This is a genomic window from Christensenella hongkongensis (genome assembly GCF_000981035.1).
GTDB lineage: Bacteria > Bacillota > Clostridia > Christensenellales > Christensenellaceae > Christensenella > Christensenella hongkongensis.
In genome coordinates this window covers 1-57,671 of the sequence record NZ_LAYJ01000102.1, presented here as the reverse complement: position 1 = coordinate 57,671, position 57,671 = coordinate 1, and the positions used below count along the sequence as shown (strand labels likewise).

Genomic DNA, 57,671 nt, shown 5'->3' with positions numbered 1-57,671 from the left:
ACTTTTTAAACACTGAAATCCCATTTCATTTTGTCACGACATGTTTTTTCTTCCATCCAATCACTGCCGGGCAGTGGAACCGGGCTGTGAAAGGTGCTATGATAACAGGCAGGGGGCACATCCCTGTAAAATCTTCCAAAGGAAGTCCCGATATGAAAAAAATGATTGCCCTGTTATTATCTGTTATACTCATCGTACCGCTTGCAGCCTGCGGTGCGGAAAGGGAGGCTTTTGAACCGTCCATTTCCCATGCTCCCGCCATAACGGTTACTCCAAAGGCAACGCCCGCAGATACGCCGGCCCCGGAAGCCGCTTCGCCCACACCCCTGCCCACGTCAACGGTATCCCCACAAATGCAGGAAACGCAAGACAATATGGCGGAGGATCCCCTTGCATCCGCGCCTGCAACCGATAAGACCGCGAGTCCGGAAGAGACGGTCAGTCCGCGTACGCAGACCGTTTACTGGACGCCAAACGGAAAAGTTTACCATACTACGCCTGACTGCAGCTCCCTTGCCAAATCAAAAACAATCCTTGAGGGCAGCGCCGAAGAATCCGGGAAATCGCGCGCATGCAGGAAATGCGGATAGCTGTTATGGGGTTGTGCCCAGCAGCCGCTTATCGCCCTTGTCCATTTCGCGCGGGTACAGTCGGCTTTTGCGGACCGCGCCTGTTGCCCTGGATTGCGGCTGGCTCGTAAGCATGCACGATATCACATAAAAAAGGAGCTGCTATAAAATCATCCGGGGAGCAGCCCCTTTTTCAGTAGGGAAATCAATTCAAACGATTTTATTTACTTTTCACAGCTAAGAACCGCTTTTACCACATCCTCTGCAATCAGGTCTTTCATTGCCTGCCCAATATGTTCCATTGGGTATTCCTGCGCGTATTTTGTTACGTCCAGCTTGCCTGTTGCGATCAGGTCAAGCGCTTGTTTATTGTGCTCTGCGCTGGATGCGTGTACGCCGTAAACCGCCGCCTCCTTATAGTGGATCAGGTTGCTGTCCAAAAATCCGTGCCCATCGCCCGCAAGCCCTCCAAACAGGCTCATCCTGCCAAGCTTATTCAAAAGCTCCAGCCCTGTTTTGTGAGTAATTCCCGCCGGGCAGGCTGTGATCACAACGTCTACGCCACTGCCATTTGTAACTTTTCCGATCTGTTCCTTAAAATCCGGCGCGGACGAATCCACCGTAACAACGCCTTTTACGTCCTTTTGCGCCTGCTGCCTGCGCTTTGCGGAAATCTCCGCAATAATCACCTGTTTTGCCCCGCTCAGGAAGGCAAGCTCCGCATGGATGCAGCCAAGGTAGCCCGCGCCAAACACGAGGACAGCATCTCCCTTGCCAATGGTAAGATAGCTTTGCGCGTTGATGGCGCACGCCACCGGCTCCGCAAGGCACGCCTGTACGTCCGAAACATGCTCCGGCACACGGATTACATTGCCCATGCGAAACGCCTGCGCAGGGATCGCGCAATACTGCGCGAACGTGCCGTCCCATTCAAAACCAATGGTCTTTAGCGTATCGCACATATTTGTCTTGCCTTTTTTGCACTGGCGGCACTCGCCGCAGCCGACTGCGGGCGCGACAATCACGCGTTCCTCCTTTTCGTATCCTTTTATTTCAGGCGAAATATCCTCCAGAAGATAACATGCCTCATGTCCGATAATCCTGCCGTCCTCGATTTTATCGCTGCCGGAGCGGTACGCCCGCAGGTCTGTGCCGCACACCGACGCCCTCAGTATCTTTGCCACCGCTCCGCCCTGCGGCAGGACGGGGCGTTCCCTTTCTTCCACCGCAAGTTGTTCAATTCCATGATAAATGCAAGCTTTCATATCCGTCCCCTTACTTAAAAATTGCTTCGCGTACCGCTTTCACCGTTTTATTCGGATTTCCCTCCTCGATCAGCTCCGCAAGCCTGTCAAACCCAATGAGGTCCACCGCTTCATCAAACTTTTGCATGGTGAGCACGCTTTCCCGCGTACTTTCGTACTGGTCCTCCCTGTATGGGAAAATATCGATGGACATAAAGCCGTCGTATTTGACTTTTTTGAGTGCGTAAAACATTTCGATATATTCCATATACCGCAGCGATCCGGCGATCATGTCGTCGTCCCACAGGTTGTAGTTGTCGTTTACGTGCATCATGAAAAGCTTTCCGTAGCGCGCCGCGACTTCGATATTCTGCGCCACATTCTGCTGTGCGTAAAATACGTGGCCCGTATCGATTGCCACGCCAACGTTATCGCGGTCTATCTCCATGCACATAAGAAGCGCGGTAAGCGTCGTATCGACAAGGCACCTGTTACGCGGTTCCCTGATCTTTCCCTCAAGCGTCAGCCTGATGTTCGGGTTGTAGTCCGCAAGCTCCCTCACACTTTTTATCAGGTAATCGTACTGCTTACCGTAGTTTGTCTGCAGCGGATAATCAAAACCGTCCTGCCCCAGCCAAAGGTTTACGCTCGGGCTGCCGACAAGCTTCGCGTTGAAATCGATATTCTGCCGCATCAGCTCCATTGCTTTTTTACGCGTATGCGCGTCGGCGGCTGTGATGGAGCCCCATTGCCACTGCCTGTCTCCAAACACCTGGGGCAGTACGGAGGACGCCGTAAAGCTGTTTTTTGTCAGGATCTCATTGACCGTGTCCGGATCCGAAAGCGGCCCCGTAGGAGCCTGGTATAAATCCGCGCCCTGCAATACGCCTGTTTTCGCGAGCGTGCCGATTACGTCCGGAAACTCGACGTTATCCACCTGCGGATCCTTATAACCGCACTTCATAAAACGGTCGCTCGTCTGCCCAAGCGATCCGATAATTGCACTGTATTTCATGACTATATCTCCCTTTTCCTGTAAGTATTAAGTGCTCTGCCGCTCTATGACAGAACCATTGTAAATGATCTTGATCTGCGATATCTGTTCTTCCGTAATCATTTTGATCAGGAGCTTTGCCGCTTCGTTGCCCATTTTCCGGATTGGCTGGCGAATCGTCGTAAGCGGCGGGTTTACAATTTCGCACATGACGGTATCGTCAAAGCCCAATACGCTGACGTCGTCCGGAATCCTTATTTTTGCTGCCTTTAGATATTTGATTACGCCGATGGCAAGCTGGTCGGACGCGGTCATCACAGCGTCAACGTCGCTGTTTTCCGTGATCAGCTTTTTTGCAGCGCCGTAACCGATCTCCACCATGGTGCGCGTTTTGCTCTCCTTTGGCAGAATCACAAGCCCGGGACGGCAGGAGAGCCCTAAATTCCGCAGGCCCTGCTTATATCCCTCGCAGCGGTTGAGCGTTACGTTGTTGGCGTCCGGAAGGTTGATATAGGCAATGTTGCGTTTTCCCTTATCGTAGAGCAGTTTTACCGCGTCCATCGAGCAGCTTTTGCACTCCATCGCAACGCAGCAGATGTCTTCCACATCCGCAAACGCATAGTCCATAAAAACCAATGGTACTTTTTTTGAAAGCTCCCTGAAAAACGCTTCGTTTTTTGGCGTCCTTTGCTGTGTAAAATACAAAAGGCCGTCAATATTGCGTTTCATGAGTTTATCCGCATACTTTACTTCCGTTTCAAACGATCTTCTGGTATTGCACAATATGACCATATAGCCGTTTTTGAGCGCAATATCCTCCACCGCCTTGAAAATTTCCATGTAGAAGGTGTTTGACGTGTCCGGGATCATCATTGCAATCGTCTTTGATTTGCCTGTCCGTATGTTTTGCGCAAATGCGCTGGGCGCGTAATTGAGCTCGCTGATCGCCCTGTTTACCTTTTCCCGCGTACGCTGCGCGACATATCCGTTGTTGTTCATCACCCGCGATACGGTCGTTTTTGATACTCCCGCGTGGCTCGCAACATCCAGTATATTGATTTTCTTTTTGTTTTCCATTTCAAACCTGCGGGGATTTTCACCCATACAGTGATTCGGGCGGGACCGCAGCCCGCCCGCAACCACTCATTTCATTTTTCTGCCGTTAGAATTTGCTGGAGAGTTCGTCTACGTTTTCCTTTGTGATATCAAGCGGAGGCCCTAAGATGATCGTCTTGCCATCTTCCTTGAGCTGGAGCGCGCCGACATTTGGAACGTCTACGCCGTCCTTGATCTCGCCGCCGGTTGCCGCCATATAGCCGACATAAGCCGTGAGGTAGCCAAGGTTATAGATATCCCACAGAACGCCGCAGTCTGCAGAGCCGTCTTTGATATATTCGGCTGCGTCCGCAGGCATCGCGTGGCCGACAAGCGCAACCTGATCCTGCAGGCCAAGCTCCTGGATGGCCTGCCCTGCGCCGGGAACCGTGGGCGTGCTCATGCCCATGATACCGTCAAGGTCAGGATAGGATTTCATCAGGTCAAGCGTTTTGGAATAAGCTTCCTGCTGTTTTTCATTCGTGGGGATTTTATCCGTCACGAGCTTCATGTTGGGATAGTTCTGCTCTGCCCAGTCCATACCGTACTTGATCCATGTGTTGAGGTTTTCTGCCTCGAGGCCGCCTGTGAGGATTGCGTAGGTTCCTTCGTCCTTGCCGATTGCTTCGAACAGCTTCTGGAACATATGCTCGCCAAGCTCCTGGTCGTCCGCGTTATGGATGGAATAGTCCACCGCGTCCTTTTCCGCAGCCGTATCCCAGTCAATAACCGCAATGCCCGCTTCCTTTGCCTTTTTGAGCGCCGGAGTGAGGCCTGCCGGATCGTTTGGCGCCACGCAGATTGCGTTTACGCCCTGCGCGATGTAGTCTTCCACCATTTTGAACTGCTGCGTTGCGTCCGCTTCCGTCGGCCCTGCGTAAATCACTTCAAAGCCCATATCCTCAGCACACTGCTTCGCGCCCTTTTCAGCCGCGTTGAAGTAAGGGATACCAACGAGCTTGGGCATGATAACTACCTTCACCTTGGAGCCGTCTGTTTTTGCGCCGCCGTCCGAAGAAGCAGCCGCGCCGCCATCGTCTGAAGAAGCCTGTGAAGACGAAGCCTCCGCAGGAGCTGAAGAAGCAGCCGGCTCGGCGCTGCAACCGGTGAGTACCACAGAGAACACCATGATGACGCATAACGCCCATACAACTATTTTTTTCATATTGATTCCTCCTCTGAATCTATTTTTTCTGCAGGGTTTTTCCCCGCAAATTTCATGCTTCGTTTGCCTTGATCTTTTTCAGCATATTTTTATCCTGTACTTTGGAATAGACGAAGTTGAGCGCAAGCACTGCGATCAGCAGGCAGCCCATCACGATATCCACAAAGAACCGGTTGAGTCCGAAAATGTTGAGCCCGCTCGACACAATTTGCAGCGTGAATACAGCCACCACCGTGCCAAACACCTTTCCATAGCCGCCCGCAATGCTCGCCCCGCCAAGCACCACTGCAAGAATGCTCTGCAGCAGATATGACGAGCCGTAATCCACCTTCATGGAATTGTAGCGCGCCGTCATAACGAGCGTTGCGAGGAAACAAAACACCGCGCTTAAGAGATATACCTGCATCAGCTGTTTTTTGACGTTGACGCCGGAATAACTGACTGCCGTTTCGTTGCTCCCCAGCATGTGCAGCTTTGTGCCCCAGGGCGAGCGCTCCATAACGAGCCACGCGACGATCGCAATCACAATGAAAATAATCAGTGAAATTGGTATTCCCGCCACCGTACCGTTGCCGATTACGCTGAAGCTTTCCGGGAATCCGGAGATCGCCCGTCCTTCCGTGAGATTGAGCCCAATCCCTTCAAAAAGCATCATCGTTCCAAGCGTCGCAAGGATTGGCGATACGTGAAGGTGCGCGACCAGAAAACCATTTAACAGCCCGCATCCAAGCACCATTGCAAGACCGGCCACAAGCCCCAGTACAATCGAAACCGCCGGATCTGCACCGGATGAATAAAGATTGCTGATTACAAGCGCCATGGTAATGCCGGACAGCGACGCCACGTAGGTCAGCGAGAGGTTGATGCCCCCGGTGAGGATCACCACCATCATGGCGAGCGCCATGATGCCAAGCTCCGGAATCTGGAATGCCATGGACTGCAGGTTTGTGGCCGTCAGGAAATCCCTGGGAGACAGGATGGACATCAGTATGAACGCACCGATACATACGATCAGCAGAACGCTTTCTTTTGGATTTTTCTTAAACATAATTCCCTACCTCTCCTTCCGCTTACGCCACGTCGACCTTGCGGCGGTTCTTTTCGGTGTTGTACCTGCTGATCGCGTCGATACTGACCGCGACCACGATGATGATCCCGACCACGATCTGCTGCCAGAAGGTTGGGATACGCATCAGGATCAGGCCGTTGTTCAGGATCGTCATGAACACCACGCCAAGGATCGCCCCAAATACGGAGCCGTAACCGCCCTGGATGTTGGTTCCGCCGATTACCACGGTCGCAACGACCTGTATTTCGAATCCTGCGAAGGAATTGGGATCCACCTGGCGGTAAATGGACGTGTGCACCAGCGCCGCAACTCCCGCGAGCGCGCCAAGGTACATATACAGCAGCGTCTCCGTCTTTTTGATGTTATAGCCGATGCGCTGCGCCGAATCCCGGCTACCGCCCACCGCGTAAACGCTCCTGCCAAAACGGGTGTATTTCAGAAGCGCCCAGGTGACGACCGCCACAACGATCAGGAACACCACCTGTATGGGCAGGCCGACCGGCTTTGTAACGCCGTCCACCGTGGTATTGAAAAAGCTGATTTGCCCAAAATCGATAAAATTCTGGGGGATACCTGTGATCCAGGTACCGTTCGTTGCATATTTTACGATGCCGTTTATGATGTTGAACGTGCCCAGCGTGGCTACAATAGGAGGAATCTGCAACCGCGCTACGAGCAGTCCGTTGGCGAGCCCCATCAGCGCGCCTGCGCCCACCCCCACAAGCAGCGCCAGGAAAATATTATCCGAAACCTGCATGAGGAACGTCCCCACAATACACGCGCACGCCGCGGTGACCGCGCCTACGGATACGTCGATGCCGCCGGTGAGCACCACAAGCAGCATTCCGCAGGACAGTATGCCCAGCACAACGCAGTTTTTGAGGATGTCCATCAGGTTATCCAGTCTCCAGAAAACCGGATTTACGATTGAAATAACTGCTACGATGATAATAATGATGCCCAGCAGCATTCCTTCTTTTGTCTTTAGTACTTTTTTTACATTATTCATAGTAATCACCCACAATCGTTTTGCTTACAGAATTGCTTCATTCATGATCAGTTCCTGCGTGGCGTCGTCACCATTGAACTCGGCGACGATGTGCCCTCTTCTCATGACAAGTATCCGGTCTGACACCGCCAGTATTTCCGGCAGGTCTGAAGAAATCATGATCACGCCGATTCCCTGTGCGGCAAGCTCGCGCAGGATGTTGTGGATGTCCTGCTTGGCCCCGACGTCTACGCCGTTGGTTGGCTCGTCGATCACCATTACCCTGGGATGCGTTGCTACCCATTTTGCAATTACAATCTTTTGCTGGTTCCCGCCGGACAGCTTTGACACCTGCATCTCCGGATAGGGCGGCTTTACGTTGAGCATATTGATATACTCCTTCGCCTTTTCACTTCGCTGCTTTTTATCCACGATACTGAGCTTGCCGACCAGCTGGTCCAGAATATTGATCGTTATATTTTCTTCCACATTGTTCTCGAGCACCAGCCCTTCCGTCTGCCGGCTTTCCGGCACGAACGCAAAGCCTTCCTTTACAGCCTCGCTGGAATTTGAAAACGACACCTTTTTTCCATTGAGGATGACCTGCCCGCTGTCTGCTTTCGAAAGGCCGAACAGCGTCTCGCACATTTCCGTCCGTCCCGCGCCCACAAGCCCCGTGATACCAAGTATCTCACCCTTATGCAGGGTAAAGCTGATATCCTTATAATTTCCCCTTCTGGAAAGGCTCTTTACCTCGAGCAGCGGCACGTCTGTTGCGGACGTAGTACCCGTACGCTCAAATTCCACGTTTCGGCCTACCATAAGGGATATGACCTTACGCCTGTCCATATCCCCTGTTTCGTAGGTTCCCATATACTGCCCGTCGCGCATGATCGTCATTCTGTCGGCGATCTGGAACACTTCGTCAAGCTTATGGCTGATGAAAAGCACGGCCATGCCTTTTTTCTTGAGGCCATCTATGATATCGAATAAAAGCTGTACCTCTGAGGACGAAAGCGACGAGGTCGGTTCGTCCAGAATAATGAGCTTTGCGTCGTACACGAGCGCACGCGCGATTGCTACAAGCTGTTGCTTTGCTACGGAATAGCTTCCAAGCCGCGCGTCTACGCTGATTCCTCCGCCGATTTTGTCAAGCGCCGCCTGCGCCGTTTTTTTGAGCGCCTTCCAGTTAACAGTTTTTTTCCCTTCCTCGATCACCCCGCTGATCGCGATGTTTTCCGCAACCGTCAGGTTTGGAAACAGTGAAAAATCCTGATAAGTGACCGCGATTCCCTTTTTGACCGCGGTGATTGGCGTAAGGCTCGTCACTTTTTCGGTTTCGATATAGACCTCCGAGCCCTCGTCCGGTTCGTAAGTACCCGCCAGTATTTTGATCAGCGTGGACTTCCCCGCGCCGTTCTCGCCAAGCAAAGCGTGTACTTCTCCTTTATTGATCCCAAAGGAAATATCCTGCAGCGCTTTCACGCCCGGAAACGTTTTGCTCACGTGTTTCAGACGGATCAACTCTTCCCTACTCATTCCTGAAATTCTCCTTCACCCTCGATTTAGATTTTTGAAAAGGTACCTATAAACTTTCCGGAAGGACTTCCCCTTCCTGTTATGCCTTTCTATTTTTGAGCGCTTCGGCAAGTGTGATCCCATCCCTCGGGATGAACCTGCGCCAGTACGCAAGCGTCTCGCGAAGCTGCTCGAAAATGCTGTATTTGGTCGCCATATTGGAATAAAAAAGCTCAAAGCTGAGATAAATCTTTTCTGCCGGGGGCATGATTTCATCCTCGCGGGCATAGGATTCCGCGATTGCTGAGAGCAGGCGTTCTCCAGTAATGATGCCCGTTTTATTGGCCTTTGGCGTAAATGAAACGTGCCCCGCGGTTACGCCGTCCGTCTGCTGCATATGCACGATCGGCGAATATTTTGCGAGCCTGCGGAACCACTCGTATTCGTCCGTATCCTCCGGGCCTGCAAACAGGTACCCGTATTCCTCCATGCCGGAAAGGATTTCGTCCGCGCCCCTCTCGTAATCGCCGCTCTTGCGAAAGCTTTGCCACTGCGCGTACTGCCTGTCGCTGCCCAGCCATATGCCGGGCCGCTCTTTACCAAAGCTTTCCACAAGCTGTTCACGCGTGGGCTTTTGGTATTTTGCCTGACCGATCATATGCCCCGTATCCAGCGTGACATAGGCCGGATTCCCATTCGCTTCATAGACGCGCTGTAAATACCGTTCCGTCTGTCCAATGGTAAAGGGCGGCTGGTAGGGTACGTACATTTGCTCGAAGCTTACTTCAAACCCGCCAATCTGCCGGGCATAAGCGGCTATTTCCTGCATGATGCGTATGATCTGTCCTTCGCGCTTTTTATATTCATCCGGCTGCTGCATCGCCGCCTCGGGTATCGCCCAGAAGCTAAAGCCAAGGCCCTTTGCCCCAAGGCCTTTTGCACGCCGCATCAGCTCGAATATCCAGTTTTGTTTGAGGTGCTCCGCCATACCCGCGTTGTGGTGCGCAAGGCCTATGGTACGGTAGGTTTGGTAGCCGGTGAAAAAGTTGGCGACCGTAACGCCTGTTTCCCGCTGCGCCTTTTCCACTTCCCGGAACCACTCGTCCATATAACCTTCCGTAGAGAACAACGGATCCATTTCGTTGTCCGTACTGGCCTGCACGTAGGAGAAACCGATTTCCTTTGCCACGCGCATCCATTCAGCAGGCCTTACCCAGCGCTTGATCGCAAAACAGTTATCGAGTACAAGGTATAATTCAGGCGACTGTTTCATATTGTTTTCCCCACTGCCTTCATATAACGTTCAAATAGATCGTCCCAGCCGCCGCCTTTGGCAGGATAATAATCCTTTGTGTCCGCCGAACGCGCGGCGATTTGCCTTCCCTCCTGCAGCGAGCCGATATGTCCAAGACCCTTCATCTGCATCAGCAGGTTCCCAACCGACGTTGTTTCCGCAGGCCCCGCTTTTACGTGCACGCCAATCGCATCCGCAATCCACTGGCATAAAACACTGCTTTTGGAGCCTCCGCCGACCACATGAAGCAATTCCAGTTTTTTTCCTGTGATCCGCTCAATCGCAAGGCCGCAATATTTGATGGCAAGCACAAGACTGTCGTACACGCACCGCGCGACCTCTCCCATGCCCTGCGGCACATAACCGCCGCGCTTTTTCTGGTACTCCTGTATCCGCAGCGGCATATTGGGATTTGGATGTGCAAATTCCTCCGCGTCAAGGTCGATAAACGCCCTGCCGCCCCCGGCTTTTTGCGCCGCATCGATTACCTCGTCCCATTTGAGCTTCCTGCCCGCTTCTTCGCTCCAGCGTTTGTGGCATTCCTGAATCACCCACAAGCCGGTGAAGAGGTTTACAAGATTTGTTTTGCCTTCGCAGCCGCCCTGGTTGGCAAAGCCCAGCTCAAAGGTTCTCCTGTCCCGGTGGATCGTATTCCCTTCGACGCCAAAGATCGCCCATGTTCCAAGGCTGATATACGCCCAGTCCTGCGTCTGCTCTGCGCTGACCGGCACGCCCGCCATCGCGCTTGCGGTATCGTGTGTCGCCACGGCGACAACCGGTAGCTGCGGAACCTCGTATTCACGTGCAACGCCCGGCTGTATTTCGCCAATCAGCGTACCCGGCTGCAGGATTTCCCTGCAGATATGCTGCGGCAGCCCAAGGCGCTCAAAAAACCGTTTTTCCCATTGCTTGTTTTCCTGATCCACCATCAGCGTCATGGTCGCGTTCGTATATTCATTTACTGCAACGCCTGTAAGGTTATAATTCAAAAGGTCCGGCATCATAAGCAGCCGCTCTGCCGCGCATAGCGCGCTTGCATCCTGCTGCTTTTGCGCGTACAGCTCGTAAAGGCCCATAATGTTATTGGTATTTGTGCCGCCGAGCTTAAAAATTTCGTATTCTCCAAACGTCTCGTCCAGTTCTTTTTTGTAGATATAACGCGCTTCGTCCCTGTAATTGACCGGATTTTCCAGCAGCCGTCCGCATTTGTCCAGATATCCAAAATCGCAGCCCCAGGTATCGATTCCAACCGAGCAAAGATCCCGGTGCCTTTGATATGCCGCCTTGATCCCTGTTTTGGCTTCATTCGCAAGGCGCAGCACATCCCAATAAAGGGTTCCCGCAAACCTTACCGGAATATTGTCAAATTCGTGCACAGTCTCCATTTCAAAGCTTTCGCCGTCATATTTCGCCACAATACATCTTCCGTGGCTCGCGCCAAAATCGAGCACCAGATATTTTTGTTTCGCCATTGCCGCTTCCCCCAAACAAAACGCTTTTTTGTAACCTGACTGACAGCGTACACATTTTCGTTCCCGAAAAAAGGGCAAAAAAAAACGCCTGTTCAGGCGTTTTCAATCAAAAATAAATTGATTACCATAAAATTCTGACTGAACGAAAATGTGTATTTTTGCGTTCAGATTCTGACAGTATCCTGAAGCCGCTTTTCCACAAATTCTGTGAACGTTCCCACATTTCGAATTTTTAAAACACCGGCGGTTTTTCCCTGTTTTGGGAACGCCGTATGTAAAATCGAATTCGGTTGCTTTTTATGTGTAAGAATTTTCTGGATTGTTTCCGTGTCTCTTTTTTAATACAATAATTGCATCAGGGCGCAAAGTCAAGATAATTTTTTATTTTGGAAATATATTTCGCAATTCAAATTGTAAGAAATATATTTCATCCATTGGAATTATTTCGAGAGCATGCTTTTTAAAGGCAAACGAATCGATTTTTGATATTTTGTCGTCCCGGTTCGTTAAAAACCGGCACTGATTAGGGGAACGTTCACACCAATGCGGCACGTCTGCAAAGCCGCCGAAAATATGTCCGGGGCGCAGAAATCCTGAAACCAGTCAAAAAAGCCGCATTTGCGTCTGCTTTTCCTTCCATGATTTCACCGCGCGTTCCATAACTTTATCCCCTTGCATCAGGCTTCCGCACAAAAGCGGCGAAGCGGGATCGTACTGTTTGCAGTTACGCGTTACGGCCTGCCCGGAATCATTGGCATAACAGTAAGCGCAGCCATTGCCGCAGGTGTCGTACGCGCCGATATCCACACTGGAAACACAATAGCAGTCCCCGCGCTGACCGGGATCTTTTTTCAAATGGAAGGGATACCCCGTGATACGCGAAATAAGCGCGTCGTCAATACATTTTGCGGGCGGCACGCCCGCTGCCGCAAGGTCGATGGTTCCGCACGCGGAAACCGCAATACCCTGCCCAGCCGCGATTTTGAAAAACTGCTGTGCAAGCCGGTTTTTCTGTTCCTGCGGAATCTCTCCCACGCCAAGCGCAGCCATCCGTTTTTTGATTTTGGCATACAGGTCGATAAAGCTTAGCTTACACTGCTCCGTATAGCCCGAAAGCCGCTCCGCAAGCATCGAAAAAAAATCGACATGAAACGCCTCCGTATAGGTTTCGTTGATGAGAACCGGGCTGTAACGCCAAACGGTCCGCTCCGGGCCCAGCTGCTCCGACAGGCGTTTGAACGTATCGGCAAGCTCGTTTTTTCCCGGAAGGTTGCCTTCAAATTCCCTGCCGTAGGGATTGATCGTAAACTGGACATAGTAAGGATAAGCGGCAATCCGGTCAAGTTTTTCCAGCATGGGCTTTGGATTTTTGGTCCAGAACACAATGCAGTCTACTACGTCCGGCGAAAGCGTTATCCTGCTCACCTGATGAAAGTTCATGGGATTTCGCACAAGCGCATAGCCCTCCGTTAGCCGGTTCAAAAACCAGTCAAAATAAAACCGCGGAATATCCGTGCGCCTGCTTACGCTGAGTATCATTTCCCGCCTCCTTGCCAATTTCTCTTTATTTTAGTAAACACCCCCGCCCGGCCAAAAGCAAATTAATTTTAGCAGTAAGCGCCTCCTGAGATAAACCTGATTTTTCTGTAAGCGTTTTAAACCCCCACCATGGCAGCGCATTTACGCGTCCCCGGCAAAACGGCGCTTGAGGCAGGCCTTTTATTTTGGTATGATTTGTGATAGAAAGGCCCTAAGCCGGGCCGGAACGGAGCCGAATGGAAAAGCAAAACTGCATCTATATCCTTTTGTGCGCAGACGGCACGCTGTATACCGGTTGGACAAACGACATAAGCAAAAGGCTGAACGCCCACAAAAGCGGGAACGGCGCAAAATATACCAAGGCGCGGCGGCCCGTGAAGCTTGTTTATCTGGAATGCGCCGACAGCAAGCAGGCGGCCATGCGGCGCGAATACGAAATCAAGCAGCTGTCCCGCGGCGAAAAGCTTGCGCTCATCGAACGTGCCGCGCCCCCGTAAATTCCGGGCGGTTGATTTTGCCGTGTCAAAAAGGCCACCGGGCGAGCGCATAAGATGCCGCGCCGAGGAGCTTGAGAAGCCATGACCACGTTGCGCCGCTTATGCTTGAATAGGCGGATGCAGCGCGCCGTACTCAGTTTTGATTTTTTGAACTGTACGGCGCGTCTCCGAAGGGAGGCGTTTTATGCGCCCGGCACTGAATCCTTTGTACGATATCACATACTATTTCCACAAACGGCAAAGGCCCGCACGTTTTGTGTGCGGGCCTTTGGTATTCGTTCCGTTTTAGTCAGCGACGGCAGCTTCTTCCAGGTTTGACGGGCAATCGATGTTGCCGCTGGTTTCAATAAACACATTTGCCGTCGTGGCGACGTATATGCTTTGCGATACCCTGCACAGGCTGCCCCTGAGCGCCAGCAACGCCCCGCTGACAAAATCAACGATGCGGCGCGCCGTTTCTTCCTTTGCATCGTCAAGGTTGATTACCACCTGCGTATTTTGTTCCAGGTTGCCTACAATATCATTGACCTGTTCAAAATGCTCCGGCCTGAAAATCATAATATTGGCCTCATAATCATAAAGCCTGACTATATTATCGCCGTCGCTTTTCTGCGTCTTCTTCTTTCTTTTTTTGGCAGGTTGTTTCTGTTCGTCGTAATCTTCCCGCTCCGGTTCATATGCGTAAGCTTCATCCACCGGAACGCGCTCCAGCCCGATTGCTGCAAATAATCTGTTTCCAAAGCTTCCCATTTGGCTTCTCCTTCATTGTGTTTCTTTCTCATGTTTTCCGGCAGCTCCGGCAGACCTCTTCTTTACCGGCTTGCCGCTCTGCCAACATTACATTAACCCGTCCAATGTCCGCGAAACCAAAACTTTCGAAACCCTCCGCATATTTCAGATTAAAATTTTCAGGGAGCATACGCGCCTTTTACCTTGCGGGTTCAGCTGCATGCCTCTTTTACCGCCTTCAAATATACCCTTCCGATGGGAACCTTTTCCCCGTTCGAAAGCTCTATTTCCTTCATCCCTATATTGATCCGTGCGATTTTATCCACCGATACGATATAGGAACGGTGCGCTCTTAAAAAGCCGTGATCATACAGCATGTTTTCTATCTTTCCGAAGGTGGAATAAAACTCAAAGCTGGTGTTGTCATAATATACATTGATATAGTGACCTTGTATCTCAAAATAATGGATATCCTTTACAAAAACCTTGCGTATCTCTCCCGCGCAGGAAAAGATCAGCGTTTCACGCGTTTTATTCCGGCATTTTTCAAACGCCTTCAAAAATATTTTTTCAAACTGCTCCCGGCTGGTTTCCTCTTTGACTACATAGTGGAAGGCGCCCACGTCAAACGCTTGCAGGATGACGTTATGTGAGGTCGCCGACGTTAAAAACACGATCTCGCTTTCGCTTCCGTTATCGCGAAGCCTGTTTGCCGTCTCTATGCCATTAATCCCGGGCATATCGACGTCAAGGTAAATCAGGTCCGGCTCCTCTTTTGTGTCGCTCAATTCAAACAGCATCTGCTTTCCGCTCAGATATGGGGTAATATCCAGGTCAATACGGTGTTTTTCACAGATCGTACTGAGTATGTCCGTATATAAAGTTATATTTTCCTTGCAGTCGTCACAAAATGCTACGTTCACAAGTATCTCCTTCGGTGTTTATTGTGTGCTTTTTTTACTTCCGTCAATCAGCTTCTGGATCGTCGTTTCCTCAAACTGCCTTTCCAGTTTTTCCTGTACCTCACGATAAAAGCTGTGGGTTGGGCATTCCTGCGCCGCAAAACACGAACAGAACGGCTCATGCTCCTGGCAACGCATAATCTTAAACGGTCCCTCGGTTACCTTCAAAATATCCAGAATTGTAATGTTCTCCGGTTTTTGCAGGAGGCTGTAGCCTCCCGATACCCCCATATGCCCGGTGATCAGGTTTGCGCTCCTTAATTTATTCGCCGTCGCAAGCAGCGACTTTTTCGCAATCCCTACTTTTTCAGATATCTCTCCCGCCGAAGTTACCCGTTTGGTTTTGGCGAGATACATAATAATCCTGATTGCGTAATCTGTTGTAACTGTCAACTGCATCTTTTTTCCTGCAATTCCTCTTTCATAAGCCTGGTTTGCCCATACACGGCCCTTTACAATATGCAGACCGCGCGAATGAATATAACCACACTCATATATTCATTCCTGAGTTTTCATGATAAGGTAGTTTGTACTTGATTTTAAGGAGTCAAACGGATCACTCACGCCGTATGTGTGACTTCTGTGTGATTTCTGATTTTTGGTTCGCATGCGCCAGATTTTCGGCAACACAAAAAGCCCGGCAACAATTTTTGTTGCCGGGCTTGTATTTATTGCTTCTGTTTTTGCAGGGAAACGCCCGCGTTACCTGCCAATCACACTGGTGATAATGATCAGCACCGCGGCAATGCTCCGCATTCGCCGTCCCCCTTTGGGATTGTAATCGTAACTGTTGTTCCCTGATTCCGCAGGCTGTTTACCACAACCTCTCCCCCACAGATATCCTTTACCCGTTTTGTCACATTCTCAAGGCCCAGATGGCTGCCGCCATCGTCCCTGTCTGGCACCCGGAAGCCTGCCCCGTCATCTGAAACAGTTATGACAAAGGATTCCTGCGTCTCACAGGTTGAAATCGTTACCGTCCCGCCGTCTTCCTTTTTGGTAATGCCGTGGCGCACGGCGTTTTCCACAATGGGCTGCACTGTAAGAGGCGGAATCAGGAAGCTTTGTGCCCGCAGATCATAAACCACTTTCAAAATATCTCCAAACCGTTTTTGTTCCAGGGAAAGATAGCTTTTGACCTGTATCATTTCCCGTTCAAACGGAATACACCCTTTGGCTGTGAGCGCATCGAGGTTGCCCCGCAAATAATTTGAAAATTCCACGACCGCTTCCTTCGCCTGTTCAGGCTCGATATCGCACAACTGCTTAATGGCAGCCAGCGAATTGCACAAAAAATGGGGCTGTATCTGGCTTAGCATAATAGAAACCTTTGCATCCGCAAGTTCCGCCTCCCTTTGCCGGATCCTGCGCGCCTGCTCCTCCTGAATGAACAGGAAAATGATCAAAATCGAAATTGTCGTCGCAAGGTTGAGCAATGCGATTCCATAAACAAATATCTGGATACACATTGCCGCCACCGGCAATATAATATAGGAAGAAAACGCGATAAGCTCGATTCTTTCCATGCTTTTGCGATAACGGATCAAAAGGCCCGCATTGATGCACAGCCCAACAATACCCCAAATCTGCGAAACCCAGAAGTAGCTTTCCCTGTGGTACAGGTTGTTTCCGTCAAAGCTGTAAAACATATGGTTAAACTGGGAAATAACCACAAATAGTACCGCAACCACGCACATTACCTGTACAGCCCTGAGCGGAGCATACGAAACATTTGTCTTTTGCCCGATATAATTGGTGAGATAATTGGTAAAGGCCGTGAGAAGCAGGTAGCCAAATGAAAAAACCAGAAAATTTGCTATCCGTACCATCCAGTAGTTTGCCGGATCAGGACTTCCCTTGCTCAGCCATGCCGCCGCATCGCTTGCCAGAATAACAATATTACAGATTAATATCCGCAGGAAAAGGCGGTTTTGCCTGCTCTTTGATTTTTTGCCGATCATCAGGCATATTGCGATGATCAGCGTTAGAAGGCTTCCCCATATTTCAAGCGATACGTTGATATATCCCACTGTAGTCATGCCTGCGTTACCCTATCTTTCCATGCGATTTTTTTGAATCGGCGTCAATCCCCTGTTCCATACTATACCGCCGATATATTATATCAACCAGGCCAAAAATTAACAAGCATTCCTGTGAACCGCGTATTAAAATTAGCATTGCAGGCGCTTATATCAGGCAAGCGGATTGATGAAATTTAATATCACCGCGTTTTTCACGGAATATCAAAAGGCCCGGACTAGTCCGGGCCTTTTGATTTGGTTTTATCAAATTTTTACCATTGTGCCGGCAGATAATTCTCAACGTTTTCTTTTGTGATTACGCCGGGAGTCATCAGGATTGCGGTTGGAAGCTCTTCTCCGTTAAACCACTTGGCTGCCAGCTGAACGGGCAATGCGCCGTCCTGCATGGGGGGCTGGTTGGTCGCGCAGGCAAGCTTTCCTTCTTTGACATAATTGAGCGCTGTTTCGCTGTTGTCGATCCCGCCGATAATGATATCGTCACGGCCCGCAGCTTCGCAGGCTTCTATCGCTCCGATTGCCTGGCCGGTCGTCTCTGAGGTTGCAATTACGTTCAGGTCGTCGCCGTATTTTGTAATCCAGTCGGATACGACGCGCTTAACTTCCTCAGCCTCCATGCCCGGCGTCTGGATATCAAGCAGCTTCATGTCCGGCGCAATCTTTGCAAGCTCTGTAACGACGCCGTAAGCGCGCGCATAATAAGCCGATCCTCCGGGATTGTGCGTGATGATCGCATAGCCGCCTTTGTAGCCCGCATCCTCGGCGATTTGCTGTGCAAGGAGCCTTGATTGTCCCCAATCGTCCGGCGCGCTGAAGCTGAGCAGGTACTTCATTCCTTCCGGGCTGGGCATAACGTTCGAGCCAATCACCGGAATGCCTGCCTGATAGATTTTACGCAGGTGCTGCGCGGATGTTTGCTGGTCAACAGGCAGATAGATGATCAGGTCCGGGTGTTCGTTGATCGCCTGGTCTACCATCTGCGTCTGCACGTTTACATCCCAGTTGGGGGACATCACTTCCACATCCATGCCATAAATTTCGCCTGCCTGTACGGCCGCTTCGTTATAGGCCGTATGATAAGGATGGTCGCCGTTTTTGATTACAATGATCTTTTTTCCAATACAACCATCCGCAGGGGACTCCGGCATTGTTTCTTTCTCTACGTTTGCAAAGGGATATTCGAAGTCGTACCAGTGGCCTGAATCCGTTTCCGGAAGGGAATCCGGATCTTCGGGACGCGTCGGCGGCTCAGGAATAATCGTATCGATAAACAACGGATTCCCGTCCGGCGTGGTATAACCGGAAACATCGATCGCAAGCGATTTTTCGAGGTTTGATCCTCCGTCTCCGCCAGCAGCGGCGCTTTCCCCCGCAGCGGATGAACCCGTCGCCGTGGAAGCGTCTGCCGAAGATTCTGCCGGCGACTGCTGAGCGCAGCCGGCAAACAGCGCAAGTACCATCAGCATTGCGACAACTACTAACAAAATTCTCTTCTTCATAATTTTCTCCTCATATTTTTTAGTGAACTTCACGTTCAAACTTTACTTTGCTTTGTCCGTCCGGCACGTTCCGGCAGATGTACGGCTTCCCGCATCAAATCCGGATGAGCCCCCTCCATCTTCTGCTTCTTATAGGTGTCCACCGCCTCCATCAGGATTACGACCATGAGCACCAGGCCGCTGATAAATATCTGTATTTCATATCCTGCCTTGAAGCATGTGAGCGCATTGAACAATACGGTGAGTGTAAGAACCCCGAAAAAACTGTTGAGTATGCTTCCCCTGCCCCCGGCAAGGCTTGCCCCGCCAAGCACGGTTGCCGCGATGATCGTCATAAGCGGATTGATTCCGCGTTCGCCGATGTTTGCCATCGCCGAAGCCATACTCAGTGAGAACAGCGCGCCGCCAAGGGCTGCAAACAGTCCGGATAGTGTGAATGCAACCGTAAGGTAGCGGTCTGTATTGAGCCCGGCAAACCATGCCGTCTCCTGATTGCCGCCCACCATATAAAAGCCTTTTCCCTTTGGCGTTTTTGCAATGATAATATGGAATACGATTACAAGCGCAATGGCGATCAATGCCTTCACGGGGAACAGCGGCACCACCGCGTTATCCAAAAAGTCCGCCGCTTCAAAATTTGTAGTGGAAAGTGTCGCCGCATTATTAGAGTAATAAACAAGGCCCTGCACCAGCGTCATCATTCCAAGGGTTGCGATAAAGGAATTGATCTTTGCTTTTGTGACCAGCAGGCCGTTGATCACGCCCACAAGCGCGCCTGCGCCCACTGCCGCAATGATTGAAAGCGTCCAGCTTCCTGTTTGCAGGCTGACGTAAATTGCGATATTGCCCGCAAGGTTGATCACCGAAACAATGGATAAATCAAGGTGCCCGCATATGATCACAACCGTGAAGCCGATTACGACCACTGCGTTTAAAACCATAGTCCCCAGAATATTTGTAATATTGAATTCGTTGAAAAAATTCGGCGCGATCACTGACATGACCACAAATAAGACGAGGAATATGACATAGATCCTGTTCTGGTTTACTTTTGTCCAGATATTTGATTTTGTATTAAGCATATTTTTCCTCCATCTTCTTAGCTGAGAACGAAGTGATCCAAACCACTAGGATAAATACCGCGCCGACCACAACGTCCTGTAAAAATGAATTGACTCCGAGCAGCGTCAGTATATTGTTCAACAGCCCAATCGTAAGCACGCCGCCCAAAACGCCCAGTATACTGCCCTTGCCTCCATCCAGTAAAACGCCGCTTAATACAATCGCAGTAATCGCCTTGAAGTCGTAACCTGTTCCGTAGCTGTATGCGGCTGACTTGGAAAGCGACGCAATGAAGACTCCTGTAAGCGCCGCACAAACGCTGCTGATGATAAACGTTGAGCAGATAACCCGCGTGACGTTGATCCCCGTAAACCTTGCGGCGGATTCCGCACTGCCTACCATTTTAAGTTTTGCTCCATACTTGCTGCGCGATACAATAATATGTAATACGATCAGCAAAGATACCATAATCACGACGCTGACCGGCACGATACCAAAGAGTTTTGTGCGCGAGATCGCTTCAAATCCTGAAACATCGTATTGCGTGTTTGGATAAATGTTGGTGCTGCCAAAAATGACGCGGATGAGCCCTGTTGCCACAAATGTGACTGCAAGCGTCCACACAACTGTGTTCGTCCTGAATTTTCCGATCACAAAACCATTCAGCAGGCCGATTGCCGCGCCAACTGCGAGCGCTGCGATGATGCTGACCACAAGGCCGGCCCCAAGTGTCATGATCGATACAAATCCGGCAACCGCTATTACGGAAGGCCCGGAAAGATCGACAGATTGTCCGGCATATGTAACGAGGGACATTCCCGCGGCAAGTATTCCAAGGAACGCCACCGATTCCAGTATGTTCATAATGTTCATTGCGCTGAAAAATTTGTCTGATACAAACGCGCCGACCACAAGAAGTATCACAACAATAATATATGCGCCATATTTTCCTACGAATTCCGACCGATTGATCCTGTTTTCACTCATCGTTTGCCACCCCGCCATTTGAAGCCATAAGCAGGCTTTCCTCCGTACATTCGTCTTTTCCCATGGTGCCTGTCAGCCGCCCCTGGTTTATAATCAATACCCTGTCCGATAATCCACTCAGCTCCATCATGTCGGATGAAATGACAATCGCCGCGTTTCCTTTTGCTACATACTCCCTGACAGCATTGTGAATCATCTCCTTGGCGCCTACGTCCACGCCCCTTGTCGGTTCGTCAAGAATCAGGAGCTTTGGATGGACTGCCATCCATTTGGCAAGCAGTACCTTTTGCTGGTTCCCGCCGGAAAATGTTTTTACGACCTTCTGCGGCTGGTTTGGTACAATTTTGAGCTTTTCGATGAACGCCCTGATCTCGCTGCCATATCTTTTTTTATTTACCCATTTTCTTTTGGATTGTGCCGTAACCACTGCCGAGGTGATATTATCCGCCATACTGAAACCAAGCTGCAGGCCCTGCTTTTTGCGGTCTTCCGGAAGATAGGCAATCCCCTGGCGAATGCACGACTCGTAGCTTTTGATTTCTGTTTTCCCGCCTTCGATAAAAATTTCTCCTTCATCGAGCGGATCCAGTCCGCAGATTGATTTCACAATTTCACTGCGTCCGGCTCCTGTCAGCCCGCACAGCCCCACTATTTCTTTTGCCCGGACCGAAAATGTAATATCCCTGAAAAATCCGTACCTGCTGAGCCCTTCTACGCGCAGCATTTCGTCTCCGGCATTGTTGCGGCTGGCTGCGTAGAAATCTTCAACGTCGCGGCCTACCATTTTGTGAATAATCTCGCCGGGGTTCGTATCCCGCGCGTGATACGTCCCCTCGTATTTGCCGTCCCGCATGACTGTGATGCGGTCGGAAACGGTGAATACTTCGTTGAGGAAATGAGAGATATAGATGATTGCAAGGCCATTTCGCTTTAATTCGTCGATGATCACAAAAAGCCGTTTTACTTCCTCACGCGATAGGGCCGAGGTTGGTTCGTCCATAATCAGTATCTCCGGTTCGTTGGAGAGCGCCTTTGCGATCTCTACCAGCTGCGCTTCGTGCTGGCTCAAGGAGGATACCGGGCTCGCCGGATCCACATAATCCAGCCCGACCTTCTTTAAATAACGCGCCGAGCGGTTCATCATCTCCTTTTGGTCAAGCAAAAAACCTTTTTTGGGAAGCCTGCCCACAAGAATGTTCTCCGCAATCGAGATCGGCTGCGCCAGGCTCAATTCCTGATGAATAATCTCAACGCCGTTATCCTTTGCCTTTTGCGGCGACGTCAGCCTGACTTCTTTTCCGCTGATAAAGATTTGTCCTTCATATTCTCCGTTTTCCCCTGCAATGATCTTCATCAGGGTGGATTTGCCCGCCCCGTTTTCGCCGCAGAGTGCGTGCACCTCGCCTTTCCTGACGTCAAAATTAACGTGGTTTACTGCAATCGTGCCCGGGAATGTTTTGACAATATCTTTCATGACCAATGCGTATTCCATAAAGATTCCCCTTATCCTAAATAATCCATGAATAAAAAAAGATGTGATTTTTTTGATTAGTACAAGCATAATACGTTTTGATCAATTCAAAAAGTCACAAGCATTTCATTTTTACTTTGCAATAATTTCATTCCTGGAAGTTTTGCAGAAATTGATTTAGTTTTCTTCGTTGATATGTTCAAATACCTTTGTTAATTGTTCCATGGCGATTTTTTCGTCCGGACCGTCGCAAATAAGCTCTACCGTGTGGCCTGCGCCTACGCAGAGGGAGAGGAGTTTAACCGAGCTTTTTGCGCTGACCGCGTCGCACCCGTGCTTCAGGCTGATCTCCGAACAATATTTCTGGGCTTCGGCAGCAATCACCGATACGGGCCTTGCGTGCAGGCCGACGTTATTTTTGATTTTCATCGTTTTGCAAATCATGTTTTGTCCTACCATTATCTATCGAATTTTATTGGAACCCTGCCCTGACGCTATCAGGAGACGGCGGTTTCATAACTGGCCTGCCCAAAATTCTTATGCACCTGCAAATAGACGCGCAAACCACGCGGCAAGGCCGCCCCACACGCCATACTCTGTTTCTCCAAAAGCCACTCCATAACCATCAAGCGCCTGGACTGACGACGTCATCCACATAATACTCAGGGAGATCACAAGCCCTACTGCAACGGACGATATCACAACGCCCCGCTTGCCGCCATAAGCATTTGCAAAAACGGCGGAAGAGCCGCCCGTAAAAAAGCAGCTTGCCACGCCTGGCAGCACAACGCACCGGGCCCCGGCGAGCAATGCTATGAGCATTACCGCAATCCCTGCGGCAAAGCTCAAAAGAAAGCCCCACATCCACGCGGCAGGGCAATAAGAAATCACAGCCGATGCGTCCAGCCCTTTCACTGCTTTTGGCGCAAACCTTGCCTGCAGCGCATACATAATTTGGATGATTTCAGCAAGCAGCATTCTCATGCCCAAAAACACAACCGATACAGCCGCGCCGAAGCCCACCGCATATAACAGGCAGTCAAGGCCCCAGTTTCCCTGCGTTTTTCCTGCGGCAATGCTAAAAAGCAAATAGTAAAAAAACATAACGACCGTGGAAAGCACCACGACATCCTTCATTTCAAACCGGCTTTTTTGGCCTTTTTCAAACTTCTTTTTCCCTTGAAACAGCTTTCCAAGAAGGCTTCCAAGCAAAACCCCCGTATTGCCTGAATTGGCAAAGCCAATGTCGCCGCTGCCTGTAACCCTGTGCAGGAGTGGCTGCGTCGCTTTGACCGTCAGGCAGGCGTAAACGCCCACCAGCGCCCCGCCCGTTACAATGACCGCCCAAGGCGGAAGCGGCGTTAACGTTCCGAGGATGACCGTAATAAGCAGCGAGCTATAGAGCAGGTGATGCCCTGTCAGATAGATTCCGTTCGCTTTTGTATACCGCGCCAGCAAGAGGTTCACCACGATCGCGATAAACATGACGCAAAATCCTTCGAATCCGTAATCCGCTATCAATGCGGCTCCCATGAATTCACTGTTCAAAAGCACCGATTGCGTGCCAAAGCCATTCCATATGATATCCGTAAGCGGCGAGACCGACCACATGACAATTTGTGCGCCGAATACCAGCAGCATAAACCCGATCATTGTTTTTATGGCGCCGGACAGTACGCCCGAAAACGGTTTTTTCAGCAATAACAAACCCACCACCACCACAGCGGCGGGCAGTATCGGTGGTTTTAAGATTTCAATGAACCAATCCATCATAACGTTTCATGTTCCAAATACTGCGTAAGCTTTGCCTCAATTTCCGCTTCATCGATTACGTTTTCTATTTCAACGAACTTTGCGCCAGGAGAAAGCGTCCCCTTCGTTTCAAGCCCCTGCGGGAATACATAGATATCGGCATATTCCAGCGGGGCGCTGCCAAGATCGCAGGGTGTTACCTGCGCGCTCACGCCATGCTTTGCCAATACTTTTTCTACTGTGAACTTGAGCAGGAAGCAAGTTCCAAGGCCACAGCCGCACAATGTGATGATTTTCATTCCGTTCCCTTTTCGTCGCATCATAGTTCCGGCGCCCTGTGTGATTGCCGTAATGCGTTTATGTCCAGTTTAGCGCATCTACGCCGATATTTAAAATTAATTTTCATTCCTGCCAAAACTCATGGAGAAGCTCCATAACCTCTTCCTTTGTATGTGCGTTTTCGATTCCCCTGACGAGGGCTTTATCGCTGATCACATTAATCAGCTCCGCAAGGGCGTTCATATGTTCTTTTCCGTCCCGGGAGCCCATGGAAAAAATCAGCTTAACGGGATCGTTTGCGGCATTTCCAAACTCGACTTCCTTTTGCAGCACCGCCAGCCCGATGCAGCTCTGGTTCACTCCGTTTTCCGGCAAGGCATGCGGCATTGCGATGCCTGGCGCAATAACAACGTAGGGCCCCATCTCAATAATATTATCCACCATGGCGTCGACATAGCTCTGCTCGATCAATCCAAGCTCTAAAAGGGGCTGCGCGCTTACCCTGACCGCCTCTTCCCAATCCGCGGCCAAAGCCCCCACCTGAATTGTCTGCGGCGTGAGCATATCCCTGAGCTTGCGTTCCCTCTGCGGTTTTTCGAGGTTGAGAATGTTTTTCAGCTTGCTCTCAAGGGCGATGATATCCCGGATGTCGCAAGTCTCACCAATCGCATCGATCAGCCTTTCAAATACATTTTGCTGCCCGCGGGAACTTTTTTGTGGGTGCGCTTTGATAAACGAGCGTATCTTTTCAATATCATTACCGCTGAGCATGGAATGCACCTCGATTACCGTGATATTCCTGCTGTTAACGGGGACTGTGGAAAGAATAAAATCAGGCTGTTCCTTTTCCACAAGCTCATCCACCCTGTGCAGGGAAGCCGTATCGATAATTTCAACCTCAGGAAAATGCCTTTGCATGATTGCCGATATCATTTTTGCTGTTCCAATCCCGTTCAAACAAACCACAAGCACCCTGTATTTATCATTAAACTTACTTAATTTTCGTTCGCTTGCCGCCAAAAAATGCAGCATGACAAGTACCGCCTCTGATTCCTTATCAACCACCGCGTCAAACGCGTTGATTTCATCGAGCAGCCTTCTGACTTCACCGAACAGCTCTTTGTTTTTTTTCACATATTCGTCGAATGTCCCTGTAACGGCCCTTGCCTTCACCGTTGTTTTAAGGGCTCTTTCAAAATGCTGGCGCAGGCTTTGCCTGAGCGTTTGATCCATATAATATTTTTCATCCGTAAGATCGCTGATGCGTATGATGAACTGTTCGGCAATCAGGTCTGCCTTGATCTCAATCCCTTCGCTTCCATCCGGCTGCAGGATGCGCTTCACCTCGCTTTCGATAAACGCCCTTTCATTCGCGCTTATTTCCATCTTAAGGCTTGCCTGCACCCCGTCAAAAAACTCATTGAGGAAAGCGTCTTCCCCGCTGTATTCCGCCCCGCCTGCCGTAAACCCCTGCGCCGCGCGCGAAAGGGACAGCGCGGTCAGGATTACCACAAGGTAATAATAATCGTCCGTCAGCAGCTTTTTATTTTTGTTTTCTGTTTCACGCAGGACTTTCCCGCACGTATCGACGAATTTTCCATCCATCATCTTACGCCATTTTCGTTCAATAACGATGCTGATATTGGAAAATATATCCTGCGTAATCTCCCAAAGTTCGAGCGGCGTAAACACGCTTAAGGCATAGTCTATTACAACCCTGCGCCGCTTTGGTTCGTCCACGTGCAGCATAATACCATACTTTGTTGATTGCAGGCTGTCTTCGCCTATGTCGTCCTTTAAGGAACGCACATCCTCAATCGCCGTTTTCCTGCTCACAAAAAATTTGTCGGCGATTTCATCATATTTGATAAACCCTTCTGCGTCAAAAAGCATCATGACAATAAAAACCACCCGTTCCTGCTTTGTCATTACGTAATTCTGCAGGTTTGATTCAAGCATGGTTTGTTTTATTTTCCTGATGTTTTCCGGTGATTCGTCAAGGCGTATTCCAAGGCCTTTTTCGCGCAGCAGCTCGTGAAAGGAGTTTTTTTTCAGAAAATAATCGATCTTATCGATATCATAACGGATCGTGCGTTCCGACACGTTGTATTTTTTCGCCAGCTCTTCCACGCGGACAAATTCTTCCCCGTTTGCCTGCTGGCAAAGATATGATATGATTTGGGCGCACTTTTGACTTAACATTCCTTACTCCGCCTTCAATAACTGTGCAAGAGATTCAAAATCCGGTTTTACGTCTTCATAAAGCTTTAGATACTGTTCAAAATATTTTTGGTAGAGCGCGTGGTTCTGCCCGTCTGGTTTGTTAAACTCGCTTACCTCAATAAAATCCTTCGCGACCTCGTAATCCCTGAATATCCCAACGCCTACGCCCGCATTGATTGCATCGCCCATCGGCGCGCCCTTTGCGTTGGGCGTATAGGAAAACTCGATTCCCATCACATCCGCGGCAATCTGCCGCCATAGCGGGCTCTTTGAGCCGCCCTCGCTCACTACAATCGGCAGCTTCATTTCAAGCCCGTTTTCCTTCATGATTTTCACGCAGTGGTAAACCGCATAAATTGCGCTTTCCATCATTGAACGCACCCAATGCCCGCGCGTATGCGATAAGGATAATCCGAATACCACCCCGCGCGCAAGCGGATTCCATAGCGGCGTCCTTTCGCCGGACAGATACGGTAAAATGAGCAGGCCGTTTGCGCCCGGCTGTATTTTCTGCGCCTCTGCCGTCAGGATATCATAAATATCTTCTCCGTTCTCTTTGGCGATCCGCGCGTCGGTTTCCACGAGCGCATCCCTGAAATACCTCATCAGCCCGCCGCAGCAGGCCGTTCCCGCAAGCGTCGTATAGTTTTGGCCGGAATACGCGGTATGCACAACGTTCGTCATCGTTTTTGTGAAAACCTGATTTTGGTGCACAACGCCAAGCGCGCCCGCGGTGCCCATGACAAAGCTCGCGTCGCCCGGCATCGTTGCGCCGTTTCCAAGCCATCCCGCATTGCAGTCCATCGTTCCCGCCACAACAGGCGTGCCTGCCGCAAGGCCGCATTCCTGCGCCGCCTTTTGCGTCACTTCCCCCACCACCTCGTCGCACGGGGCGAGCCGCGTGAATTTATCCGGATCAAGCCCGACCTTTTCCGCGATATCCATCCGCCATTTCCGGTTCCTGATGTCAAACACCAAGCCGGTGAGCGACGCATTCGAGTAATCCGTTACAAATTCCCCTGTGAGCAGCATCGTAATATAATTGGCGGGGTTGAGCATCTTAAAGGTTTTCTGGTAGATTTCCGGACGGTTGTTTTTTTCCCATAGCAACTTCAGAGCTCCAATATGCGGATCCAGCGTATTTGCGGTAAGCTCGAATATTTCATCAGCGCTATAAAACTGCTGCACATACCGGCACTCGTCCACCGCGCGCCGGTCCTGCCATGTCTGGCTTCTGTCCAGCGCATTCCCCTGGCGGTCTACAAAAACGCTGCATGGCGAACACGAGCTTACGCTGATTCCCCTGACTTCCCTGTTATCCACGCCGGAATTTTGGAGCGCGCCGCGCACCACGTGTTTGAACACCCTCCAATAATCCTGCGGATCGTGCTCCGACCATCCGGGCTGCGAAGCAAGCAGTGGGTATTCAATATATCCGCTCCCCAGCAGTGTCCCCTGATCGTCAATCACGATGGCCTTCGCACCGCTCGTTCCAATATCGCATCCAATCAAATAATTAGCCATAATAACCTGCCTGAAATAATATTAACATCGATCCTTATTATAAATTCAGACAGGGGCAAGAAAAAGTAACAATGGTGTCAACGCCCGCGGAAATCAGATTCCTCATTTTTATCATGTAAATCGGCAAGCCCGGCGATCAGGGAAGGCGGTACGCTGACATAGTCCACGCCAATCTCATCGAAAAAAAGCAAGTTGTTTTTATTTGCAGCTGCGTCGCCGCAAATTCCTACGCTTACCCCTTTTTTGTGGCTTTCCCGCACAACCTTGCTGATACTTTTTTTGATTTCCGGATACAACGTTGATAAGTCCTCTTCCCGCGGCATGCCCAGCGTGTATCGCGTCAAATCGTTTGTTCCAATGCTCAAAAAACCGGCAAGCCCCGCGATTTCCTCAATGTCTTCCACCGCTTGCGGCGTTTCAACCATACAGCCTGTTTTCAGGCGTTCCGCCGGTATTTTCCTGTCCTGCGCGGCTTCTGCAACCATTCTTTTTACGTATACAAAATCCTCAGCGCAGCGTATCATCGGCGCCATAATTCCATGAGGCGCAAGATAACCCGCGCCAAGAAGCGCCCTGATTTGCGCCTGATAAAAGTTCCTGTTTTCACAAACCGCATCAATGCCGCGCAATCGCTTTCCCTCTTTTTCCGCCATGAGCCAGGGAAGTCTTTTATCCTCGTCCATATCGGCCAGACGGGCATAGACCGGCAGGCCCGCCTGTAAAATTGTCCGGTACAATTCTTCCTGCTCTTTTTCCCCCGGCTCCCTGTGGTATTGCATCAACAGCGCTTCCGTCCGCAAAAGGCCGATTCCCCACGCGCCGTTTTTCTTTGCGCTGAGCGCGCCGCGCCGTCCGGTTACGTTCGCTGCAAAAAACGGCTTTGGCTTTGCCTGGCTCTCTTCGCATTTTTTGGAACCGGACGCCTGTATATCTGGGGGCCGTATCACAATATGCTCCTTTTCCGGATCGAATAAAACCATGTCTCCGTCTGCCACTTCATCGTACAAACCTTCCGCCGCAATAGCATAGGGCATTCCTTCGGTTTTTGCGAAAATTGCCGCATGCCCTGTTTTGCTCCCCCGTTCCACTGCTACGCCAAGCGCGCCAGCCATGGAAAGGCGCATGATTTGTATCGCCGATATCTCCAGCGCCACAACGATGCGATCCCTGTAACCTGCGTAGTCCGTTTCGCATCCGCGGGACATGTGCTCCAAAAATCCAGTACAAATACTTTCCAGCTCTACCGCGCCCGAGCGCATTTGTCCGTCTTCCGCCCTCCGCATAATTCCCACATATTGCTCCGCAACAGTTTTCACGGCAGCCTCAGCCGTTTCACCCGTCAGGATTCGCCCCGCAATATCATTATGGAGCTCAGTATCCTCTGCCAAAACAAGGAGGGCTGACAATACCTGTTTTTGCGTTTTACCGTGCGCATAATGTTTCAAATCACGAAGAGAGCGGCAAAACGCGGACGCCGCGCTTTCAAATCTCTGGAGCTGCGCCCGTTTGCCCGCCTGCTGCATTTGCGGCTGCTCTTTTTGCAGGCCAAGCCTTACGGCCTTTCCACAGACTTCTGCCGGGACGATAAATTCGCATTCGATGCTCGCATCCTGTTTTTTATAACGCTGCATAATTGCCGATCCTCAAAACCAATTTGCCATTTCTTTCTATCATATCATCATCCCGGGCGAAAAGAAAACAGAAAGCCACGCTTAAACCATCGATTGTTGCGTGCAATTCTTGTCCTGGGCGGGCGACATAATTGTGACTTTAGACGCTGCGGCGCCTTTACTATAATAAGAATCAAAGGGGCCTTACGGCTTCCGTGGCACCGAAACGCCCGATTGGACGGCATTATCTATCGCGTTCACGGATTTTGTGCCAAAGCACACAGATTTTAATTTGGAGGTTTAAGATATGAGCGACAGAATAACGGCACTGAAAAATGCTTTTTTCTCGGCTACGCGCAGCGCAGATATCGAACGCGCCGTACTCGTCACGGAAAGCTATCAAAATAACGAAAATAAATCGGATCCCATGAAGCGGGCGCTTGCGCTTCGGCACATTATGGAGCATATGACGATTTCCATTCACGATCACGAGCTGATCGTAGGCTGTCACGCCCGGAAAGTCCGCAGCACGCCTATGTTCCCCGATTATGCCGCCGGCTGGCTTTCTACTCAGATGGACGACTTTATGACGCGCCAGGGAGACCGGTTCGCAATCACCGAGGAACAAAAAAAGGAGATGCACAAATGCCTCAGATACTGGAAGGGGCGCGCGCTCGACGAACGCGTTATGGCCTGTGTGCCTGATGATTTGCAGAAGATCATTGATTTTGGCGTGATTTACAATGCCAGCTACGCGTCCAAATCGCCGGGACATCTGGTTCCAAACTACGAGTATTTGCTTGCGACCGGCTTTGATAACATAATTTGCATCTGCAAGGAAAAATTGTCCGCACTGGACTCCCTTATGGACGACTATGTGGATAAACGCGAATTTTACTTATCCTGCATCGAGGCGATGAAGGCGGTCATCAAATACATGAACCGGTTTTCCGCACTTGCAAAGAACATGGCAAAGAAGGAAAGCAATCCCGCACGAAAAAAAGAGCTCCTGCAGATTGCAGAAAACTGTGCGAATATCCCGGCCCGGCCAGCTTCTTCCTACTGGGAGGCGCTTCAGTTTATCTACCTGACACAGCTTGCCATCCAGCTCGAAGGAAACGGCCTTGCGATCAGCATCGGCAGGCTGGATAAGTATCTCTATCCATATTATAAGGCCGACCTTGACGCAGGAAAAATTGACCATGATTCCGCGCTTGAACTGATGGAATGCTTTTACCTGAAGCTGAGCGAGATCGATAAAATTTCCTCGAACGAATCCACCCTTGTGAACACCGGTCCGGCACACGGGCAGACGATCACGATTGGCGGCACGCTCGCCGACGGCAGCGACGTTACAAACGATGTATCGATCCTCGTACTGGAGGCAGACAGGGGAATCGGCCTTGCACAGCCCGATATTGCCGTCAGGATTCATGAGCACACGTCCCAAAGGCTGATCGACGCGGTAACCGAAAACGTAAAGGCCGGACTTAACAAAGTAAAAATATATAATGACAAACTGATTGGGCAGGCAGTAAAGCAAATCGGCGCCAGCGATGCGGATGCGTATAATTTCAGCTTCCTTGGCTGCAGCGAGCCCGTGATCGACGGCAAGACGAACAGTTGGGGCAACTGCGGGCATATCAACCTCGCAAAGTGCTTCGAGCTGGCGCTTAACGACGGGAAGTGCATGCTCACCGGGCAGCAAATGGGGCCGCAGACAGGTGATCCGTGCTCCTTTACCTCCATTGAGGACGTTAAGGACGCCTACCGCAAGCAGGTGAATTATTTTACAGACATCCTTATCAGGTATGACCGCGTGATCGATATGTGCCACAAAAAATTCCTCTCCCTGCCCTTCTGCTCGGTTGTGATCGACGATTGCATTGAAAAAGGCGTTGATTTTGAACGCGGCGGCGCAACATATAACTATACCTCCCCGCTTGGAGTCGGGCCGATTACAGTGGGCGATTCGCTGGTGGCAATCGAAAAATTTGTTTTTGATGAAAAATCACTCAGTATGGCGGAACTGGTCGCCGCACTGAAAAACGATTTTGCAGATAACGAGCCCCTGAGGCTTATGCTCAAAAACAAAGCGCCCAAATACGGCAACGACATCGACAAAGCCGACGACATGAGCGATTTTGCAGTTGCGGTATTCTGCGATGCGCTTGAGGGGCCCAGGAACGCGCGTGGCGGTATTTTTACGGCAGGCATCTATTATATGACTGCCAATGTCCCCAACGGAGAACACACTGCCGCTACGCCAAACGGCAGGCATGCGGGGGAGCCGCTTAACGATGGCGGCGTATCGCCCACACATGGTGACGATAAATGCGGCGCAACTGCAATTTTGAGGTCTGCCGGTAAGCTGTGCAACGTACGCGCAGGGCATGGCTCCGTATTGAACCAGCTCCTGCATCCGTCTATATTCAAAGGTGAGGACAGCAAACGGGTGTTTGGCGAATATATGCGAAGCATCGTAGATTGCGGAGTGTGGGAAACACAGTTTAACGTGGTAACGCAAGACGATCTCAAACACGCGCAGGAATGTCCGGACGAATACCGTTCGCTCGTTGTGCGCGTCGCTGGCTACAGTGCGTTTTTCACGGTGCTTGGCAAGGATGTGCAGGACGACATTATAGACCGCACAAGCCTTTTACAGTATTGACATGAAGGGTTGTATTTTTGACGTCCAGCGGTTTTCCATACATGACGGGCCCGGCATACGTACGACAATATTCCTGAAGGGCTGCCCTTTGCGCTGCAGGTGGTGCTGCAATCCTGAATCCATCCATCCTCAGCCGGAGATCCTCTTTAACCCTGACCTGTGCATCGGTTGTGGAATGTGCATCAGGGCATGCCCCACGGGAGCGACAAAAACAATCGATATTGACCGTTCGCTGTGCACGGACTGTGGAAAATGCGTACAGACCTGCTATGCCGAAGCTAAATACCTTAAGGGAGAATATGTTACTCCAAAGGAGGTTTTGGACATCGCAATACGGGACGCGTCGTTTTACGCCCGTACGGGCGGCGGCGTAACGTTCAGCGGCGGCGAACCCCTTTTGCAGGTGGATTTTCTTGAGGAGACGCTTTCTTTGTGCAAAAAAAACGGTATTGGAACCGCCATTGAGACGTGCGGTTATGTTCCGTGGGAGCATTTTGTACGAATCGCACCCTTTGTTGATGTGTTTTTATTCGACATAAAAAGCACGGATAGCGATAACCACCTTGCGTACACAGGCGTACGGTGCGAACGCATCATGGAAAACTGCGAACGCCTTTCCAAAGTGGCAAAACGCCTCGTCATCCGTGTTCCCGTGATACCATCGTTCAATTTTGATGTGGGTTCGCTGACTAAAATTGTGCGGTTTGCCGAAAAAATCGGAGTGGCGGAGATCAACTTTCTTCCCTATCACCGGTTTGCCGCGAAAAAGTATACATTTCTTGGACGCGAATACTGGAATCCGGGGATAGAACGGCTTGACGACAGCGCGGTAAAAGCGTGTATCGAAAAAATCAAAACGCCTGTGAAGCTGAGGATCAACGGGTAATTCCCATGATAAAACAGAGAGAACCGTTCTGCAAAGGCGGTTCTTTTTGTTTTTATGTTTTGGGGAGAAACGGCCGTACAGATTGCGTGCGTTTGACCTCCTGCCGGTTTCATGCTAAACTGATACGTAATTTGAATTCAAAGGACATCATTATGCTCGATCCAATCTTTTGCTGATATCGAACCATCAATAAAACAATCCAAAATAAAACGGTGCGAACAGCCTTATGCTTCGCAGTTGTTTTAGTGCACCCAATTTATGAAATACAGAAATGAGGTAATGATATGTTTGATATCAGGAAGATGCAGGAAACAGCCCTGTTTGAAAGGATAAAAGCTGCCGCGGGGGAAGAGCTTGCGGCGGCAATCGTATACGAAGGCGGCGCAGGCAGTATGGACGACGCAGCATGGGTTTGTGAAACCATGAAACGAATGGAGGCCGCTTTTGACACACAGACCTTGAAGCGCCTGCGAATGGGCTGCCAGTGCGGTTACGGCATGGACGAAAAAAAGGCTTTGGTACGGGAGCTTACCCGCTCGGCAAACAATATGGAGGAATTTGCGGGCAGCGAAAAAGCGCACAACGCCGGTCTTTTCACAGAGGACGGAGCCTTGTACCTGAGCTTTCCGTTTTGCCCCTGCCCCATGCTCGCAAACGTAAAACGGCTCGACACGAAAACATGGTGCTACTGCACGATGGGTTACAGCAAAGAGCTTTTTGAAGACGTATGGGGCTGCGAGGTGGAGGTCGACCTGCTGAAAAGCATCAAAGCGGGCGACGATATGTGCCTGATGAGGATAACCCCCTTATCGCCGGTCTGGTAATACGAAACCCAAACCCGTTTCTACTTCAGGAAAAAGGCCAATGGCAGAAAAATTCTTCCATTGGCCTTTCTTTTTTACATGGTTTTTTGCTTTATCCCGGGCAATCAATACGCAAAAAACCGTACAGCAAATAAGGGTACGGTTTTTTACGAATTATGTTTTTCTTTCAAAGGAACCTTATGCTTTTTCAGGCTTTTCTTCCAGCTTAACGGTTTCTGCCGTGCAGGTTATGACGCTGCTTTCGCCGCTCATTTCACGTTCTGCAATGATATCCTCGATGTCCTCTTTTGTTTCCATGAGTTCTTCAAGCGACAGGTCTGAAAGATTCATTTTTCCGGAATCTGGAACCGGCAGTCCATGCCCGCGCAAAAACGAATCCACCTTCTGCTCGTTTTTTTTGTAGAAATAAAATCCTACCGCGCTGATTCCAAATCCGATCAAGAGTCCTTTTGCAAGTCCGCTCATCATAAGTTTTTTATCCTCCTTTATCGATCCGGCTTTTGGCCGGTTTCACACTATATTCCGGGCACGCTCCGTCCCTTTGGCGGAACCCCCTTCCGGTTTTTACTCCTGCACGATAAAACGCCCGCCGGAAGCAAGCGGCATCTGCGGATAGGTTTGCAGGTAACGGTTAAAAAACTCTCCCAGGAAAGCTGTTTTCTTAGGATTTTTTGTGTCCCGCACCACGCGCACGTAATATTCGTTTTCGCAGCCCTCTTCGATTTTGAGCATAACGCCCCGGTCACTTGGACGAAACAGGTGCCGCCCAAATGTAATCAGCCACACCAGCGGCGTGGCATAGATCGTCTGCCCTTTATTTACCGCATTGGCCAGATACATGATGGACATGACCTCCGGATCAAAGGCGCCCTGCTCGCACAGCTCATGATATCCATGCTCGATCACCGCACCCGCCGTCGTCCCGACCGCGCACCATTTTGTGATATTGGCAAGTATTGTTGCGGGCATAAAAACCTGCACCGCAATGTTTGCAAGAATGGTTGCAAGGGCAATCCTTCCGCTTGGCGTAATGTTAGGCGTTTTCTTTGCCTGGCAATTCTTTAAATGAATGTATTTCATTCCGTTTTGGTTTGCGTAAGCGACCGCAAGACGCGCCAGTATCTCGTCCTGCGAAATCCCCTCGTACCACACAAGCGCCGTCCTGATCACAGGATTATAGCGAAATCCGTTCACTTCCTTCTGTCCGCACAGGAAAAAGCCCGCGGCGCCGGGATCGGAAAGCCCTTCGGGCAGGCGCACCCTGATCCTTCCGCGCACCGTATGCAATACTTCCAAATCCGAATGCAGCATTATAAATCCTTCTCCCGTTCCTTATCGTAAAACAGCAGGCGGCAGGAATTGCCAACCACTGCAATCGTACTCATATTGTGCAGCATCGCGCTCCAGAAAACGGATATGTTGCTCGCCGCTCCCAAAATAAGCCCCAGCGTATTGATGCCGATTACCATTCCGAAATTCTGCTTGACGATCTCCATTGTTTTGCTCGAAATATCCCTGACCTGCGGAATCAGCATGGGATCGTTTCGCCCGATTACAATATCGGACGTTTCCATGGCGACGTCCGTGGATTTGCTTCCAAGCGAAATCCCTACGTCCGCATAGGACAGCGCAGGCGCGTCATTGATGCCGTCGCCCACCATAACCACCCTGTTTCCGTCGGCCTGCAGCTTTAATACGGCTTCCGCCTTTTGCTCCGGCAAAAGCTCCGCCTGATAGGAATCCGCGCCGATCTGGGAGGCAACCGCACCCGCCTGCTCTTTGCTGTCTCCTGTCAGAAGGGAGATTTCGTCGATTCCCTTATTCCGGAGGTTGTTGACTGCCCTGCGGATATTGGTGCGCGGCTTATCCATCGCGCACAGCACGCCAAGCAGGGTATGGTCCGCCGCAATATAGGTTGCAATGCCAACTTCAGCCGGCATCTGCGCGGATCGCGGCACCCTGATTTTGTTCTCCCGCATATAGGCAAGGCTGCCCGCACGGATACATTTTCCGTCCACCATGGTGCTGCTGCCCTTGGAGATTACGGTCACAGTATCGCTGTGGACCGGTATTTCAACGCCCATCCTGGTACCGTAATCCAAAATTGCGCCGGCAAGCGGATGGCTGGAGGTTTCCTCCGCAGCGCAGGCAAGCGCCACCACCTCGCGCTCCGTATATTCCTTTGTAAGTATTTTGGCGGCCACCACCTCCGGTTTTCCTTCCGTGATGGTTCCCGTTTTGTCAAAAATGATGGTGTTCGCATCACTCATACGCTCCAGAAAAGCGCCGCCCTTGATTAATATACCGCGCCTCACGGCAGCGTTGATTGCCGCGGAAAAAGCCGCCGCTGTGGAAAGTTTAATTCCGCAGGAATAATCGATCACCAGCATTTTCAGGGCCTGATCCGGCCTGCGCGTAACCGCATAAACCGCAATGGCGGCGAGGAAATTAAGCGGGACAAGATAATTGGAAAACTGATCTGCATAGTGCTGGATGGGCGCTTTTTGCGAAGCAACGTTTTCCACCATATTGATGATGCGCGAAACAACCGTGTCGTCGCCAACCTTTAGGGCGCGCACTGTTACAACGCCGCTTTTTATGATAGAGCCCGCAAAAATTTTATCGCCTTCCTTGCACACAACCGGCAAAAACTCCCCTGTTGTGGAGCTTTGGTCCACAAGCGCCTGGCCGGTAAGCACCTCTCCGTCCACCGTCACCTTTTCGCCCGTGTGAATGACCACCGTATCCCCAATTATGATATCCTCAATCGGGCAATGCTCAAGCTCCCCGCTTTCCAGCATCTTCCACGCATACGCATCTTCCACGCTGAGCAGCTTTTTGATAGACTTGCGCGTACGCTCTATCGTATAAGTAGTCATAAATTCAGCAACATCCGACAGCATAATAATGGTGAGGGCGGAAAAGCTTTGCCCGAGCAGTATGCTGGCCACAATAGAAGTCACGGTCAAAAAATCCGCGTTTAGCTTTTTATCGCGCACAAGCCCCTTCCACGCCGACTGAAAAAGCGGTACGGTAAGGCCAAGGCTCACAATCGCGGGAAAGGTTGTAAACTTTCCAAGATAGGGAACCTTCAGAAGTTCCGTTTTGGCATAATTTCTCAAAAGGGTATTTCCAAGGGCAACCGTAGTACCTGAAACCGCCAGCCTTTTCAGAATAGATTTGGAATCCGCGCCCGGCTGTTCTGTCTCTGTTGCAGACTGGCGGGCGTTTTCCTCTTTTATGGCCTTATATGCCTGCATCGCATACGGTTCCAGTACGGAATCTATGGTTTCCTGCAACCGGTCCGCCACACGCTTGTTATGCCTGTAATAAACCAAGAGGTTCTCCGTTACTGCATTAAAGGTAACGGAATCAATATGCGCCATTGCGCACAGCTTTTTGCCGATTTCCTTATAATAATCTTTCAGGTAACGAATGCCTTCATAGTGCAGGCGTATGCGTCCCGTGGTTTGCCGCAGCGTCACCCCATGAAACGTAATTTTGCTGTTTATCATAGTTCCTCCGTTTTTTCCATATCCGGCACGCGCCTTGTAAGCCGCTCAATTAAAAAAGCCTCTATGCGCGCGGGTTCCCTGATACCGGAACGGGCAATGACCGGCGCATATTTTACGCCTGTTTCTATCATGATATTGATCCATTCAAGTATTTTTTTCGTATTGACCTTAAGCGGATCATAAATAATCAGCAGGCTGCCGACCTTCGGATTCAGCCGGGCGCTTTTTACGCCCGGCAATATTCCAAATGCCTTTGAAATATACGGTAACGAGGCGTTTACGCCCGTCTCCGGAATCAGTCGGAAATTCTTAATTTTAATGCGCAGCCGCCCGGGGATATCTGAATTTATAACCACGCGAAAAAAAGACTTGATCGCTCCTGCCTTCCATCCGCTCATTCGCCGGCGCCCCTTTGTCCAAGCAGTTGATTGGTTCCCCAGCGAAGCAGCGTATACCCGTTGGGGAACTTCGCCGGATTTTTCAAAACAAAAAACATCCCAACGCCCATCATAAGAATTGAGATTAAAAAGTTCAGGTCCATCAGTCCGCCGGTTTTATCCGCAACGGCATGGTTCATGGATTGCGCAAATGTGCGGCATTCCCGTCCAAGCAGGGAACCTCCGCTTTCGTTTGCAGCTTCTTCCAGGCCCAGCAGTTTCATAACAGCCGCCTGCAAAAGCTGCGGCTGCACTGCGCAACTGTCGTAGCAGACCAAAAGCGAGCCTGTGACCGTATTGATCGAGACCTGCGAAACCGGCTTTAGCCTGCTGATTTGCTGCTCGGCCTGTGCGGCCATCTGCCCGTTGCCTTTCAAAAACGGAATGGAAAAACGGATCCTGCCGTCAACAGCGCTTTTCACTTCCAGCACGCCGCGGAACGAAGGCAGATTCAGCTGGTTTGGCTTACGCTTGTTTTTACCGCCGTTTAAAATCATGTTTCCAAGAATGGGCAGCAACGCCGCCGCTAAAAATCCACCGCTCATAATGTCCCCCTGACCGGCAATGAAGTAAGCCGGTGCTAATTCCCGCATAAAATATATGGGTTAGCTATTGCTTACCCATTTTTCAGTTTACCTGTTCCTGAAAAAGATGTCAAGATGGATTCTCATCGATATTTCATTTTACCGAATGCAAAAAATGGAGGAAAACAGGTTTCCTCCATTGTATTTGACAGGCAACCGTTCTATCAGGAACGTGCGGACAGGCAAAGCCATCCCTTTTTTTGCTGATGCGCAACGATATCCGTAAATCCGGCTGAACGGAGCCTGTTTTCCAGATCATCGCCCGAATAAATCTTCATTCCGTCGATCCGGTCTGTCCACGCCGTATTTTCCGGGTTGCTCTCCTCGCAAACAAGCAGGAATACGCCGCCCGGCTTAAGCACCCTGTGCACCTGCAAAAATGCGACGGAAAGGTCCGGCCAGAAATACACGGTCTCAAACGCCGTTACCACATCAAACAGGCCGTCTTCATAAGGAAGCGCCATCACATTTCCCTGCACAACCTCACAACGTTTTCCCAAAGCCGCGGCATTTTTCTTTCGGCTCATCTTCACGCTTTCCTCTGAATAATCAACCCCGTCCACAAATCCATTCGGACAAAGGGATAGCAGTTTTTCTATATTTGCGCCTCCCCCACAGCCAATATCAAGCACCCTTGCACCGGGCGCAGGACTGAGGTGGGAAAGCCCCCAATCCGCCAGCTGCGCGTGCCCCGCGTTCATTCCGCGGAGGATTGCGCGTCCCCAAAAACCTGTGGGCTTTCTTGTATTCTGTAATATGCTTTTCAATTTGGACCTCCTTTGCCCGTTTCCTTCCACACGTTGGAATACAGGCCCAACTGTTGCCCAACGCCGCTCCGGATATCGGTTTTCTTCTGTTCGCCGGCGCCTTTCCCGCCGTCTCTGCCGACGTGTTTTTTCAGTTTTTCAAAGCTTTCGTCGCTGATCACATGTTCGATCCGGCAGGCGTCCTGCTCGGCGGTTTTGGGATCGACTCCGGCTTCGGTCAACTGGCGGGTAAAAAAACGGTGGCGTTCGTAAACCTTCTGCGCGAGCTCCATTCCGGCTTGCGTCAATTCAAGCTCATTGCCGGTATCCGGCTGTAAATAGCCTTCCTTTCGCAGTACCGCAACCGCCCTGCTGATGCTTGGCCTCGTATAATCCATATAACGAACCAGGTCAATCGGCCTGACCAGACCTTTTTTTTGCTTTAATACCAGGATTGCCTCCAGGTAATCCTCACCTGACGCGTGGGAGTGGTTTTTTGTCTTTTTCTTCATGAGATGCTCCACCCCGCACTTTCCTGTTGCAGCTCCACCATATGCGCGAATGCTCCCTGCTTTTTTGCGAGCTCCTGTGGCGAGCCTGTTTCCGCTACGTTGCCGTCCGCGAGAACGACGACCTTATCCGCGCCCATTACGGTGCGCATACGGTGGGCGATGATAAGCACCGTCTTATTTTGCACCAGTCCTGAAATCGCTTCCTGCACCGCCGTCTCGTTTTCCACATCCAGGCTTGCCGTTGCTTCGTCAAGCAGGATAACCGGAGCGTCCTTCAGGAGCGCCCTTGCAATGGAGATGCGCTGGCGTTCTCCACCGGAAAGGGTGGATCCGTTTTCGCCGATTACCGTCTGGTAACCCTCCGGCAGTTTTTTTACAAATTCGTCGCACTGTGCGGCTTTTGCCGCTGCCAGCACATCCTCGTCCGACGCGTCCCTTCGCCCCAGCCGTATATTTTCCATTACCGTATCGTGGAACAGCACCACATCCTGAAATACGATTGCATAGTTGGTGAGAAGCGCCTCCGGTTCTACGGTGGCAACGTCCACGCCGCCCAGCGTAATTTTTCCTCCGTTCACATCCCAGAACCGCGCGGCAAGCTTTGTGGCGGTACTCTTGCCGCCGCCTGATGGGCCGACGAGAGCCGTTACCTCTCCCTGCTTTGCCGTAAAGGATACGTCTTCAAGCACTCCTTCATCTTCGTTGTACGCAAATTTTACGTGGTCAAACACGATATCATATCCCTTGGGGGAATAATGGTCCATCCCCGTCTGTACCGGTTGTTCCTCAATCGCGCGCATCCGTTCAATCTTGATTTGCATATTGAAGACCGCCGCCATATTTTCGAACGCTGCCTTGACCGGATCGTAAATACGGGAAGCGGCGATCAGGTAGACCAGAAACACCAGAACGTCGATCTGTCCGGCAACCAGCAATCCGATTCCCACCAGCACCGTGGTGGCAAGGCCGATTTTCAGGAACGCCTGCGCCGAGGTAATGCAGGTTCCCGATACGAGCTCTGAATGGATGGTTGCTTTTTCCGCAAAATCAAGCTTTTCGTCAAGCCCCCTCAGATACGTTTCTTTCTGGTTGCAGGCCTTTATGTCCTTTACCGTTTCGAGAAGTTCCTGCAGGCCGTCCGTTGCAACGCGCTTTGCAAGAAGCGTGCGCGTCCCTGCTTTATCCTGAGCCTTTTTGGATGCGAGCACCAAAAGCGCGGCAACCGGCACCACCCAAAGCACCGCCAGTCCCATCCGCCAATCAAACGCAATCATGCCGACCGCGATAATGATCGTGGAGATGATTGTGCCGTAAAGCTGCGGGACAAAATGTGAGAACGCCTGCTCGAGGGATGCACTGTCCGACATCAGCGTAGCCGTCAGGTCTGACAGGTCCCTCTTTCCAAAGAAGGACAAGGGCAGTTCCCTGAGCTTTTCCGCAAGGCGTATACGCCGGTTTGCGCTTTCCTGATAGGTTGCGATATACAGCGATTTATATTGGAACCAATGGACGATATAGATGACGGCGACAAGTCCTGCTGCCAGCGCCGTATATCCCCATACTCCCTGAGCGGGATCCCCTCCGGCCATGAGGGCGTTTATGATTTGCATGAGCGCCAGCATCAACAGGCCGATCGGCACCATCAGGCTCAGGTTCGCACCCACAGTCCACAACGTCGCCTTTACGAGATCTTTCGCCCCTCTTTCCGTCAGGGCATAATGTTTTTGCAGTTTGCGGATCATGATGCCGCCTCCTTTCCTACCTTCCATTGCGCAGCAGTTTGATAGTCGTTCCACATGGCTGCGTAAACACCGTTTTTCTCCACAAGCTGATCATGGGTTCCCTGTTCCGCCACCCTGCCGTTTTTCAGTACCAGGATGCGGTCCGCCCCGCGCACAGTAGACAGGCGGTGGGCGATCATCAAAACGGTTTTTCCTTTGGTCAGTACTTCAAACGCCTTTTGGATGAGCGCCTCGTTTTCCGGATCCGCAAAAGCGGTCGCTTCATCCAGTACGATAATAGGTGCATCCTTCAAAATTGCGCGTGCAAGGGCAATGCGCTGTTGTTCGCCACCTGACAGATACACGCCCTTTGTACCGATCACAGTATCGACGCCGTTTGGCATTTTTTCCAGAATATCGTCACACTGCGCGGCGTGCGCTGCCTTCAGCGCCTCCTCGCGCGAGGCCTGCGGGCGCGCCGCCCGTATGTTCTCGAGGATGCTTATTTTAAACAAGCGGGTATCCTGAAACACAAACGCCACCTGGTCCATCAACACCTCAGGCGAAATCTGCCGCACGTCCACGCCGCCCACAAGCACCTCGCCCTCCTGTACGTCCCAAAAACGGGGAATCAGGCTTGCCGCTGTGGTTTTTCCACCGCCGGACGGTCCGACGAGCGCAATCGTTTTTCCTTCCGGAACATGGAAGCTGACTCCGGAAAGCGCCGGATCTCCCGCACCCGGATAGGTGAACGTAACATTCCTGAGCTCCACATCCGCGCCCTTTGGCGCTACAGGGTTTTGCGGTTCCTCCAGTGGTTTTTCGTCTGTGATCTGTTCCAGCTTATATACCGCCTCGCTTGCCTCCATCGAGGCCTGTCCCGCATACATGATGCGACTGACCATCATTGCGCACAGCGGCGTAAACAGGATATAGAATACAAGGTCCACCAAAATCGCCCATCCGTCGGAAGCAATGCCGCACAAAATCATGCCCGCAGGGATCAGCAAAAGGAATGTCGAGTTCAAAACCGTTGTAAATACCGTCATGGGCGTGCGGTTTACCATGGCGTAATCCGACGCCAGCCTGCTGTAGCTCATAATAGAGGAATAAAAGCTTTTAAAGGAATAAACAGTTTGCTGGAATACTTTTACCACCGGGATTCCCCGTACGTATTCCGTGGCCTCCGCGCTCAAGTCCTCAATGGCCCGCTGGTATTTGCTGAAAAATTTTGCCTGCTTGCCCCCCATCATGCGAAACAGGGTGATGACCGATATGACGATTGGAATCAGGCACAACAGCCCCATCCGCCAGTCAAACACAAACAACAGCACAACAGCCGCAAGCGGAGTAACAACTGCGCCCACGTAATCCGGCAGCTCGTGCGCCAGAAGTGTCTCTGTCATGTCTGCGTTGTCGTCAATCATCTTACGCAGGCGGCCCGATTGGTTTGAGGTGAAATATCCAAGCGGCAGGTTTACGAGACGCTTCGCCGCCTGCGAACGCATATTTTTCGCTGTGCGGAAGGCGGCAAGGTGCGTGCACAGCAGCGCGCCAAAATAAACCGCCGCCGAAACGAGCGCAAACCATAGCGCATCCCAGCCGTACTGCACCAACCCCTGGGACGAGGAAAAATCAGGCATCGCTGAAAAAACCCCTCTGGCCACAAACCAGATTAAAATATAGGGAGCCATGGAAAGTATTGCGGAAACACCGGACAATACGCATCCCAGAACCGTCAGCTTTTTATGGCCGCCGGCATAATCCAGAAGCTGCGAAATATTTCCTTTCTTTTTCTGTTTCAATTTGCATCCTCCTTTTGTCATTTTAGTTAGCAACAACTAACCCATTGAGCGTATATTCAGTATTCCAGACGCTACGCCGACACCCAAAATGTAAAACGCTGTTTTTGGAGTCTTTTGGGCACGGGTAGCGCCCGTTACCAATTCAGTTAGCAAAAACTAACTCGTACACAAAAAAATATAGCCGCATTATAGCCCCAGCACCGCCCGCCAGCCCGGAAAAAAGAAGCGTTGCAAAGTGTGCAGGTAATGCTCCGCCTCTGCCCGCTCAAAGCTGTGAACCACAACTTCAAATACCGCCGTATAGTAAGCGCTTAACAGAAGGTGCAGCTCCTGCGGCTTGATATCATTGACCTGAAGGCCTTTTTTGCGGGCTGCTTCCATATATTCGAGCGTTTCCTTTTGCTCGAAGCTTGTGAAGTCGTGAATAAAATCCGCATGCTTTGTCCCATCTGCACAGCAAAGCAACAAACGGAATTCATCATAATAACGGTGCATGAGGTCCAGAAAAATGGTCAGGTCATTTTTGCCCATCCACAGTTCCTCCATATTGCCGTCGTCCTCCAAAAAACGGTAAGCTCGTTTTCGCTGCGCAGCATACGCCTTTGCAAAGGCCTGCATCAGGGGCTCGATCAATGCGTCAAACAGGTCTTCCTTATCTTTGAAATGGCGGTAAAGCCCGGCTGCGCTCATGCCGATTGCAGAAGCAATATTACGCATGGAGGCTTGCTCAAAGCCTTTCTCTAAAAACTCAGCCTTTGCCGCCCGTATGATTTTATGATAGGTTTCTGTTTTGTCTTTGGGCATAACAAGTCTCCGTTTATTTTTGCGAACACCGTTCGCTAACACTATTAACATAATAGTGCGTTTTTTCTGTCTTGTCAATATAATATGAAAAAAACGGAAACAACCGCCCGCCGTGGTATGGTGCCATAAGGGACGGCAATTTCCGTATTAGGATACTCAGAGTTTTTTCAGCTTTCCATATTTTTTATCGATGTCCCTGTGTCCCGTAATAGTTTCAAACTCAATCTCATAGCTTTTGTCTGTTTCCCGCAAAACAACGCCCTTTCCAAAGACAGGATGAATTACACGGTCTCCTGCCATGAGGCGCGCCTGCGACTGGTACAGCCGTCCTTCCGCGCTGCCGATGTACGCCTTTGCCTGGGAAAGAAACTCTTCGTCGGGAATCCCGTCGATCTCGAGCTTCTCAAAGTCCACGTTGAAAATAAATCTGGACGGGTAGCGGTAGCTGCTGTCGTTATTGCGGCCTTCGGCGTCCACGAGAAAAAGATTATCCCTTGCGCGCGTAAACGCTACATAGCACAGCCTGCGCTCCTCCTCCATTTCCTGCCTGCTGCGTACCCTTGCCGATGGAAAGATTCCTTCGTTCAGGCTGACTACAAATACATATGGGTATTCCAGCCCTTTTGCGGTATGCACAGTCATCAGTTTTACGCTCTCGCGCTTTTCCGTCACATCCAGATTCGTGAATAACGCAATTTTTCCAAGGTAATCGTCAAGCGACACCTTCTCCCCAGCGCTTGACTCATATTGCTGGATCGCGTTTTTCAGCTCGCTGACATTATCGATCCGGTTCTGGTCCGCGTTCTTCATCAGCATTTCTTCATATCCGGATTCACGCAGGATTCCATCTACGAAATCCGAAACGCTCATACGGCCTGTCAGCTCCGCGTATTTTTCAATCACCTCTGCATAGCGCCTTGCCCTGGTGTTTTTGATTTTCTCGTGGTCGAGGTTGTCTTTGAGCGCCTGATAGAGCTTTACGTTGTTGTTTTCCGCATATTCCGTGAGGAAGTTAAGCCTCGTACGCCCGATTTCCCGGCGCGGGGTATTGATGGTGCGCAGGAACGATATATCGTCAAAGGTAAGCGGCATACGCAAATAGCAAAGCACGTCCTTGATTTCCTTCCTGTTATAAAATTCTACGCCGTTAAACAGGGCGTATGGGATATCCTCCTTGACAAACGCTTCCTCCAGGCTGCGCGAAACGTAATGCGCGCGGTAGAGAACCGCAATATGGTAGGGCTTTACGCCGCTGTCCAAAAGAAACCGGATCGTGCGCGCAACATAAGCGGCTTCCTCTGCGGTTGACTTTGTGTGTTTATAAAACACCTTTGCGCCGTCGTCCCTGACAGGTAAAAGTGCGTTTTTAAGCCTTTCCCTGTTTTTTGAAATCAGGTCGTTGCTCACGCTGAGAATCTGTGGGGTGGAACGGTAATTTGAATTAAGGTATATTGTTTTTGCCTGTGGAAATTCTTTGTTGAAATCAAGGATAATGTGAACGTCGGCTCCGCGCCATGAGTAGATTGTCTGATCCGGATCGCCCACCACAAACAGGTTTCCATATCCGCCGGACAGCAGATACACAAGTTTTGCCTGTTTGCCGTCCACATCCTGGAATTCATCAACCTGTATATATTGCAGCTTTTCCTGCCATTTTTTTAAAACGTCCCCGTAATGGGTAAACAAATACAGCGTGTAATTGATAATGTCGTCAAAATCAAGCATAAAGTTACGGCGCTGCTTTTGGACGTACTTGCCGAGTATTCTGTCCCTGTCGTCCCTTGTAAAGCTTGCAAAATACCGGATTGCCTTTTGCTCGTCCGGCTCCGTTACCTGCCCGACATATTCGTACGGCGCTTTAAACAAATCGATTACCTTGAGCATATCGCGGAAGGTGTAGTCGCGCAGGCTCAGGCCGAGCTCATGGTAGATTTCCTCAAGAAGGCTTTTCTGGTCCGTTTCATCCATAATCGAAAACGACTGCGGATAATTCAGCCTGTGGATGTCCTCTTTCAGCACCTGCAGGCAAAAGCCGTGAAATGTGCTGATGAAGCCCGTATCCACATCCCCCAGCATTTTACGGATTCGCGCCTTCATTTCTCCCGCCGCTTTATTGGTAAAGGTGACCGACATGATTTTGCCCGGCGACACGCCCAGCTCCTCCACCAGATAAACATAGCGTGAAGTAAGCGTCCTTGTTTTTCCGCTTCCGGCTCCCGCAATGACGCGTACATACCCCTCGGTTTGCTGTACCGCTTCCCTTTGCCTGTCGTTGAGTTGTTCCAAAATTCCTGCCAAAACGATCTCCCGATTACTTTTTCTTTTATTATATCATCCATATGGTACAAAATGTGTTAAGAATACGGGACTTTTCCCGGTTTGGCAAAAAAGAACGGGCATTTTGGCCGCGCAGCGTCATTTTGTGAAATGATAAAATATCGCCGCGGGTATCCACCAGCGAAAAAAACGCACGATAACATAAAAAATGGTGATTAAAACAGCACAGGTTGTTTAAAATACCTGCATTGAAAGGATTTTGATAATTCCGGAGGTTTTGATATGTCAGACGTTATTATGGTCATTGTTTTTATTGCGGTTCCACTTGTAGTTGGGATGCTTTCTGCGAGGGCGGCGGGAAACTCGAAAAAGAAATATGAAGCTTTCCGCCAGCCTCCGTTAAGCCCGCCCGGGTTCCTGTTCCCGATCGTCTGGACAATTCTATATGTGTTGATGGGAATTTCGTCCTATCTTGCCTATAAGGGAGCGGCCTTGGCAGGGGCTTCTGTTGCGGTTATCCTGACGCCCTATATTATCCAGCTTGCATTGAACTTTACATGGTCGATCATCTTTTTCAGGAACCGCGGCTACCTTGCAGGTTCTGTTTGGCTGTTGGCCCTGATTGGCTCGATCATATGGATGATGGCCGCATTTTATCCGTACAGCCTGCTTGCAACGATGCTTCAGATTCCATATTTGTGCTGGTGCCTGTTTGCAACCTTCCTGAGCTTTGGCGTTGCAAAGCTCAATAAAAAGCATACATGACAAAATATTTTTCAATGTGGATCGATAGCCGCCTTCCCGGCCCATTCATTTGTCCTTATGTTTTGCGCGCAAAAGCAGGATTGTTGTTTCACAGTGGACGCGAAGCAATAAACCTCCAAGCTCTTTTGCGATTTATTGCGTTTGAACAGGATTATCAATATCAGATCGATTTTGACCGGATGGTGAATGATATTCTTTTATTTTCCAGTCTGCATCACATAGCTATGGGTACAACATTCCTTCATTAATTCGTTGTCGTGCGTTATAAGGATGATCGCTTTGCCGTCTTTGGCAGCATTTTTAAACGCCCCTGCAACACGCACGAGGTTTTCTCCATCCAGTCCACTGGTGGGCTCATCAAAAATCAGGATTTCCCTGCCGGACAACAATCCACACGCAATGGACAATCTCTGCTTTTGCCCACCGGAGAGCGCCTGCGGATGACAGCTCCTGTATTCATACAAATCAAAGTCTTTCAAAATGTTTCTGGCTGCTTCAATATCATTGCCGTTTCGGGATTGCAGCAAAAGCTCATCCTCTACGCTGTTTGTAAACAACTGCGTATTGATGTCGTTAGAGCTGTACCACACATTCTGCCACCGCTTTCTCGCAGGCACTTTTTCTCCTTTCACAAACAATGCGCCGCCACTCTCTTTTTTCAATCCGCAAATTACTTTGGCAAGGGTCGTTTTTCCCACACCATTTTGACCTGTGACCGCAACGATTTGCCCAGAACAGGCTGAAAACGATATTGACGACAATATCTGTTGCTTTTTTGCACGGTACGATACATTTTCCAGTGTCAGCAACGGGCGGCTTGTGTTGTCTTTTTGTGGCATGGGCAATCCAGCGTGAATGTATGGAAAGGGAATTCTCAAACCCATTTCTTTTCTGGCGCCTTCATCCAGCGCCATCAATTCTTTGGCTGTATAGCTGCGTATTATTTTTCCATTTTCAATATACACAAAGCGGTCCGCAATCCCTGTGAGGTAAGCCAGCCGGTGCTCTGATATAACCAAGGTATACCCCTGTTGCTTAAACTGCCGCATCGTTTCTGTCAGTTTAAGCGAGGCCTGCCCGTCCAGATTGGCAGAAGGCTCGTCAAACACATATATCTGCGGTTCCACCACCCGCACCGAAGCAATGGCTACCTTTTGCTTTTCGCCGCTGGACAGCACATCCAGCCTTCGCGATTTTATATAGGTTAACCCCATTTCTTCGATTGTTTTGTCGGTGCGTTTTTTTATGGCCTCCTTCCCATATCCCAGATTTTCACACGCAAAGGCCACTTCGCCCACAAGCTCTCCAGAAAAAAACTGCGATTTTGGATCTTGAAATACATTACCGATCGCCTTGGCGCGCTCCCAGTCCCGATACTCCCTGATATCTTTTCCATTGATTTTCACTTCACCTGTCAGGGTTCCTCTATAATACGCAGGCGCAAGCCCGTTTATGATCCTTGTCAATGTCGTCTTGCCGTTGCCCGAACGTCCCACCAGCACAACACATTCGCCTTGTCTGATTGTCAGGTTTACATTATGAATGCAGTTCTCCTGTCCTTCATACGCAAAAGATACATTATTGAGCTCTATCATGCCATTCTCCCACCTATAAGCAATGCCGCCATTGCAGCAATAAAAAGAGCCATGCACGCATAGTCTGCCGCTTTCATTTTTGATTCATAATAGCTTTCCCTCCGCCCTGGTGTATCCAGCCCGCGCGAGACGGCAGACACTGCCAGCTGGTCGGATATTTGCAGGCAGCTCATCAATACAGGGATAAGCGTATACTCAAAGGTTGCCGCCGGATGGGCGACCATCTGTTTGCCTGTCGTAAGGCCGCGGTTGTGCATGGACTCCCGCAAGCCTCTCCATTGCGCGCGCATCGTGGGGAAGAAGCGAAACACAACCAACATCCCCAACGTCAGGCTGCGCGGCGCATGCAGTTTAGAAAAAAACGCGCTCAATTTGCCAGGCGGCGTGGTCATCAAGCTCCATGCAACAATAAAAACAGGCGTCAGCCACCAAAACATAAATATGTGGAATTCAGAAAGTACAGGCATCCGCATTCCTTGGCGTATCAGCAGCAGCAACAGGCTCAATGCCAGATAAAATATTCCAAATCCGATACCTTGTTTCCACTGCCTCTGCACCAAAACATACAGCAGCCCCGTCACCGTAAGCATCCACAGGTTGTCCTTATCTGTTATCAAAAAAACAGTAATCAGCGTGCAGAAAAATGCACATAATTTTGCAGGAACGGCAAATTCATATCGTGCATTTGATTTCATTACAAAACGCCCACTTTTTTAAAATGCTTTTGCATCATCCGTCTGCCCACCATACATCCCAAAAAGCCAAGAACGGCAGTGATTACTACAATGGCAACCAGCCAACCGGGTTGAGAATAATAGCGCACATATGCGTCGATATATTCCTGCGTCATTCCGCTGGCCAACGCGTTTTGGTGAAACGAATCCCAAAAAAACCACAGCGGCAAAAGGTTCACACCAATGTACAGCACACTGTATATCGTCCACGCAGCCGTAATCCGCCACGGATTATCGTAAGAGCCCTGTTTCCACAAGATCGCCTCACAGATCAATCCCACCACTGCAAAGTACGGCAGCAAAAACCAATCGCCCATGATCAAAAATACAACGCCCAAAATCAGCATATAAATGAGCGAAACAAACCGTTTACGTACCCGCCGCACCAAAAGAAAATAGATAGGCGCACATAGAAAACAGCTGATCCCCACGGATAGCACCATACTGACAAAATCATTCAACATGGCCACCATGTTGATCACTAACTGAATTACGATCAGCAACAAACTCAACAGCACTGTTGTGATGATATCCCTTGCCACCCATTTGTTCCAATTCTCCATGCTCATATGTTCCTCCAATCCAACGCTTGAATTAGCATAAGCTAACTCGTTGTTAAAAAAATTATTGTATTTTTAAAATTCCATCCCATCCACAGTTAAAAAACATGGCGATCTTCCGTACATAGCGCAGCGCCTTTGCCCTGCTCATGTCGTGCGCCACCACCTCAAACACCGCTGTAAAATATGCGCTGGTGAGCATGTGGTGAACATCCTTGCTGACCGTATGTGCTATCTTGCCCAGCTTCTTTAGTTTCCTGTAATATTTTTCTGTTACACGCACCTCAAGCTCTACCAGCTCATGAATAAAATTTTGATATTTTGTACCGTCCGCACAGCATATGATAAGCTTGAACGCGTCATAGTTGTCGTAAATATCATTGACAAATCGAATCAAATATTCTGTGGAAAGCTGTCTGCTCTGCGCGGTATTTTCCTGCTCGATCAAATCAAAATGTTTGTCCTGCGCCTCTTTGAATCGGGATACAAGCGCATCCGCAGCAGGCGCTACCAGCGCGTCAAACAATGTTTCCTTATCTGGATAATATCCATAAAATGCACCCAAAGTAAAACCGGCTTCTTTGACAATCCCCCTGAGAGAAGCATTCCGAAAGCCTTTCTCCAAAAATTCTTTTTTGCCAATGTCCAACAGCTTTTGCTGTGTGTCGCTCAACTCTGCCAAAGCAACCTCCGAAAAAATATATCAGTGATATATTACTGTAATTCCATCTCTTTGTCAAGCGTCTGGCCGGGCAGGCGTTAACCGATCTGCCAACCCGCCGACTTTTTTCTGATGTCGATAAAATCGCGGTATATGCCTGGCTGGCTAACCAGCTCCTTGTGTTTGCCCTGCTGGACAATTTTTCCATCATCTACCACCAATATCTGGTCGGCATTCTTCACTGTGGCCAGCCTGTGCGCAATCGATGTAGCGTGATACAATAGGGCGCTATTGCACACCTAAGATCGATCGGGAGATTTCTGTGTTTGCCGGGTTAGTACGATGTATGGACTGCGGTACTACGATGTGCGCCTCGCTGCGTGGTGGAGGAAAAGTCCGTAAAATGACCTATCGATGTAGCAAATATACCAACAGTGGTAAGGAGACTTGCGCGGCGCATACAATACGCGAAGAGGTCGAAATACGCCATGAGAAAAACGCTGACAAATGGATCGAGACAGTGAGAAAATATATTGGGGTAAAGAAAATCGACCGGGAGATGGCGCTTGCGTTGATCGAAGAGATACGAGTATCCGCCCAGTATAAGGTGAATGGCAAACGGACACAGGATGTTGAAATCACTTATAAGTTTGTTGGTGATTTATTATCCTTAATAGCAAATGGTGATCGGCCGCTTTGGCAATACTCCGGCAAATGGATGCAAACGCTGAGAAGGCTGAATAAAAAAATATTGCATGAGCATAAACCCATGCAATATCTAGTTTTTAAGAGATATCCTAACCAAGAACTATCTCTCAGGCCAAAAAGGCCATTTGTTTGGCGGAGAAGGAGGGATTTGAATTTGTCCGCGCCTATTCCAGCCTGTTTTATGCAGTATCATTTCGTCCAAAATCCGCATTGTTAAGCCATTCCTTGTTTCGTCCTATATTGCTCAAATTTCCTGCTGATATTTTGTAAAGGGTAAATTAAAGGGTGGTATAGAGAATCTGGAAACCATTATATCAGCGATCAATATTGAAACCTTTTTTGCCGCATTCTATGTATTACTATTACTTTTGGCTCAATACGTTATTTTTTCTCCAGATTTTTCATTGCTTCTTCCGCCGTTGGCGCATGACCAAATCGGTATCCAATGTTTTTGCCACGGATTTCGGCAATCTGTATCATCTGCGTAACAGTCACAAATTTGTATCCCTGCTCCTTGAGCGCCGGGATAATCCGCTCGTATGCGTCAACTGTACTCGCATGAATATCATGCGATAAAATGATTGCCCCATCTTTGACATACCCGCCGTTTTCCGTCCCGTTTACGACATGGTCATATACAATATCGGGGGCACGGTTTTCCTTTTTCCAATCTTCCGGATCCACCGACCATAGAATCTGTTCCCGCCCGATTTGTTTTGCCATTTCTTCCGACATAGAGCCGTAAGGCGGGCGGTCGATCAGTGTTCGGAATCCGGTTACTGCCTCGATAGCATCGTTCGCTTTTCCATATTGATCTACCATAATCTGGTTGAGTGATAGTTTCATGAGGTCGGGATGGTCGTAACTGTGTGAACCGATTTCGTGCCCTTCGTCATACACTCTTTTTACAATATCGGGATATTGTTTCACGTTTTTCCCGACCATAAAGAAGGTCGCTACCACATTGTTTTTCTTCAGGATATCAAGTAGCCGCGGAGTGTTTTCCTTATGGGGGCCGTCATCAAAGGTGAGTGAAACAACTTTATCGTTCATGGGATCGATTCCGTCAAGGCTTTTGGGCGGTATGTATCCTTCCTTCGTCTGCAATTGCGTAAGTTGCGTTGTAAAAGTTGGCGTCGTTGCAGGGGAAGGTATAGTGGTAGCCGTTGGTTTCGGCGGTGAGGTCGGCATTTGCTCCACACTTGGCTGCAAACTCGCATTTTGTGTTTGCGTAGATGTAATGGTCGTTGCCTGGGAACCATCCGCGAGCAGTTTACCGCATCCTGCAAAGGACAACATCAAAAATATGGTCGCAAAAACAGTGGATATAATCATTCTTTTCTTTTTCATAGCTTTTCAGCCTTTCTTTTCTTTTATTATTGATAGACGTATTCTTCGCCGCGCTGTTCAAGAATGTTCAATTCCTGAAGCTGCACATACAGATACTCTGTCCCATTCTCCTCATAAGTTCCCAGAGTTCCTACAGCTTCCACCCAATCGTTTACTTCGGGGAGATCGCCGTCCCACCTGACTTCAAAGCCAGCATTCGCATCGTAACCGCAGCAACCCGGTCCATACCTTATCACAAAATTATGCACATTTCCATTTGCCGTATCCGTCATCTGCTGGAACATCCCCTCCCATTTGATTGTCTTTCCCATATATTCCTTGGAATTGATGTAAACGTCGTTGCTTTGCGCTACAAACATTTTTTCCTTGATCTCAATCACATCTCCGCTTGGCATTGGGACTTCCTGGCTGTGCGTCTGAACGGCGGGTATCGATGAGGACGGCGGCAAAGTCGGTTCCTGTGAAGGCACAAACGTAGGCGAACTGTCCGCTTGGCGGCTGGACGCCGGGATATCTTTCGCGGAAACGCCGTTATTGGCACACCCCCCCAATAGAAGCAGAGTGATGAGTAACAAACTCCATATTTTTTTCATTTTGCATATCTTCCTTTCAAAGTTCCAACCACGGCAAAAATCCCAAGCAACATCAGGTTGACAATCACAACGCTTGCCCCGGTTGGCGTTGCATACAGGTAAGAAAGGGTAATCCCGATAAAAAAACCGATCACAGAAATCACTGCTGAGCAGAGCACGACGCTGCGGAATCGTTTGCACACCCGCATAGAAATCAAAGCCGGGAACACGATCAGACTGGAGATGAGAAGCGTTCCCATCATCCGCATTCCAAGGACGATTGTAATCGCCGTTAAAATGGCAATCAGCATGTTGTATAGATTCGCCTTGACTCCGGTTGCTTTTGCAAAATTTTCATCAAAGGTGACGGCAAATATTTTGTGATAAAACACGACAAACAAAACAATTACCACAACCGAAAGTACGAGGCTCAAGGCTACATCGCCTGTACTCATGGCAAGTATACTGCCGAACAAATAGTTGCATACGTCCGTGTTCATGCCCGTCGTAACGGAAATCATCATGACGCCGATCGCAAGGGCACTTGTGGAAATGAGCGCAATTGCCGCGTCTCCTTTAATTTTGCTGCTTTCACTGATCCGAAGCAACAGGAACGCCGCTGCAATGACAACTGGAATCGTGACTTCAAGCGGTGCCAAACCGCACGCCATCGCTACCGCAAGTGCGCCGAACCCGACGTGGGAAAGCCCGTCGCCAATCATAGAATAACGCTTCAGTACAAGACTTACGCCAAGCAAGGCTGCACAAAGGGATACCATGATCCCTACAAGCAGCGCCTTCACAAGGAACGGATAAGCCATCATTTCGGCAAACACTTCAAGCATGGCCCTGTCCCTCCAGAAAATGTTGGCCGATTTCGCTGTTTTTATATTCCAATGTCGTACCGAAAAAGAGCTGCGCGGTTGCCAGATGCAAAATATGGTCTGAGTAGCTGATTGCCGCTTGGATGTCGTGGGAAACCATAACAATAGTGATCCCCGCCCGGTTTATTTCCTGAAGCAGGGAATATAGCTCATACGTCACAATGGGATCGAGCCCCGCTGCCGGTTCGTCAAGCAGCAGCATTGTTTTGGTCGCGCACAGGGCGCGGGCCAGCAGCACCCTTTGCTGCTGGCCTCCGGATAGCTCCCTGTAGCATTGATCTTTTAAATATGTGATGCCCAGACGCTCCATATTCCGCAATGCTTCTTTTTTATCTTCCGCATAATAGAACGGCGAACCCCCCATCCTGTTCAGCCTTCCGGAAAGGACAACCTCATATACACTGGCGGGGAAATCTTTTTGAACAATCGTCTGCTGTGGCAAATAGCCAATTTCATTTGTATGCAGTCCGTCGCCTATTTCTATCGTTCCCTCGTATACAGGAATCAATCCCAGCAATCCTTTAATCAAGGTCGTTTTTCCCGAACCATTTTCGCCGACAATACAAAGGTAATCGCCCTTGTATATCTCAAAATTCAAATCTTTTGCGGCAATCTGTCCATCGTATCGGAACGAAACGTTTGTGCAATGAAATAACGCCATCAGTTTAGGGCCTCCCGCAAAGCAGACACATTTCCTTCCATCAAACCGAGGTAAGTGGCTCCCTTATCAAAATCTTCTTTGGAAACATTGTGGCAGGCATGGAACAATAGCTTTTTTGCTCCTGTTTCCGCACAGATCGTGTCCGCCATTTTTTCATTCGACAACTCGATGTGAAAGACGACCGGGATATGTTCCGATTTTACTTTATCGATCAGAAATGCGACAGTGCTAGCACTTGGCTCCGTTTCCGTCGAACATCCCGGGAAAGCGGCGTAATACGTAAGCCCGTACTCATCCGCAAAATAACGGAATGGGAACCGGTCACCGAATACGACCGTTTTGCGCGCAGCATTCTTTACAACATCTGCAAACTGTTGGTCAAGTTTTTCCAGTTCTACGATATAGTTGTCGCGGTTTTTCTCGTACACGGCTTTGTTTTTATCATCCAGACCGGAAAGGGCATCCGTCAACTTTCTAACGATTTCAATTGAGTTTTTCGGAGAAGTCCACACGTGTTCGTCATATTCCGCATCTTCATCGGAATGGCTATGCTCTCCAGATTCATGGTCGTGAGCATCTGCTTCAGGATGATCTTCCTCCGCGCCATGTTCTTCATGATCGTGATCGTCTTCCATCCCTTCCACGAGTTCTTCTTCCACGAGATCCACACAATCCGTCAGTTTGAAGGTTTGTGGTTTATCGTCCCCCATTGATTCGAGTATTTGATCTACCCAAACATCATTTTCCCCTCCCGTATAAACAAACAGGTCGCTCTCTTGTATTTTAATGATATCCTGCGGTGTCGGTTCGTACGAATGGCTTTCCGCTCCCGGTGCAAGCAGCATCGATAAATCTACATTATCACCCGCAATTTGACGCACGAAATCATATTGAGGGAAATTTGTCGTGACCACTTTTATTTTTTCTTCCTGCCTCTGCCCGGTCGTTTTCTTCTCTTTGGGTACTCCGGATTCTGTTGCCTGCGCATTTGTTTTTATTTCAGCTGGTGAAACTGGCGCATTGGAACAAGCGCTAAAAACCGCCAATACAAATACAATGCTGATAAACAGCAAAATAATTTTTTTCATCTATTTGCCTCCTGAAATCTTATTTTTTGTGTACAAAAAATACACCTTATCTTAGAAGACATACCTCTGTCTCTAGGGAATAAGGTGTGTTTAGGAGTTCAATTATTCAGTTGCACCTTTTGGGACACCAAAGATCCCGCCGAAAAAATTTTGAGGAGTAAAATACAAAATGCTGATAATTTTAATGCTGTTAGAAACACCGCTGCTATTGCAATAATACTTAAAATACCAGAAATCTGCCGGAGCGTTGTTTGTATGAAATGACAAATCGGGCAGTCTTCGCCGCTACAATCATGCCCTGCGTGAAGGAGCGGCACGCCCATGAAAAGCGCCAGAAAAAGAATAACAAAAAGCATCGCAACGGCTATTTTAAATTTTCTGTTTTTCATAATCCGTGCCATAAAACACCCTTAACGCTTCATTCAGTGCTTTGCTTTTTCTATATTACTCTTTCTTGGTATTACTGTAGCACAAGAGTTTTATTTTTTCAAGTGAAAGGAATCTGCCTCGAAATCGAGGCAGACTCTTTCCCTCCGAAGCATTAAAAAATGTTTGGTAGAATAAACCATAATCCCGCAATCATCGGCACAATCCAGCCTGTAAAGATAAACACCGTGCATGATTTCAGCAGTTTGAGCGACTTTCTTATATCCTGCGTGACAGCATTTGTATATGCTTTGGCGGCGCTTTTAACTTGCAGGATAGATTTATCAAATCCGCCTAAATGTGTGTCACAAACACCGATCATCGTCTTTGCTAATTTGTCTGAGGCGTTTTCCATGTTGTCGTTGAGCATTTCGTTGCTTGTCTCTATCTCTTGCATCTTCGCGTTCATTTCTCCCAATGTCTGATTGATCTGAGAAAACTCTTTCGTAGCCGCTTCCTGGAATTTCTGCGAGTTTTCTTCGGATTTCCTCAGCTGTCGTTTTAGTTCCGCGTTCTCTTTTGTCAGAACGTCTATATTGATCCGCGTATCCAGTAACCCTTCTGGATTGGTGAGCGTCACTTTCAAACTCTCGTTTTCTTCCTGTTTCTTCAATGCTTCCTCGTAGGTCATTCTCCAAGCCCTCCTTGCTTATGTCGATCTTGAATATTTTGGATAAACGGCGATCGCGTATTTTATGTCCGTCCTTGTCGATAAAAACAATGTATTTCCGGCGGTCTGTCCACTGCACTTCAAAGCCCTGTTCCTCCATGTTTTGAATAAACACCTGTCGGCTTAAAGCAGTAGATTTTGCCTTAACGATTGCTTTCATCGTATCAAATACCCAACTTTGGTAAGTGCCTTGCACCGCCTTTTCAATCGCCTTATACGTTCCCATATCAAAGGCCGTGATTTCACTGTTCTTTTGGCAGATAGATTTCCCGTGTTCTCGCACGCTCCTGTCGGATAAATCCTTTAATTCCTGCAATTTTGCTTTGGAATAGCGGAATTTGTATCCGTGCTCGAAGCTGACGGAATTAACGATCCAATGCGTATGGATATGGTCTTTATCCTTATGTGTGGCAAAGCATACTTCATAACCGCAAAACATTGGGCTGCGGGTGATAAGCTCATAAGCAATTTGATTTGCTTCTTCAACCGTTATATTTTCCTCCTTTGGAAAGCTCTGTATAAAATGCTTATACTGCCTGCCCCCCGTTTTACGCCACGCCCGTTTTGTCGCTTTCATATCGTCAATCGCTGTTGCAGGATTACAGTTGTACCCACCGACCAGACGCCGCTCAGT

General features: G+C 49.7%; 53 protein-coding genes and 1 pseudogene. 7 read left to right on the top strand and 47 right to left on the bottom strand.

The genetic code is table 11. From position 1 onward, the window contains the following. The first annotated feature begins 152 nt into the window (after positions 1-152). A complete protein-coding gene (locus tag CHK_RS08875; protein ID WP_046443695.1) occupies positions 153-590 on the top strand; it encodes a hypothetical protein in 438 nt (145 codons plus the stop codon). A 203-nt stretch (positions 591-793) separates the two neighbouring features. Here the strand turns inward: CHK_RS08875 and CHK_RS08870 are convergent, their stop codons facing one another. The 10 genes from CHK_RS08870 to CHK_RS08825 all read right to left on the bottom strand — a co-directional run bounded on the left by CHK_RS08870 (position 794) and on the right by CHK_RS08825 (position 12,947). Then, complete coding sequence (locus tag CHK_RS08870; RefSeq protein WP_046443694.1) at positions 794-1,834, bottom strand: alcohol dehydrogenase catalytic domain-containing protein; 1,041 nt, start codon at positions 1,832-1,834, stop codon at positions 794-796. 10 nt (positions 1,835-1,844) lie between these two features. After that, positions 1,845-2,828, bottom strand: a complete 984-nt coding sequence (locus tag CHK_RS08865) for a sugar phosphate isomerase/epimerase family protein (RefSeq protein WP_046443693.1) — start codon at positions 2,826-2,828, stop codon at positions 1,845-1,847. Positions 2,829-2,855: 27 nt separating this feature from the next. Beyond that, the gene (locus tag CHK_RS08860) at positions 2,856-3,884 is read right to left on the bottom strand and encodes a LacI family DNA-binding transcriptional regulator (RefSeq protein ID WP_160295624.1); all 1,029 of its coding nucleotides are present in this window, start codon (positions 3,882-3,884) and stop codon (positions 2,856-2,858) included. A gap of 85 nt (positions 3,885-3,969) precedes the next feature. Continuing rightward, positions 3,970-5,067 (bottom strand): autoinducer 2 ABC transporter substrate-binding protein, encoded by a 1,098-nt coding sequence (locus tag CHK_RS08855; protein WP_052740476.1) that lies wholly within the window; start codon positions 5,065-5,067, stop codon positions 3,970-3,972. Positions 5,068-5,119: 52 nt separating this feature from the next. Beyond that, complete coding sequence (locus CHK_RS08850) at positions 5,120-6,115, bottom strand: ABC transporter permease (RefSeq protein ID WP_046443691.1); 996 nt, start codon at positions 6,113-6,115, stop codon at positions 5,120-5,122. A 22-nt stretch (positions 6,116-6,137) separates the two neighbouring features. Further along, entirely contained in the window at positions 6,138-7,145 is a 1,008-nt protein-coding gene (locus CHK_RS08845; RefSeq protein ID WP_046443690.1) for an ABC transporter permease, read from the bottom strand. 24 nt (positions 7,146-7,169) lie between these two features. Then, positions 7,170-8,663 carry a sugar ABC transporter ATP-binding protein gene (locus CHK_RS08840; RefSeq protein ID WP_046443689.1) on the bottom strand — a complete coding sequence of 498 codons (1,494 nt, stop codon included), beginning with the start codon at positions 8,661-8,663 and terminating at the stop codon, positions 7,170-7,172. Between the two features lie 79 nt (positions 8,664-8,742). After that, positions 8,743-9,915 (bottom strand): apurinic/apyrimidinic endonuclease family protein, encoded by a 1,173-nt coding sequence (locus tag CHK_RS08835; protein WP_046443688.1) that lies wholly within the window; start codon positions 9,913-9,915, stop codon positions 8,743-8,745. Then, the gene (locus tag CHK_RS08830; protein WP_046443687.1) at positions 9,912-11,408 is read right to left on the bottom strand and encodes a rhamnulokinase; all 1,497 of its coding nucleotides are present in this window, start codon (positions 11,406-11,408) and stop codon (positions 9,912-9,914) included. Before CHK_RS08830 ends, CHK_RS08835 begins: the two co-directional genes overlap by 4 nt. 603 nt (positions 11,409-12,011) lie before the next feature. After that, positions 12,012-12,947 carry a DUF1848 domain-containing protein gene (locus CHK_RS08825; protein WP_046443686.1) on the bottom strand — a complete coding sequence of 312 codons (936 nt, stop codon included), beginning with the start codon at positions 12,945-12,947 and terminating at the stop codon, positions 12,012-12,014. A 236-nt stretch (positions 12,948-13,183) separates the two neighbouring features. Between CHK_RS08825 and CHK_RS08820 the strand changes: the two genes are divergently transcribed. Further along, positions 13,184-13,444, top strand: coding sequence for a GIY-YIG nuclease family protein (locus CHK_RS08820; protein WP_046443685.1), 261 nt, complete (start codon positions 13,184-13,186; stop codon positions 13,442-13,444). A 285-nt stretch (positions 13,445-13,729) separates the two neighbouring features. On the opposite strand, the gene CHK_RS15720 is transcribed toward CHK_RS08820, so the two are convergent. The 14 genes from CHK_RS15720 to CHK_RS08750 form a co-directional block, all read right to left on the bottom strand. After that, positions 13,730-14,194: a cell division protein SepF gene (locus tag CHK_RS15720; protein WP_052740475.1), complete on the bottom strand. Its 465-nt coding sequence runs from the start codon at positions 14,192-14,194 to the stop codon at positions 13,730-13,732. A 191-nt stretch (positions 14,195-14,385) separates the two neighbouring features. Next, positions 14,386-15,096 (bottom strand): LytR/AlgR family response regulator transcription factor, encoded by a 711-nt coding sequence (locus CHK_RS08810; RefSeq protein ID WP_052740474.1) that lies wholly within the window; start codon positions 15,094-15,096, stop codon positions 14,386-14,388. An 18-nt stretch (positions 15,097-15,114) separates the two neighbouring features. Next, positions 15,115-15,534, bottom strand: a complete 420-nt coding sequence (locus tag CHK_RS08805) for an RrF2 family transcriptional regulator (protein WP_046443684.1) — start codon at positions 15,532-15,534, stop codon at positions 15,115-15,117. 332 nt (positions 15,535-15,866) lie between these two features. After that, positions 15,867-17,174 carry a sensor histidine kinase gene (locus CHK_RS08800; RefSeq protein ID WP_046443683.1) on the bottom strand — a complete coding sequence of 436 codons (1,308 nt, stop codon included), beginning with the start codon at positions 17,172-17,174 and terminating at the stop codon, positions 15,867-15,869. A gap of 254 nt (positions 17,175-17,428) precedes the next feature. Beyond that, the gene (locus tag CHK_RS08795) at positions 17,429-18,673 is read right to left on the bottom strand and encodes a sugar ABC transporter substrate-binding protein (protein WP_046443682.1); all 1,245 of its coding nucleotides are present in this window, start codon (positions 18,671-18,673) and stop codon (positions 17,429-17,431) included. Positions 18,674-18,708: 35 nt separating this feature from the next. Next, positions 18,709-19,755, bottom strand: a complete 1,047-nt coding sequence (locus tag CHK_RS08790) for an ABC transporter permease (RefSeq protein WP_046443681.1) — start codon at positions 19,753-19,755, stop codon at positions 18,709-18,711. After that, positions 19,748-20,722: an ABC transporter permease gene (locus CHK_RS08785; RefSeq protein ID WP_052740473.1), complete on the bottom strand. Its 975-nt coding sequence runs from the start codon at positions 20,720-20,722 to the stop codon at positions 19,748-19,750. The genes CHK_RS08790 and CHK_RS08785 overlap by 8 nt, the downstream gene beginning before the upstream one ends. Next, positions 20,715-22,214: a sugar ABC transporter ATP-binding protein gene (locus CHK_RS08780; RefSeq protein ID WP_046443679.1), complete on the bottom strand. Its 1,500-nt coding sequence runs from the start codon at positions 22,212-22,214 to the stop codon at positions 20,715-20,717. Before CHK_RS08780 ends, CHK_RS08785 begins: the two co-directional genes overlap by 8 nt. A gap of 156 nt (positions 22,215-22,370) precedes the next feature. Next, entirely contained in the window at positions 22,371-22,637 is a 267-nt protein-coding gene (locus CHK_RS08775; RefSeq protein WP_046443678.1) for an HPr family phosphocarrier protein, read from the bottom strand. Positions 22,638-22,730: 93 nt separating this feature from the next. Further along, a complete protein-coding gene (locus CHK_RS08770) occupies positions 22,731-23,966 on the bottom strand; it encodes a PTS transporter subunit IIC (RefSeq protein ID WP_082103480.1) in 1,236 nt (411 codons plus the stop codon). Then, on the bottom strand, positions 23,963-24,268 hold the full coding sequence (locus CHK_RS08765) for a PTS sugar transporter subunit IIB (RefSeq protein WP_082103479.1): 306 nt from the start codon (positions 24,266-24,268) through the stop codon (positions 23,963-23,965). Before CHK_RS08765 ends, CHK_RS08770 begins: the two co-directional genes overlap by 4 nt. A 79-nt stretch (positions 24,269-24,347) precedes the next feature. Beyond that, a complete protein-coding gene (locus CHK_RS15715) occupies positions 24,348-26,426 on the bottom strand; it encodes a BglG family transcription antiterminator (RefSeq protein ID WP_052740472.1) in 2,079 nt (692 codons plus the stop codon). 3 nt (positions 26,427-26,429) lie between these two features. Further along, entirely contained in the window at positions 26,430-27,971 is a 1,542-nt protein-coding gene (locus CHK_RS08755; protein ID WP_046443675.1) for an FGGY-family carbohydrate kinase, read from the bottom strand. A gap of 77 nt (positions 27,972-28,048) precedes the next feature. Further along, positions 28,049-29,602 carry an aldolase/citrate lyase family protein gene (locus CHK_RS08750; RefSeq protein WP_046443674.1) on the bottom strand — a complete coding sequence of 518 codons (1,554 nt, stop codon included), beginning with the start codon at positions 29,600-29,602 and terminating at the stop codon, positions 28,049-28,051. 286 nt (positions 29,603-29,888) lie between these two features. Here CHK_RS08750 and CHK_RS08745 point away from each other — a divergent pair, with 286 nt between their 5' ends. The 3 genes from CHK_RS08745 to CHK_RS08735 all read left to right on the top strand — a co-directional run bounded on the left by CHK_RS08745 (position 29,889) and on the right by CHK_RS08735 (position 33,962). After that, on the top strand, positions 29,889-32,252 hold the full coding sequence (locus CHK_RS08745) for a glycyl radical protein (RefSeq protein WP_046443673.1): 2,364 nt from the start codon (positions 29,889-29,891) through the stop codon (positions 32,250-32,252). 1 nt (position 32,253) lies between these two features. Beyond that, complete coding sequence (locus CHK_RS08740; protein ID WP_046443672.1) at positions 32,254-33,138, top strand: glycyl-radical enzyme activating protein; 885 nt, start codon at positions 32,254-32,256, stop codon at positions 33,136-33,138. Between the two features lie 284 nt (positions 33,139-33,422). Beyond that, a complete protein-coding gene (locus tag CHK_RS08735) occupies positions 33,423-33,962 on the top strand; it encodes a DUF6144 family protein (protein WP_046443671.1) in 540 nt (179 codons plus the stop codon). 177 nt (positions 33,963-34,139) lie between these two features. Here CHK_RS08735 and CHK_RS08730 read toward each other — a convergent pair whose 3' ends face one another. The 11 genes and pseudogenes from CHK_RS08730 to CHK_RS08680 form a co-directional block, all read right to left on the bottom strand. After that, on the bottom strand, positions 34,140-34,430 hold the full coding sequence (locus tag CHK_RS08730) for a hypothetical protein (RefSeq protein WP_046443670.1): 291 nt from the start codon (positions 34,428-34,430) through the stop codon (positions 34,140-34,142). 96 nt (positions 34,431-34,526) lie between these two features. After that, complete coding sequence (locus tag CHK_RS15710) at positions 34,527-35,273, bottom strand: hypothetical protein (RefSeq protein ID WP_052740471.1); 747 nt, start codon at positions 35,271-35,273, stop codon at positions 34,527-34,529. Then, the gene (locus CHK_RS08720) at positions 35,273-37,477 is read right to left on the bottom strand and encodes a heavy metal translocating P-type ATPase (protein WP_046443669.1); all 2,205 of its coding nucleotides are present in this window, start codon (positions 37,475-37,477) and stop codon (positions 35,273-35,275) included. The genes CHK_RS15710 and CHK_RS08720 overlap by 1 nt, the downstream gene beginning before the upstream one ends. Beyond that, positions 37,474-37,875 (bottom strand): heavy-metal-associated domain-containing protein, encoded by a 402-nt coding sequence (locus CHK_RS08715; protein ID WP_046443668.1) that lies wholly within the window; start codon positions 37,873-37,875, stop codon positions 37,474-37,476. Before CHK_RS08715 ends, CHK_RS08720 begins: the two co-directional genes overlap by 4 nt. Next, complete coding sequence (locus tag CHK_RS08710; protein WP_160295622.1) at positions 37,872-38,507, bottom strand: HMA2 domain-containing protein; 636 nt, start codon at positions 38,505-38,507, stop codon at positions 37,872-37,874. The genes CHK_RS08715 and CHK_RS08710 overlap by 4 nt, the downstream gene beginning before the upstream one ends. A 155-nt stretch (positions 38,508-38,662) precedes the next feature. Then, positions 38,663-39,265, bottom strand: a complete 603-nt coding sequence (locus CHK_RS08705; protein WP_235811598.1) for a class I SAM-dependent methyltransferase — start codon at positions 39,263-39,265, stop codon at positions 38,663-38,665. 110 nt (positions 39,266-39,375) lie between these two features. After that, positions 39,376-39,756 (bottom strand): annotated as a pseudogene (locus CHK_RS08700) (metal-dependent transcriptional regulator); the annotation flags it as partial. Then, complete coding sequence (locus tag CHK_RS08695; RefSeq protein ID WP_046443665.1) at positions 39,753-41,498, bottom strand: ABC transporter ATP-binding protein; 1,746 nt, start codon at positions 41,496-41,498, stop codon at positions 39,753-39,755. The gene CHK_RS08695 and the pseudogene CHK_RS08700, both read right to left, overlap by 4 nt. After that, complete coding sequence (locus CHK_RS08690; protein WP_046443664.1) at positions 41,495-43,282, bottom strand: ABC transporter ATP-binding protein; 1,788 nt, start codon at positions 43,280-43,282, stop codon at positions 41,495-41,497. The genes CHK_RS08695 and CHK_RS08690 overlap by 4 nt, the downstream gene beginning before the upstream one ends. A 186-nt stretch (positions 43,283-43,468) precedes the next feature. Further along, the gene (locus tag CHK_RS08685; RefSeq protein WP_046443663.1) at positions 43,469-44,086 is read right to left on the bottom strand and encodes a TetR/AcrR family transcriptional regulator; all 618 of its coding nucleotides are present in this window, start codon (positions 44,084-44,086) and stop codon (positions 43,469-43,471) included. Between the two features lie 156 nt (positions 44,087-44,242). Further along, entirely contained in the window at positions 44,243-46,384 is a 2,142-nt protein-coding gene (locus CHK_RS08680; RefSeq protein WP_046443662.1) for an ATP-dependent helicase, read from the bottom strand. A 261-nt stretch (positions 46,385-46,645) separates the two neighbouring features. Between CHK_RS08680 and CHK_RS08675 the strand changes: the two genes are divergently transcribed. Next, complete coding sequence (locus CHK_RS08675; protein ID WP_046443661.1) at positions 46,646-47,128, top strand: TspO/MBR family protein; 483 nt, start codon at positions 46,646-46,648, stop codon at positions 47,126-47,128. A 197-nt stretch (positions 47,129-47,325) separates the two neighbouring features. On the opposite strand, the gene CHK_RS08670 is transcribed toward CHK_RS08675, so the two are convergent. From CHK_RS08670 to CHK_RS16110, 5 genes are all read right to left on the bottom strand, one after another. Further along, positions 47,326-48,723 (bottom strand): ABC transporter ATP-binding protein, encoded by a 1,398-nt coding sequence (locus tag CHK_RS08670; protein WP_046443660.1) that lies wholly within the window; start codon positions 48,721-48,723, stop codon positions 47,326-47,328. Further along, positions 48,720-49,418: an energy-coupling factor transporter transmembrane component T family protein gene (locus tag CHK_RS08665; RefSeq protein ID WP_046443659.1), complete on the bottom strand. Its 699-nt coding sequence runs from the start codon at positions 49,416-49,418 to the stop codon at positions 48,720-48,722. The genes CHK_RS08670 and CHK_RS08665 overlap by 4 nt, the downstream gene beginning before the upstream one ends. After that, a complete protein-coding gene (locus tag CHK_RS08660) occupies positions 49,418-50,020 on the bottom strand; it encodes an MptD family putative ECF transporter S component (protein ID WP_046443709.1) in 603 nt (200 codons plus the stop codon). Before CHK_RS08660 ends, CHK_RS08665 begins: the two co-directional genes overlap by 1 nt. A 61-nt stretch (positions 50,021-50,081) precedes the next feature. Then, positions 50,082-50,699, bottom strand: a complete 618-nt coding sequence (locus CHK_RS08655) for a TetR/AcrR family transcriptional regulator (protein ID WP_046443658.1) — start codon at positions 50,697-50,699, stop codon at positions 50,082-50,084. Positions 50,700-50,776: 77 nt separating this feature from the next. After that, the gene (locus CHK_RS16110; protein ID WP_082103477.1) at positions 50,777-50,959 is read right to left on the bottom strand and encodes a hypothetical protein; all 183 of its coding nucleotides are present in this window, start codon (positions 50,957-50,959) and stop codon (positions 50,777-50,779) included. A 41-nt stretch (positions 50,960-51,000) separates the two neighbouring features. On the opposite strand from CHK_RS16110, the gene CHK_RS08650 reads away from it, so the two are divergent. After that, entirely contained in the window at positions 51,001-51,603 is a 603-nt protein-coding gene (locus CHK_RS08650; RefSeq protein WP_268904075.1) for a DUF4368 domain-containing protein, read from the top strand. Positions 51,604-51,767: 164 nt separating this feature from the next. Here CHK_RS08650 and CHK_RS15705 read toward each other — a convergent pair whose 3' ends face one another. The 7 genes from CHK_RS15705 to CHK_RS16100 all read right to left on the bottom strand — a co-directional run. Continuing rightward, a complete protein-coding gene (locus tag CHK_RS15705) occupies positions 51,768-52,736 on the bottom strand; it encodes a polysaccharide deacetylase family protein (RefSeq protein ID WP_052740470.1) in 969 nt (322 codons plus the stop codon). Between the two features lie 26 nt (positions 52,737-52,762). Next, positions 52,763-53,329 (bottom strand): TIGR03943 family putative permease subunit, encoded by a 567-nt coding sequence (locus CHK_RS08640; RefSeq protein WP_131924975.1) that lies wholly within the window; start codon positions 53,327-53,329, stop codon positions 52,763-52,765. Then, positions 53,326-54,153 carry a metal ABC transporter permease gene (locus tag CHK_RS08635; RefSeq protein ID WP_046443656.1) on the bottom strand — a complete coding sequence of 276 codons (828 nt, stop codon included), beginning with the start codon at positions 54,151-54,153 and terminating at the stop codon, positions 53,326-53,328. The genes CHK_RS08640 and CHK_RS08635 overlap by 4 nt, the downstream gene beginning before the upstream one ends. Next, positions 54,146-54,853: a metal ABC transporter ATP-binding protein gene (locus CHK_RS08630; RefSeq protein WP_046443655.1), complete on the bottom strand. Its 708-nt coding sequence runs from the start codon at positions 54,851-54,853 to the stop codon at positions 54,146-54,148. Before CHK_RS08630 ends, CHK_RS08635 begins: the two co-directional genes overlap by 8 nt. Beyond that, a complete protein-coding gene (locus CHK_RS08625) occupies positions 54,853-55,941 on the bottom strand; it encodes a metal ABC transporter substrate-binding protein (RefSeq protein ID WP_046443654.1) in 1,089 nt (362 codons plus the stop codon). Before CHK_RS08625 ends, CHK_RS08630 begins: the two co-directional genes overlap by 1 nt. A 98-nt stretch (positions 55,942-56,039) precedes the next feature. Further along, positions 56,040-56,342, bottom strand: a complete 303-nt coding sequence (locus CHK_RS08620) for a hypothetical protein (RefSeq protein ID WP_046443653.1) — start codon at positions 56,340-56,342, stop codon at positions 56,040-56,042. 330 nt (positions 56,343-56,672) lie between these two features. Then, on the bottom strand, positions 56,673-57,671 hold a 999-nt coding region (locus tag CHK_RS16100), incomplete at its 5' end, for a relaxase/mobilization nuclease domain-containing protein (protein WP_082103474.1).

Coding starts and splice junctions, on each gene's coding strand:
- CHK_RS08875 (WP_046443695.1), top strand. CDS start 153: ATGAAAAAAATGATTGCCCTGTTATTATCTGTTATACTCATCGTACCG.
- CHK_RS08870 (WP_046443694.1), bottom strand. CDS start 1,834: ATGAAAGCTTGCATTTATCATGGAATTGAACAACTTGCGGTGGAAGAA.
- CHK_RS08865 (WP_046443693.1), bottom strand. CDS start 2,828: ATGAAATACAGTGCAATTATCGGATCGCTTGGGCAGACGAGCGACCGT.
- CHK_RS08860 (WP_160295624.1), bottom strand. CDS start 3,884: ATGGAAAACAAAAAGAAAATCAATATACTGGATGTTGCGAGCCACGCG.
- CHK_RS08855 (WP_052740476.1), bottom strand. CDS start 5,067: ATGAAAAAAATAGTTGTATGGGCGTTATGCGTCATCATGGTGTTCTCT.
- CHK_RS08850 (WP_046443691.1), bottom strand. CDS start 6,115: ATGTTTAAGAAAAATCCAAAAGAAAGCGTTCTGCTGATCGTATGTATC.
- CHK_RS08845 (WP_046443690.1), bottom strand. CDS start 7,145: ATGAATAATGTAAAAAAAGTACTAAAGACAAAAGAAGGAATGCTGCTG.
- CHK_RS08840 (WP_046443689.1), bottom strand. CDS start 8,663: ATGAGTAGGGAAGAGTTGATCCGTCTGAAACACGTGAGCAAAACGTTT.
- CHK_RS08835 (WP_046443688.1), bottom strand. CDS start 9,915: ATGAAACAGTCGCCTGAATTATACCTTGTACTCGATAACTGTTTTGCG.
- CHK_RS08830 (WP_046443687.1), bottom strand. CDS start 11,408: ATGGCGAAACAAAAATATCTGGTGCTCGATTTTGGCGCGAGCCACGGA.
- CHK_RS08825 (WP_046443686.1), bottom strand. CDS start 12,947: ATGATACTCAGCGTAAGCAGGCGCACGGATATTCCGCGGTTTTATTTT.
- CHK_RS08820 (WP_046443685.1), top strand. CDS start 13,184: ATGGAAAAGCAAAACTGCATCTATATCCTTTTGTGCGCAGACGGCACG.
- CHK_RS15720 (WP_052740475.1), bottom strand. CDS start 14,194: ATGGGAAGCTTTGGAAACAGATTATTTGCAGCAATCGGGCTGGAGCGC.
- CHK_RS08805 (WP_046443684.1), bottom strand. CDS start 15,534: ATGCAGTTGACAGTTACAACAGATTACGCAATCAGGATTATTATGTAT.
- CHK_RS08800 (WP_046443683.1), bottom strand. CDS start 17,174: ATGACTACAGTGGGATATATCAACGTATCGCTTGAAATATGGGGAAGC.
- CHK_RS08795 (WP_046443682.1), bottom strand. CDS start 18,673: ATGAAGAAGAGAATTTTGTTAGTAGTTGTCGCAATGCTGATGGTACTT.
- CHK_RS08790 (WP_046443681.1), bottom strand. CDS start 19,755: ATGCTTAATACAAAATCAAATATCTGGACAAAAGTAAACCAGAACAGG.
- CHK_RS08785 (WP_052740473.1), bottom strand. CDS start 20,722: ATGAGTGAAAACAGGATCAATCGGTCGGAATTCGTAGGAAAATATGGC.
- CHK_RS08780 (WP_046443679.1), bottom strand. CDS start 22,214: ATGGAATACGCATTGGTCATGAAAGATATTGTCAAAACATTCCCGGGC.
- CHK_RS08775 (WP_046443678.1), bottom strand. CDS start 22,637: ATGATTTGCAAAACGATGAAAATCAAAAATAACGTCGGCCTGCACGCA.
- CHK_RS08770 (WP_082103480.1), bottom strand. CDS start 23,966: ATGATGGATTGGTTCATTGAAATCTTAAAACCACCGATACTGCCCGCC.
- CHK_RS08765 (WP_082103479.1), bottom strand. CDS start 24,268: ATGATGCGACGAAAAGGGAACGGAATGAAAATCATCACATTGTGCGGC.
- CHK_RS15715 (WP_052740472.1), bottom strand. CDS start 26,426: ATGTTAAGTCAAAAGTGCGCCCAAATCATATCATATCTTTGCCAGCAG.
- CHK_RS08755 (WP_046443675.1), bottom strand. CDS start 27,971: ATGGCTAATTATTTGATTGGATGCGATATTGGAACGAGCGGTGCGAAG.
- CHK_RS08750 (WP_046443674.1), bottom strand. CDS start 29,602: ATGCAGCGTTATAAAAAACAGGATGCGAGCATCGAATGCGAATTTATC.
- CHK_RS08745 (WP_046443673.1), top strand. CDS start 29,889: ATGAGCGACAGAATAACGGCACTGAAAAATGCTTTTTTCTCGGCTACG.
- CHK_RS08740 (WP_046443672.1), top strand. CDS start 32,254: ATGAAGGGTTGTATTTTTGACGTCCAGCGGTTTTCCATACATGACGGG.
- CHK_RS08735 (WP_046443671.1), top strand. CDS start 33,423: ATGTTTGATATCAGGAAGATGCAGGAAACAGCCCTGTTTGAAAGGATA.
- CHK_RS08730 (WP_046443670.1), bottom strand. CDS start 34,430: ATGATGAGCGGACTTGCAAAAGGACTCTTGATCGGATTTGGAATCAGC.
- CHK_RS15710 (WP_052740471.1), bottom strand. CDS start 35,273: ATGCTGCATTCGGATTTGGAAGTATTGCATACGGTGCGCGGAAGGATC.
- CHK_RS08720 (WP_046443669.1), bottom strand. CDS start 37,477: ATGATAAACAGCAAAATTACGTTTCATGGGGTGACGCTGCGGCAAACC.
- CHK_RS08715 (WP_046443668.1), bottom strand. CDS start 37,875: ATGAGCGGATGGAAGGCAGGAGCGATCAAGTCTTTTTTTCGCGTGGTT.
- CHK_RS08710 (WP_160295622.1), bottom strand. CDS start 38,507: ATGCGGGAATTAGCACCGGCTTACTTCATTGCCGGTCAGGGGGACATT.
- CHK_RS08695 (WP_046443665.1), bottom strand. CDS start 41,498: ATGATCCGCAAACTGCAAAAACATTATGCCCTGACGGAAAGAGGGGCG.
- CHK_RS08685 (WP_046443663.1), bottom strand. CDS start 44,086: ATGCCCAAAGACAAAACAGAAACCTATCATAAAATCATACGGGCGGCA.
- CHK_RS08675 (WP_046443661.1), top strand. CDS start 46,646: ATGTCAGACGTTATTATGGTCATTGTTTTTATTGCGGTTCCACTTGTA.
- CHK_RS08670 (WP_046443660.1), bottom strand. CDS start 48,723: ATGATAGAGCTCAATAATGTATCTTTTGCGTATGAAGGACAGGAGAAC.
- CHK_RS08665 (WP_046443659.1), bottom strand. CDS start 49,418: ATGAAATCAAATGCACGATATGAATTTGCCGTTCCTGCAAAATTATGT.
- CHK_RS08660 (WP_046443709.1), bottom strand. CDS start 50,020: ATGGAGAATTGGAACAAATGGGTGGCAAGGGATATCATCACAACAGTG.
- CHK_RS15705 (WP_052740470.1), bottom strand. CDS start 52,736: ATGAAAAAGAAAAGAATGATTATATCCACTGTTTTTGCGACCATATTT.
- CHK_RS08640 (WP_131924975.1), bottom strand. CDS start 53,329: ATGAAAAAAATATGGAGTTTGTTACTCATCACTCTGCTTCTATTGGGG.
- CHK_RS08635 (WP_046443656.1), bottom strand. CDS start 54,153: ATGCTTGAAGTGTTTGCCGAAATGATGGCTTATCCGTTCCTTGTGAAG.
- CHK_RS08630 (WP_046443655.1), bottom strand. CDS start 54,853: ATGGCGTTATTTCATTGCACAAACGTTTCGTTCCGATACGATGGACAG.
- CHK_RS08625 (WP_046443654.1), bottom strand. CDS start 55,941: ATGAAAAAAATTATTTTGCTGTTTATCAGCATTGTATTTGTATTGGCG.
- CHK_RS08620 (WP_046443653.1), bottom strand. CDS start 56,342: ATGGCACGGATTATGAAAAACAGAAAATTTAAAATAGCCGTTGCGATG.